The sequence below is a fragment of the Acuticoccus sp. I52.16.1 genome (assembly GCF_022865125.1).
Taxonomy (GTDB): Bacteria; Pseudomonadota; Alphaproteobacteria; order Rhizobiales; family Amorphaceae; genus Acuticoccus.
Genome location: NZ_CP094828.1, coordinates 1,142,523 through 1,197,119, shown reverse-complemented (window position 1 = coordinate 1,197,119; position 54,597 = coordinate 1,142,523). Strand labels below are relative to the sequence as shown.

Sequence of the window (54,597 nt, the reverse complement as noted above, 5' to 3'; positions counted from 1 at the left end):
TGTGGAACTGCCGATCGTCAACAACCGCCTCAGCGCCTTTCCGATGGAACCGCGCGCCGCCATCGCCGACACCGACCCCGCGACCGGCGGGCTGCGGCTGGAGGTGACGGGGCAGGGCGTCCACGGCATCCGCAGCGCGCTGGCCGGATCGGTCCTCCACATCGACGAGGCCGAGCTTGCCGTCTTCGCCGAGGATGTGGGCGGCGGCTTCGGCCTCAAGAACTTCCCCTATCCCGAGCATGCGCTGCTCCTGTGGGCGGCGCGGCGGCTGCGGCGGCCCGTCCGGTGGGTCTCCACCAACGCCGACGATCTCATGGGCGCGGTCCACGCCCGCGCCCAGTTCGCCCACGGCCGCCTGGCGCTCGATGCGGAGGGGCGTTTCCTCGGGCTCGACGTGGCGATCGTCGGCGATCTCGGCGCCTACGCGTCCACCGTGGGGCCGGGCTCGTCGACCCTGGCGCCGGCCACGGCGATGGGCGGCGTGTACGACATTCCCGCGATCCGGATGCAGAGCCGCGGCGCCTTCACCAACACCGCGCCGGTCGACGCCTACCGCGGCGCCGGCAAGCCGGAGGCGAACTTCATCGTCGAGCGGCTGATCGACCTCGCCGCGCGGCAATGCGGCTTCGACCCGGTCGCGCTGCGGCGGCTCAACGTCGTGCGCACCTTCCCCTACCGCAAGGCGCTGGGCGCGGTGATGGACTGCGGCGCCTTCGAGGTCTCGATCGACCGGGCGGCCGAGGCGGTGGACGCGGCCGGTTTCGCGGCGCGGCGGGAGGCGGCGCGGACGCGCGGCCGGCTCGCGGGCCTCGGCGTGGCGTGCTTCGTGGAGAGCGCGCGCGGGGCGCCGGTCGAAGAGGCGGGGCTGCGCTTCCCGGAGGGCGGTCCGATCGAGATCGTCACCGGCACCGAATCCAACGGGCAGGGGCACGAGACCGCGTTCGCGCAGGTCGCGGCGGCGCGGCTGGGCCTGCCGCTCGACGCCTTCCGTTTCGTGCAGGCCGACACGCGTCGGACGCGCATGGGCAACGGCCACGGCGGCGCGCGGTCGATGCACATGGGCGCCGGCACGCTGGCGCTGGCGATCGAGGCGATGCTGGAGACGGCCGCCCCGGTCGCCGCGCAGCTTCTCCAGGCGGACCCGGCCGCGATAGAGTTCGCCGACGGGCACTTCGTGGTCCGGGGCGACACGGGGCGCAGGGTGGCGCTCGCCGAGGTGGCGCGGGCGGCCCGCGCGGATGGGGAGAGCGCCGGGCTGGAAACGCTGGTGCGCCGGGAGGATGCGCCGATCACCTTCCCCAGCGGCTGCCACTTCGCCGAGGTGGAGGTGGACCCGCAGACGGGCGTGGTCGAACTGGTGCGCTACGTCGCGGTCGACGATTACGGGCACATGGTGAACCCGGCGCTGACCCTCGGCCAGGTGCACGGCGGTCTGGCGCAGGGCATCGGCCAGGCGCTCGGCGAGGACATCGTCTACGACGCCGGCGGCCAGCTCCTGACCGGCTCGCTGATGGACTATTGGCTGCCGCGCGCGGACGACCTGCCGGCCTTCGAGGTGGCGTTCAACCCCGTGCCGACCGAGCGCAACCTGCTGGGCGTGAAGGGGGCGGGACAGGCCGGGTGCATCTCCGCCCCGCCCACGGTCATCAACGCCATCGTCGACGCGCTGGCCCCGCTCGGGGTGCGCGACATCGCCATGCCGGCGACGGCGGAGCGGGTGTGGCGGGCGATCCGCGAGGCGCAGGCGGCCTGAGCGGGCCGCCCGGTGGATCAGATGTCGGCGATGTCGGCGCGGCTGGCGAGGCGGCTGGCGGCACGCTCGAAGTGGGTGCGCGTCGCGGTGCGGGCCCGCTCGGCGTCGCCCTGGTCCAGCGCCTGGAAGACGGCGCGGTGCTCCTCCAGAACCTCGCGCCCCCACTCGGCGGCCATCGCGTTCTTGATCGCCACCGAGCGCAGGTTCTCGGTCACGTTGCGCTCGATCATACCGACGAACTCGACATAATAGTCGTTGCCGGACGCCTCGGTGATGGCGCGGTAGAAGGCGGTCTCGGCGTCGAAGCGCTGGGTGGCGTTGGCGAGGCCTTCGTCGGTCGCCTCCGCCATCTCGGTGAGGTGGGCGGCGATGCGGGCGAGGTCGCGCGAGGTGCGTGCCCCGGCCGCCAAGGCCGAGGCCTCCGCCTGGACCCCGGTGCGCAGCTCCAGGAGCTGGACGAGCTGGCGGCGCTTCTCGAAGCAGGCGCCGGAGATGCGGAAGGCCGAGCGCGCGTTGGGCTCGGTGACGAAGGCGCCGACGCCCCGCTTGGGCGAGATCACACCGTCATATTTGAGGAGCGACACCGCCTCGCGCACCACGGTGCGGGCGACGCCGAACTGCTCGGAGAGGGCATGTTCGGTCGGCAGCCGGTCGCCAGGCTTGAGCTGCCCGCTGGAGATCGCCTCGGAGATGGAGCGCGCAATCTCGTCGGGCAGCCGGCGCGGCCGGTCGATCCGTTCGAATAGCCCTGACGTCATGAGGTCTCCTTCGTCGCTGAGGCGCAGGCGGCACCGTCTGCCGGGCGGCATCGGTGCAATGGCACTCTTGAACCTGTGTATCGGACTGGACAACACATATCGCTAAAGCAGTTGTCAGACAAATGACTTTGTGATGTGTTGTCGCAGAGCCGGCGCAGAACCGGCCGGCACTGCGGAGGATATGGGATGGGCGTTGTGGGCGGCGATCGGAGAATCGCGTTCGTCGGGCTGGGCGGCATGGGCCGCGGCCTCGTCAAGAACATGGCCCTCAAGGGGCTCTCCGTAACCGCGACCGACCTGCGCCGGGAAGCGGTCGACGAGGCGGTCGGCTTCGGTGCCGTCGCCGGGAGCGACCCCGTCGCCATGGCGGCCGAGGCGGACATCTTCGGCATCTGCATCACCACCGCCGAGGCCGTGCAGGACATGGCCATCAAGCGCGGCGTGCTGGACGCGATGAAGGCGGGCGCCGTCTTCCTCGACCACACCACCGTCTCCCCCTCCCACGTCGACACGATGCGCGAGGCGTGCGAGCGGCTCGGCATCCGCTACTGCGAGGCGCCGATGACGCGCACGCCCAAGCACGCCGACGCGGGGATCGTGAACGTCCTCTTCGGCGGCGACGCGGACCTTCTGGAAGAGCTGCGGCCGGTGTTCGAGACCTATGCCGAGAACATCTTCCACGTCGGCCCCGCCGGGCACGCGATCCGGCTGAAGCTCATTCACAACTACATCGCCTTCGCCAACGTCGCCTCGTTCTGCGAGGGCTTCGCGCTCGCGGCGCGCGAGGGGCTCGACATGACCAAGGTCATCGGCATCATCTCCGCCGCGGGCGGCAAGTCGGGGATGATGGACCTCTACGGCGAGCTGACGCTGAAGCGCGATTTCACCCCGCACATGTCCCTTGCGAACGCCCAGAAGGACGTTCGCTACTACGCCGAGTGGATGTCGGAGGCGGGGCTGCCGGCCTTCATGTCCCGCTCGGTGGAGCAGACCTATGCGCTCGCCTCGATCATGGGGCACGCGGACGAGGGCTGCACGGCCGTCATCAAGGCCTACGAAGAGCTGACGGGCATCGAAGCGCGGCTGCCCGAATCGGCCGACGACTGATCCACGCGCAAACCAATAAAATCGGAGGAAACGATGCGGACCACTCTTCTCGCGGCGTCGCTCGCCGCGCTTCTGGCGACCCCGGCGCTGACCACCGGCGCGCTCGCCCAGGACGTCACCCTGCGCCTGGCGCACTTCGCGGCCGAGACCCACCCCGGCCACATCGCCGCCCAGCAGTTCGCCGACAACGTGAAGGAGCGGACGGACGGTGCGGTCGAGGTCGAGCTCTACCCGGCCAACGAGCTGGGCTCGCCGCCCGAGCAGCTGGAGCAGACCGTGCTCGGCGCGATCGACATGAACCTTCCCACCCAGGGCGCGCTCGACAAGTACGAGAAGGCGTTCGGCACGGTGATGACGCCGTTCGCCTTCAAGGACTACGAGCAGGCCCACGCGGTGCTGGACGGGCCGTTCATGGAGTGGGTGGCGCCCAAGCTGGAGGAGCAGGGCCTCGTCATGCTCTCCAACTGGGAGTACGGCTTCCGCAACATCACCAACTCCAAGCACCCGATCGAGACGCCGGACGACGTGGCGGGCTTGAAGCTGCGCACCCCGCCGGAGCTGCAGATCGTGGCCGCGGTCGAGGGGCTGGGCGCCTCGGCGACGCAGATCGCTTTCCCGGAGCTTCCGAACGCGCTGAACCAGGGCGTCGTCGACGGCCAGGAAAACCCGGTCGGCGTGATCTACCACTTCAACCTGGACGACTTTCAGGACAACCTGGCGCTGACGCGGCACGTCTACAACTCGATGGTCCACGTCATCAACAAGGACTCCTTCGAGCGGCTGACGCCGGAGCAACAGGAGATCGTGCGCGAGGAGAGCGGGAAGGCCGGCGCGCTGATGCGTGAGCTGGTCGCCGCGCAGGAAGAGGACGAGCTTGCCAAGCTGGAAGAGCGCGGCATGACGATCACCCGCCCCGACCTCGCCCCGTTCCGCGAGAAGGTCGCCGGCTCGGACGCGATGAAGCGCGTCACCGAGTATACCGGCGAAGAGAACATGGCGAAGTTCCAGAGCTTCCTCGGCAACTGATCCCGGCGGCCGCGCGGCGCCCGAACGGGTGCCCGCGCGGCCCGGTGCCGCGGGGTGAGGGCCCGGCCCGGTCCCCGCGCTCTTCCTGTGACCGAACACGGCCGCGCCGCGGCGGGCCTCAACTGGACGCGTCGATGCTTCCCTTCATCATCCTGGGTGCGCTGGTCCTTCTGATCGCCATCGGCGTGCCGGTGGCGGTGGCCCTGGGGCTGACCGCGGCGGGCTTCTACATGCTCTCCGGCGACTGGCACATCCTGGCGATGCTGCCGCAGCGCATGTACTCCGGCACCACCGCCTTCACCCTGCTGGCGATCCCCTTCTTCATCCTCGCCGGCAACCTCATGAACACCGGCGGCATCACCGAGCGGATCTTCCGCTTCGCCAACGCCTGCGTCGGGCACATCCGCGGCGGGCTGGGGCAGGTGAACGTCGTCGCCAGCCTCATCTTCTCCGGCATGTCGGGCGCGGCGGTGGCGGACGCGGCGGGCCTCGGCCAGGTCGAGCTCAAGGCCATGGAGGACAAGGGCTACGACCCGGCCTTCTCCGCGGCGATCACCGCCGCCTCGTCGACCATCGGCCCGGTCTTCCCGCCGTCGATCCCCTTCGTCCTCTATTCCTCGATCACCGGGGTCTCGGTCGCCAAGCTCTTTCTCGCCGGCGTCGTGCCGGGGATCCTCATGGCCGGCGCGTTGATGCTGGCGGTGTGGTTCGTCTCCTGGCGCACCAACATGGCCCGCTCGGAGCGGGCGCCGTGGCGCGAGCTGCTCGCCAGCTTCGTCGACTCGGTCCTCTCGCTGTTGACGCCGGTCATCATCATCGGCGGCATCTTCACCGGCGTCTTCACGCCGACGGAGGCGGGGGTCGCGGCGTGCGCCTATGCGCTGGTCCTGTCGATGTTCGTCTACCGCGAATTGAAGCTCAAAGAGCTGCCGGGCATCCTGTGGGTGACGCTGGTGCACACCATCCGGGTGATGTTCGTCATCGCCGCGGCGGGCTTCTTCGGCTGGCTGCTGGTCCACCAGCGGGTCCCCAACGCGCTGATCGACGGGCTGCTCGGCGTGTCCGAGAACCCGGCGGTGATCCTCACCATCGTCGTCCTGATCCTCTTGATCCTGGGCATGTTCCTCGAAGGGATCGCCGTCATCGTCTTGACCGTGCCGCTCTTCCTGCCGGTGATGCTGAAGATCGGCGTCGACCCGGTGCAGTTCGGCGTCATCATGATCATGTGTTCCATGGTGGGGCTTCTGACCCCGCCGGTCGGCATGGTGCTCTTCGCGGTCTCGTCGATCTCCGGCCTCTCGGTCGGGCGGTTGACGCAGGCGCTGTGGCCCTATCTCGTCGGCCTCGTGGGAGTGCTGATCCTCGTCACGGCGTGGCCGGCGGTCTCCACCTGGCTTCCCAACATGATGATGGGGGCGTCATGAGCGCGCTGGTTCGGATCGACCGGGTGGTCGGCGTCGTGCTGCGGGCGATCCCAGTCGCATGCCTGGTGGCCCTGTTCTTCATCCTGTTCGGCAACGTCGTCTCGCGCACCTTCCAGATCTGGACGACGGCGTGGTTCGACGAGATCGTCGAGTCGCTCTTCGCGGTGATGGTCTTCGTCGGCGCCGCGGCGCTGTGGCGCGAGAACGAGCACTTCCGGGTGGACTGGCTGGAGGGCATCCTCGGCCCCCGCTCGGGCTCGCTGCTGCGGCTCGTCAGCATCGGCCTGTCGATGGTGTTCCTGTTCGTGATGGCGTGGAAGGGGTACGACCTCGCCTCGCGCTCGCGTGCCGTGACGCCGATCCTCGGCGTGCCGACCGCCTACATCTATGCGGTGATCCCGATCTCCGCGGCGCTCATGCTGGTCTACAGCGTGCGCGATCTCATCGTGGCCGTTCGCGCCATCGTCCTGTCACCCACCAACACCTGAAGAGGCCGCATGCTGATCGATCATCGCGTCTACTCCTGCCGTCCGGGCACCATCAAGCTGCACCTGAAGCTCTACGAGGATTATGGCTACAAGGCGCAGTCCCGCCATCTCGGCGCGCCGTTGCTCTATGCCGCGACGGAGACGGGCGACCCCAACTCCTACATCCACGTCTGGGTCTACGAGAACGCCGGCGACCGCGAGGCCAAGCGCAAGGCGCTGGCGGCCGATCCGGAGTGGGCGGAATACCTGAAGAAGAGCCGCGAGGCGGGCTATCTGGTCAGGCAGCAGAACTCGCTGGTGACCCCGGTCGGCTTCGCACCGGAGCCGAAGAAGGTGCCGGCCGGCTGACGGCGACTCGGGGCGGCCGTCGCACGGGCGCCCCGATCACCGGAGTATCGGCGGTCAGGCTTTATTTCGCCTGGGATTAGCATTTGTGATGGCGTTGTCGCCTGGGCGGCGTAATAGTCCGCGTTCCGCGTGGCACGGTTCGTGCCTCGTGCGAACAGGGACGTGTTGCACCGATGACGGATGCCAGCTCACCCGGACCGATCGCAGCTGAATCAAATTCCACGGAGAGGTCTATGACCCTGTCTCCGTTTGGACACGACGATCTGGACGCCGCCGCCGCGCTGAGCCGGGCGGAGGGGTGGCCGCACACGCGGAACGACTGGAGCTTGCTCGCTTCGGTGGCCGAGGGCGTCGCGATCAGGGACGGCCGGGCGTTGAAGGGCACGGCGCTGTGGGTGCCCTACGGGCCGCGCGTCGCCAGCGTGTGCATGGTGATGGTCGACCCCTCGGTGCGACGCAGGGGGCTCGGCCGGCGGCTGATGGACCGCGTCCTCGCCGATACGGCCGGGCGGTCGCTGCGCCTGGTCGCGACGCCGTCGGGTCAACCGCTCTACCAGGCGCTGGGGTTCGAAGAGAGCGGCCGCGTTCACAAGCTGGAGGGCGCGCCGAGCCTCGCCGCGCTGGGGCCGCGCAACGGCGTGGTGCTCGCCCGCGAGAGCGACATGCCCGCCATCCTGGCACTCGACGCGGCGGCTTATGGGGCGGACCGCGGCCGGCTTTTGGCCGCGCTGATGGACGCCGGCGACGCGATGATCCTGCGCGATCCGTTCGTGACCGGCTACGCCGTTCGCCGCCCGTTCGGGCCGGGGGTGGTGATCGGCCCGGTGGTGGCGCCCAGCCTGGCGGCGGCCAAGCGGCTGATCGCGGCGCAGGCGGCGAAGGTCCGCGACGCCCCCGTCCGGGTCGACACGCCCGACGCCGCGCTGCGCGACTGGCTGAAGGGCTGCGGCCTGACCCACACCACGAGCGAGGCGCTCATGGTGCGTCACGACCCGGCCGCGCCGGAGGCCTACCGCTCCTACGGTCGCGGCGCGGTGACCTTCGCGCTGGCGGCCCAAGCATTCGGCTGAGGCATTCGGCTGAGGCATTCGGCTGAGGCGTTCGGCTGAACCGGCCCCGCGGCACCCGCCGGCTCAGCGGCTGGCGAGATCGTCCCCGTCGACGTCGGCGCTGCCCTTGACCTCGAAACCGTCGACGTCGAGCGTGGCTTCCAGCGTGTCGTTGATGCTCACGCGCGTCGCCGGGTCGACCACCGCGACCGGTGCCGAGACCGCCATGCCGACCGCCGTGCCTGCCGCCGCGGCGACGCCGGTGGACAGCTGGATCACCCGGTCGCCGAAGCTGGCGCGCGAGTCGGTCAGCGTCTGACCCGCCATGAGGCGGTTGCCGATCAGTTGCACCACCTCGGGGCTCTGCGCGAACTTGCCGTGGTGGAGGCTGTCGCCGGTCTCCACCTGGGTGAGGTCGATCACGGTCAGCTCGCTGCCCGCGATCTGCGAGCGGTAGGGCTCGGCGGTGGGGTCGATGGCACCGAGCCGCTTGGAGCTTTGCCACAGCCGCTTGGAGACGGCGAGCGCGCGATCGTCGCCCGAAACGAACAGGATCATGTCCGGGTGCGTCGTCCCGATGTCGCGCATCTGCTCGCGGAAAACGTCGACGTCGATGTCGGGCGCGGCGAGCATGACGGTGGTGATCTTCGGGCTGATCCGACCGTCGCGGATCGCCATCTGGCGCAGCGCTTCCATGGTGAGCCAGTTCCCCATCGAGTGGGCGAGGATGTTCACCTCACCGACCGACGGGTCGCGCGCCAGGCTGCGCAGGACCGTCTCCAGCTCGGTGCGCGAGTAGTTGGCGCTCTCGCGGTCGTAGCCGTAGGAGAGCAGCTTGGCGCGCGAGGGCCAGGTGAACAGCACCGGGTAGACGTCCGCGTCGCTGTCGTGGACGATCTGGGCGAGGCGGAAGACCGCGTCGTCGAAGCGGTTGTTGTAGCCGTGGACGAAGACCATGACGCGCCGATCCGGCACCCTGGTGACGCCCCGGTTGAGCGCGGCGAGCGCACCGGCCGCGTCGAGCCGGTCGGCCGAGACGAGGACGAAATCGGTCTGCGGGTCGCCGACGGCGTTCTTGGGCCGCTGCACTTCGCCCACGGTGCGGGCGCTGGACGGCGGGATCGAGATCGTGACGTCGACGAAGGAGAGGTTGAGCCCGCGCTCGCCGGAATAGAGGTCGGCGGAGTCCGCCGCCGCCTCGCGCGTGGTGGCGACGAGCATTTCCACCTGGCTGCCGACGCCGCGTGCCTCGGGGACCGGGGTCAGCACGCCCGCGACCGGGCCGCCGCACGCCGCCAAGGCGAGGCTGGCGAGGAGCGCCGCGGCGAGGGGGAGGCGGGGGCCGCCGACAGGGCGGCGGGGCCGGCGCGAACCGCGTCCGATTGCGACGAAGCGCATCCAGTACTCTCCAACCTTGCGCACGCGTGCCGAGCACCTGGCGGAGCCGGGCGGCCACCTTAGGCACCATGGTGTATCGGCTGCGTAAAGGCCTGGTTGCGCCGCCGAGCCCGGCGCACCGCCATGCGCGCGCCGAGCGTGGCAAATCCGCCAGCCTCCCCGGCGCCCGATCAGAGGAAGTGCAAGGCGACCGGGTGACCGTCGATCTCGGCGACGGGGATGTCGCTGTCGAACACGGCCGAGAGGACCGGGGCGGTCATCACCGCGGACGTGACCCCGTAGGCGGCGATGCGGCCGTCGCGCATGGCGACGATACGGTCGGCGTGGGCGGCGGCGTGGTTGAGGTCGTGCAGCACGATGAGCACCGTGCGGCCCCGCTCGTCGGCGACGCGGCGGATCGTGCGCATGAGCTGCCGCGCATAGGTGATGTCGAGGTTGTTCAGCGGCTCGTCGAGGAGGATGTAGTCGGTCCCCTGGCAGAAGGTCATCGCGGCACGGGCACGCTGGCGCTGACCGCCGGAGAGCGTGTCGACGAAGCGGCCCGCCAGCCGCTCCAGGTCGAAGAGGGCGAGCGCCTCGGCGATGGCGGCGCGGTCCTGCGGCCCGGGCCGCCCGCGGTGGTGCGGGAAGCGCCCGAAGCCGACCAGTTCCGCCACGCGCAGGCGGCTCGACACGTGCGTCTCCTGCGGCATCACCGCCAGGCGCCGGGCGAGCGCGCGCGTCGGCGTCTTGTCCACGGGCAGCCCGTCGACGGTGATCGTCCCGCTCTGCAGCGGCAGGAGGCGCGCGATCAGCGACAGCAGCGTCGACTTTCCCGCGCCGTTGGGGCCGATCAGCGCCGTCACGCCGCCGGCGGGGATCGTCAACTCGATGTCCGACAGCACGGGGCGGTTGGAGCGGACGGCGGAGACACCGGACACGACGATCATCTGAGCCTCGACGACAGGAGGAGAAGCAGGAACAGGAGCCCCCCGGCAAACTCGATCACGATGCCCAGCGTCAGCGTATTGCCGAACACGTGGGCGAGGATCGTCTGCCCGCCGACGAGGAGCACCACCGCGGTCAGCGCCGCGGCCGGCAGCAGCACGGCGTGGCGTGTGGTGCCGACGATGCGCTCCGCCAGCGCCACGACGAGGAGACCCAGCAGGGCGACCGGGCCGACCAGCGCCGTCGATACCGCGACGAGGATGCCGACGAGGAGGACGAGCCCCAACGCCGCCCGCCGCCACGCGACGCCGAGCCCCACCGCATCCGCCTCGCCGAGCGCCATGACGTCGAGCAGGTGCCGGGAGCGCCAGGCGAGGGTGGCGCCGATCACCGTGACGACGACGCACGGCACGATCAGCGTTTCGTCGATGGTGTTGAAGTCGGCGAAGGTGGCGCTTTGCACGACGGCGAAGGCGTTGGGGTCGATCAGCCGGGCGACGAGGTCGGTGAGGCTGCGGAAGAGGATGCCGAGGACCACACCGGCGAGGAGCAGGAGCACCATGTCGCTGCGCCGGGCCAGGATGGGCACGAACAGGACCGCCGCGAGCAGCGCCAGCGCGGTCGCCTGCCCCAGGAAGAGGAGCCCGGAGGGGAGGGCGGCGAACCCGACCGCGCCCAGCGTGAACACCAGCACCGACTGGATGAGGAGATAGAGCGCGTCCATCCCCATCAGCGACGGGGTGAGGATGCGGTTGCCGGTGACGGTCTGGAAGATGACGGTCGACACCGCGATCGCCACCCCCACCTGCAACAGCGCGGCGAGCCGCATCGTGCGCAGCTCCAGCGCGAAGGCGAGATTGCCCTTGAGCCCGACCGTCAGCGACAGGGCGATGGCGACGACCGCCGCGAGACCCAGCGCGGCGAGGGCGATGCGCTCGCGCCTCGCCGTCCGGGGCTCCTGGTCGGCATGCGGCGCGAGGGAGTGCGCCATTCGGCGGTTTCGCGCCGGGGCCGCGCGGCCGGGGGGGCGGGGCAGCGTGTCAGGCATGGCGGGGCCGCGCGAGGAGGACGGCGATGAACGCCGCGGTGCCGACGACGCCGAGCACGGTGCCGACGGGGACCTCGTAAGGGAAGCGCAGCAGCCGGGCGACGATATCGCAGGACAGCACCAGCCCCGCCCCGCCCGCCGCGATGATCGGCAGCACCGCCCGCACGTCCTCCCCGTAGCGCCGCACCGCCAGCGCTGGCACCACCAGCCCCACGAACGGGATGAGGCCGACGGTCGCGACCGACACCCCCGCGATCGTCGCGACGATGGCGAGCCCCGCCTGCTGCATCACCGTGTAGTTGAGGCCGAGGCCGACGGCGGTATCGCGTCCGAGCGCGAGGATCGTCAGCCGGTCGGCCACCCACCAGGCGACGGCGACGAGCGCCGAGATCACCCACAGCAGCTCGTAGCGCCCCTGCATCACGGCGGAGAACTCGCCGTTGGTCCAGATGCTGAGGTATTGCAGGAGGTCGGCCTCCCAGGCGACCGCGGTGGTGAGGGCGCCGACGACCCCGCCGTAGACGATGGCGAACAGCGGCACCAGGTAGGGCTCGGTCGGCGGCAGGCGGCGCGCCAGCACCAGGAACAGCGCGGTGCCGACGAACGCCGCTCCGCTCGCCGCCAGCGTCTTCAGCGCGATCGAGGCACCCGGGGCCAGGATCGTCATCGCCAGGATTCCCAGGCCGGCGCTCTCGCCCGAGCCGGAAATCATCGGGTCGACGAAGCGGTTGCGCGCCAGCGTCTGCATGATCAGGCCGGCGATCGCGAGGCCGGCCCCCGTCAGCAGCGCGGCCGCCGTGCGCGGCAGCCGGCTGACGAGGACCAGCTCGACCCCGTCCGCCCCGGAGAGGCGGCCGACGCCGACGAGGACGCTGACGAGTGCCAGCACCACGAGAAGGACGGCCGCGGCGACGAGGTCGCCGCGGATCGGGCGGGGCGTGGTCACTGCGCGGTCGCGAACCCTTCGGCGATCGCCTCGAGGACGCGCGCGGTCGCGGACGCCCCGCCGGCGCCGATGTAAAGGTCGGCGGCGGGGAGGTGGATCACCTGGCCCTTGGTCCACGCGGTGGTGCCGGCGACGAGGGCGTTGTCGAGCGTCTGCGTGGCGTTCTGCTCGCCCGAGCCGATGGCGGCGGCGCGGTCGATCACGATCAGCCAGTCCGGGTCGGCCTCGGCGATGAACTCGAACGACACCGCATCGCCGTGGATGCCGGCGTCGAGGTCGTCGACCGCGGCGGGGATGGCGAGTTCGTTGTGGATCCAGCCGAAGCGCGAGCCGGGGCCGTAGACGGAGATCTTCGGCCCGTTGGTCATCACGACGAGGGCGGTGCCGCGACCATCGGCGGCATCCCTGGCGGCGGCGATGTCGGCATCGAGGGTGGCCAGCAGCGGCGCGGCGGCATCCTCCCGGCCGAACAGCGCGCCATAGGCCTCGATGCGCGCGCGAGCCTCGGCGAGGAGGTGGGTGCCGTCGATCGTCATGTCGATCGTCGGGGCGACGCGGGCGGTCTCGCCGGCCTGGCGCGAGGAGCGGCCGCCGACGATGACGAGGTCCGGCGCCAGCGCGTTGAGCGCCTCGAGGTCCGGCTCGAAGAGGGTGCCGACCACCACCGCCCCGCCGGCGACGTCGCCGAGCTGCGGCAGGTAGAGTTTGTCGGGCACGCCGGCGATGGGGACGCCGAGGGCGTGGATCGTATCGATGGCGGCGATGTCGTAGACGGCGACGGTGTCGGGTCGGGTGTCGATCTCGGCCGGTCCGGTGGCGGTGTCGATCGTGACGGCGCGGGCGGGGGCGCAGGCGAGAAGCGCGGCGGCGCAGGCGAATGCGAGCATCGTCGAGGCGCGCGGGAAGAGGGTCATCGGTGATCTCTGTTGTGGCCGCGGCGCGGCACGGGTTGGGACGGCCTCGCGGGTGGCCTCGCCGGTATGGGAGGGGCGCGGGCGGGCGTCGATGGGACTCACGGTCTCAGGTGCGGGCGCGGCGGGCGACATCGCTGGGCGTGACGCCGAACTGGCGCTTGAAGGCGGTGGCGAAGTTGGCCGCGCTCTTGTAGCCGGCCCGTTCGGCGGCCTGCGTGATGGTGACGCCGCCGCCCTCCAGCGCCAGCCGCGCCTCGACGAGCCGGCGCTCGCGCACGACGCCGTAGATCGAGGTGCCGTGGACCGCGTGGAAGAGGCGTTGCAGGGTGGAGACGCTGGCGCCGACGGAGCGGGCCACGTCCTCCAGCCGCACCCCGTCGGGCGCCTGACCGGCGAGGAGACGGCAGGCGTCCTCCACGCGGCGGCGGTCCCGGTCGGGCACCGACGGCCGGGGCGTGACGTCGGCGAGGCGGGCGAAGGCCTCCAGGAGGAGGCTGGTGGCGCGGCTCTCCATGTAGAGGCGGCCGACCAGCCCGTCGACCGAGGGCGGGTTGAGGAGCTGGTGGGCGAGCTGCACGGCGTGGGCGGACGGGGTCCACGACGCTTCGGCGAGGTGGTGGTCGAGGCAGTCCGGCAGGAGGTTGCCCGAGCCGGGGCACCCCGCCAGCCACTCGGGACTGACGGTGATGTTGACCTTGCACAGGTGCATGCCGCGCCGGGCGTGGCGCACGAAGCGCACCGGCTCGGCACGGTAGATGAGCTGGCCGTGCGGGGTGTCGTCCGGGCCGGAGCGAAGCGCGAACGGGCGGTCGTCGAGCAGGAAGTCGACCGCGCCTTTGAGCACGATCGAGCAGGTCAGGCCGGGGCGCTGGGTGATCTCGGAGGTGAGGTCGTGGAGCTCCACCGCGTCGCTGGTGTGGACGACGAGGCCCGGCCGCAGCTCGGCGAGGCTGTAGCGGCCCATGAGGGCGCTGCCGGCGCGCGCGGCGTCGGGCCCGATACGGAACTCCGACCCGACGACCACGGACGCATCGGCGATGTGGCGGCTGGAGACGAGGTCGGTGTCGACGACGGTGGGGGCGCTGGATGCAGCCAAGCAACACTCCTGTAACAGTTCTAAGGTCTGGCCTCAGTCGAGAACTGTTTTACTTTGAACGCGGCACAGGTCCTGTGACGGACTTGGCGATATCTCAGTGTCGCTCCATTTTGACCGCGGCGCAAATGCCGTTGCCTTCGCAGGAAACAATGCGCCCTGGCGATACTCGATAGATTTTGTCAATGTCGACTGTTGCGATGCTGGTCGTTGGGTAAACAATAGCAAAATCTATGTTTCGTATAAGAGGTGTATTCATAAATTTTCGCGCCATTGGTGATGATTCGTGATGATAGTCTGTTGTCGCTGGATTTCAACTTGACCGAATTCGGGCCCATTGCCTAAGTCTGGGCCGTGATGACGAGTGGGATCGGGAGACGACGGGATGACTGCCAGCGCAGCACTGCACACGCGCCGCGCGCCGGTGGTCTGACCCATGCCGCGCGCGTCGAGACCTCGTGGCCTGCGGGGCGTCGCACCGGCCGCCGTACTGGCCGCCGCGCTGGCTGCGGCGTCGGGCGCCGGTCTCGCACAGCCGGCCGCGGCTGACGGAGCGGTGGCGGCCGAACGCGGCGCCGCGGTGACGATCCCGCGCGCGGAGATGCACGACATCGTCTCCGACGCCAGCGGCGAGAACTACCGGATCTTCATCTGGCGGCCGCGCACCCCGCCGCCGCCCGAAGGCTACCCGGTCGTCACCGTCCTCGACGGGAACGCGGTGTTCGGTCTGGTGAGCGACATCGTCGGCTTCGCCGAGCTGCGGCCACGGCCGGACGGGATCGCACCCGCCGTGGTCGTCGCCATCGGCTATCCCGTCGATACGCCGCTCGATTTCGTCCGCCGCAGCTTCGACCTCACCCCGCCCGCCGACACCATGACCCTGCCCGAGCGGCCCAACGGCAAGCCCTGGCCGAAGGTCGGCGGGGCCGACGCCTTCCTCGCCTTCCTCGAGACCCAGGTGAAGCCTCTGGTCGCCGCGCGCGTCCCGGTGGACCCGCGGCGAGAGGTGCTGATGGGGCACTCCTTCGGCGGCCTCTTCGCGCTCCATGTCCTCTTCACGCGGCCGGACGCGTTCGACGCCTACCTCGCCGGCAGCCCTTCGATCTGGTTCAACGACGGCGCCTTGGCGGGAGAGGCCGACGCGCTGGTCGCCTCCGGCCGCACGGTCGCGGCGCGGCTCTACGTGGCCGTCGGCGGCGACGAGCAGCGCATGACGCCGCCCCCGGACGACACGGTCGACCCCGCCGCCCGCAAGCGCTGGAGGCGCGCCAACCGCATGGTCGACAACGCGCGCGAGATGGCCGCGCGGCTCGATGGCGCCGTGCCGGGCCTCGACGTCGCCTTCCAGGTGTTCGACGGCGAGGACCACGGTTCGGTCGTGCCGGCCTTCGTCAGCCGGGCGCTGCGCTACGCACTGTCGCCCGCCACCGCCGCGCCGGCGGACGAATAACCGCGCACCTCGAGGCCGGCGCGGTCGCAGAAACGGGAGGACCCCCATGCCGCACCTGACGTCCCGCGTCGTGACGCCGAAGGCCTCGCGCTATCTCGCGCAGCTGTGCAAGCACTTCGCCCACAAGGTGGAGGCGACGTGGGACGAGGCGGGCGGCGACGTGGACTTCGGCTTCGGCCGCCTGCGCCTCGCCGCCGCCGACGATGCGCTGACGATGGACGCCCGCGCCGACACCGCCGAAGGCCTCGCCCGGGTGGAGTGGGTCGTCACCGATCACCTCGCCCGATTCGCCTGGCGCGAGAAGCCGGTCATCCAGTGGACCCCCGGCGCCGAGCCCGCCGGCACGGACTGACGACCCCTCCATCCGCCGGCCCCCTCGCCGCGGCTGCGGCGTCGTCGTGATTCGCGTTGCGCCGCCGGCGGCGGCCGTCCAGCGGGGCCATCATTTCGCGATCCTGACCTCTCATCAAGCATTCGTGCAACGTTGTGTATGCGGCATGCCAGATGAAGCCGGGGGATCGGCTCGGAATACCCATGCGTCGCGCGTAGGTTATTTGCATGCAAATCGCGCTGAATTGAACTGTAACGGATCTCATCCTGCCAACTCGGACTGGCATTGGATAAAAGTACGTTGTAATAATGGCGTGGGCGGCACTGGATCTGGACGAACGCATGGGCCACTTGGGGATCGCTGAGGCATCGCAGCAACTCTCGGCGGTCGGATGGCTTGCCCAGGTTCCCCCGGCCTTCCGTGACCGTGTGCTCGAGGTCTGCCATCTCATCCAGGTCGACCGCCGCCAGCCGGTCTACTCCGTCGGCGACCCGATCGGCGGCCCCTACGGCGTGGCCGACGGCGCCGTCAGCGTCGAGATCTCGCCGTACGATGACGCGCCGCACATCGGCTACGTCGGCACGCGCGGCTTCTGGTTCGGCGAGGTCTCGCTCATCGCGCAGCAGCCGAGGATCGTCGGCGTCGTCGCCACGCGGCCGACCACGCTCCTGCATCTGCCCGCACACGCATTCGAGGAGATCGCCGCCGAGGACCCGCTCGCCTGGCGCTACCTCGCGCTGATGACGACCCGGATGGTCGCCAACGCCATCGGCGTAGTCGACGACATGATGATCCCGTCCTCTCGGGCGCGGGTGGCGGCGATCCTGTTGACCCTCAGCGGCTGCCGCGCCGCCGATCCGGACGACGAAGCCCCCGCGCTGGACCTGACGCACGAGGAAGTCGGGCGGCTCGCCAACCTCTCGCGCTCGCGGCTGGCGACGATCCTGCGGGACCTGCGCACCGCCGAGCTGATCGACTGCTCCTACCGGACCATCCGCCTGACCGACCCTGCCGGTCTGCGGGCCCTCCTGCGCGAGAGCCACGCCGAGGAGTAGGGGTCCGAGCCTCAGGCGGCGGCGGTCTCGTGGCTCATGATGACGTGGGAGAGGTCGTCGGCGGTCCAGCCGTCGAGCGGCGTGTCGCGCACCAGGCGGCCGGCCTTGAGCACCAGGGCGCGCTCGGCGACCTCCACCACGTCGGCCATGTTGTGGCTGATGAGGATCACCGTGATCCCCTGCGCCGCGATCTCCTTGATGAGCGACAGGACCAGCCGCGTCTCGCGCACGCCGAGGGCGGCCGTCGGCTCGTCCATGATGACGATGCGCGCCTGCCACCGCAGCGCCCGCGCGATGGCGACCGCCTGGCGCTGGCCGCCGGAGAGGTCGGCGACGCGCCGGCCCATGTCCGGCACCGCGAGGCGCAGGCGGGCGAGATGCGCGGCGGCCTCACGCGCCATGCGCCGCTTGTCGAGGACGTAGAGCCCCGGCAGCACGCGCCGCCGTAGCTCCGAGCCGAGGAAGACGTTCTGCGCGATCGTCATCGTCGGCGCCAGGGCGAGGTCCTGGTAGATCGTCGCGACGCCCTGGGCGAGCGCGTCCGCGGGCGAGGCGAACGTCACCGGCGCGCCGCCGAGGCGGATGGTGCCGGCCGACGGCGGCTGCGCTCCGGAGACGATGCGGATCAAGGTCGACTTGCCGGCGCCGTTGTCGCCGCAGATCGCCAGGGTCTCGCCCGCCCCGACCGCGAAGGAGACGCCCGAGAGCGCCTCCACCGCGCCGTAGCGCTTGCCGACGCCCTCGAGCGCCAGGAGGGGCGCGGCGGACGTCACTCGGAGACGTACTCGGCGACGTTGGACTGGTCCACCAGCACGGGGTCGACCAGGTAGTAGGGGCCGGGGGTGATGTCGGTCGCGCTCTCGCCGTCCAGGATGCGCTTGACGCTGTCGACGGCGATCTCGCCCATCTCCTCGAACGGCACCGTCACGGTCGCCATCAGGAGGCTCGACGCATCGGCGATGCGGTCGTACGCCTCCGGCCCGCCGTCGGCCGAGACGAGCACCACGTCGCCCTTGGCCATGCCCTGCTGGGCGAGGATGTCGTCGATGATGAAGGCCTGCCCGTCGAACGAGGCCCAGATGCCGTCGATCTCGCCTTGGTTCTGGAGGATCAGTGCTTCCATGCCGGCGCGCACGTCGTCCCGCCAGCTCTTGGTCCGGGCCATCGCGTGGGTCCCGGCGACCTCCACCGCGGTATTCTCGGCGAGCACGGCGTCGAGGATGCGGCCGCGGATGCGGGTGGCGACGTTGCCCTCGAACCGCTCCTCCAGGATCTTACCCTCGTAGCCCAGCTCGCCCAGCATGTAGAGCGCCATCATCGCGCCCACCTGGTACTCGTTGGCCTGCACGTCGAACAGGGTCTGCTGGCTGCCGCCGGACGCGACGGTGATGACCGGGATGCCGGCCGCCTTCGCCTCGGCGAGTTGCGCGTCGGTCTCGACCGGCTTGCCCATGGCGATGATGATCGCGTCCACGTCCGCCTGGATGAGGTTCTCGATCTGTGCGGCGTGCTCGGGCATGGCGCCGGCGGAGTTCAGCAGCGTCACGTCCCAGCCGAGCTCCTCGGCCGCGGCCTTGGCGGCGTTGGCGACGCGGGCGTGCGTGTCGGACGACATCTGGAAGGCGACGATGCCGAGGTCGACGGCCGCCGCCGGCGTGGCGGCGAGCGCGAAGGCCGCGGCGGCGAGGAGGGGACGTAAGCGCATGTGAGACTCCCTAGGTCAGACGGTGAAGGCCGCTTTTGTGAGTGTCGAGGCGGAAAGTGCGACCGAGGCGAGGATGATGACGCCCAGCACGATCTCTTGCACATAGTAGGCCGCGCCGACGAGCACGAGGCCGTTGGCCAGCACCCCGATGACGAGCGCGCCGACGACCGTGCCGGGCACGTTGGCGCGCCCCGGCTCGAACATCGTCATGCCGAGGAGCACCGCGGCGATGCCCTTCATCAGGAACTCGCCGGCGCTGCCGGGGCCGGCGGAGGAGAGCGAGGCGGTCAGCAACGCCGCGCCGAGGCCGGCGCACAGGCCGCACAGCGTCAGCCCCCAGACCTTCATGGCGCGGATCGGAATGCCGGCGAGGCGGGCGGCTTCGTCGGCCTGCCCGGTCGCCGTCAGCCACACGCCGAATCGGGTCTGACGCACCAGGAAGAGTGCGACGGCGGCCACCACGACCATCCACACCACCAAGACCGGCACGCCGCCGATCTGGCCGCGCCCCAGCCACAGGAAGCTCTTGTCCCACCGGCCGACCCAGGCGACGCCCTCGGTGAGCGCGAAGGCACAGCCGGACGCGATGGAGGCGGTGGCGAGCGTGGCGATCAGCGAGGGGATCTTGGCCCGCGTCACGAAAAGCCCGTTGGCGAGGCCGAAGACGCCGCCGATCGCGAGCGCCGCGGCGACGCCGAGCGGCCACGGATAGCCGTGGTGGACGATGCCGCCGCACACGACGCCCGCCAGCGAGGCGACGGCCGCGAACGACAGGTCGAGCTCGGCCGCGGTCAGCGCGAAGGTGAAGCCGATCGAGAAGACGACCAGGAAGCTCACCTGCCGCAGGATGGTGAACTGGTTGGCGAGGTTGAGGAAATTGTCCGCCGTCAGCGCGAACACCAGGAAGACCGCGATACCGCCCAGCGCGGTTCCGTAGGTGGCGAGGACGTCGCCCCAGCGCGGCCCGGACGTGGGGGCCGGAGGCGGCGCTGCGGGCGAGGGCACTGGGGTGCCGCCGCCGGCCACGCTGGCGTCGGCATTCGGGACGGTGGGCTCGGTCATGACGGGGGTGTGCTCGAAACGCGGAGAGGGGGCGGGCGCATGGTGTCGACGGCGATCATGGGCCGAGCGGGTGGGCGAGTGCAAACGCCTTCAGCGCCTTGCGCGCGGCGCGCCGTTCGGCGAACGCGTCGGCGTGTTCCGGACGCGGCAGGAAGGTCCGCTCCGGCCCGTTCATGGCTGCGACCGCCTCGGCCAGCGAGGCGTAGACACCCAGGCCGACGGCCGCCGCGGCCGCCGAGCCGACGAGCCCCGTCTCCACCTCCCGCGGGCGCACGACCGGCAGGCCCAGCACGTCGGCCTTGAGCTGGCACCAGGCGTCGCTGCGGGCTCCGCCGCCGCAGATGTGCACCGCCTCGGCCGTGGTGCCGGCCGCTTCGGCGGTGCGCACGATGTCGTCCACGGCGCCGGCCACGCCTTCCAGCACCGCGAACATCACCTCCGCCGGCCCGTGCGCGCGGGTCAGGCCGGAGAGCTGGCCGCCGACGTCCGTGCGCCACACCGGCGCCCGCTCGCCGGCGAGGTAGGGCAGGAAGACCGGCAGGTGCCGTGTCGGCGGGATCCGGCCGGCCCGCTCGACCGCGTCCGACAACGCGCCGGACAGGCGCAGCAGCTCGAACGCCCAGCGGGCCGCGTCGCCGCCGGCCTGCGTCGGTCCGCCGAGTTGGAAGGCGGTCTCGGTCCAGGGAAGCGGCACGAGGCCGTTCACCCGCGCACCGCCCGCCGTGATCAGGCCGACCGCCTCGGACGTGCCGGCGACGTCGTAGGCGAGGCCCGGCGCCACCGCCCCGGCGCCCACCGCGCCGGCCCACGTGTCCATCGCGCCGCCGAACACGGGGAGCCCGCGCAGCCCGTCGAACGGCGCCTCGGTGGCGGTGACGGTGCCGACCGCCTGCCATGGCATGCGCCGCGGCAGCGCCAGGCGGGACAGGCTGTCGCTCAGCCAGGCCGGGGCACCGGCGGCGGGGGCGAGATCGTCGAACCGCGCGGCCGTGACGCCGTCGGCGGCGGTGACGCCGGTGAGGCGCAGGTTGAGCGCATCCTTGGGCTCGAGCACGGCGCCCAGCGCATCGAACGTCGCCGGCTCGTGGTGGTGCAGCCAGGCGACGCGGGCCAACGTGTGAAACGGGTTGACCGCCGTGGCGGGATTCTCGATCGGCAGCCAGCGGGCGCAGGCGGCGGCCTCCGCGGCGGCGCGCGTGTCGCGCCAGATGATCGCCGGCCGCAGGCTGCGCCCGGCCCGGTCGAGGAAGACCTGCGAGCGTGTCATCGCGGTGATCGCGATCGCGCGCGGGGTCACGCCGGCGAGCACCTGGGACATGGTCTGGCACAGCGCCTGCCACCACACGTCCGGGTCCGCCTCGGCCCATCCGGGGGCCGGCTCGTCGATCGCCAACGCGCGGCGGGCGATGGCGTGGGTGCGCCCGTCGAAGCCGATGGCCGCGGCGCGGATCGACCCGGCGCCGAGGTCGGCCGCCAGGATCACCTCGGGCGGACCGAGGCTCATCGAACGCATCCCCCGCCGGTGCAGGCGGAACGACGGGGCGCCGGACCGAGCGCGCCGCGTCGATCGGGGAGGGGCCGGGCCGCGTTCATGCCGGGACCGCCGGGAGGCGGATGCACGCGGCCCGTCCGGCCGCCGCGCCCGCCACGCCCTCGCGCGCGACGGGGCGCAGCGGCGGGTCGATGCCGCGGCAATCGTAGATCGCGCGCGGGCAGCGCGGGTGGAAGCGGCACCCGGCGGGGATGTCGAGCGGGTTGGGCCACTGCGTGCCGAGGCCGAGGTCCGGCAGCCCTGCGCCGGTGCCGACCGTGAGGACCGACCGGGCGAGCGCGTCGGCATAGGGATGCTGCGGGTCACGCAGCACGGCCTCGGCGGGGCCTTCCTCGACGATGCGGCCGAGATAGAGGATCGCGACCCGCTCGCACAGGTGCTCCACTACGGCCAGATCGTGGCTGATGAGGAGCAGCGCCACGCCGGTCTCCCGCCGCAGGTCCGCCAGCAGGTTGAGAATCTGCGCCTGCACCGAGACGTCGAGCGCGGAGGTCGGCTCGTCGCACACCAGGACGTCCGGGCGGATGGCGAGGGCGCGGGCGATCGCGACGCGCTGGCGCTGGCCGCCGGAGAGCTCGCGCGGGCGCGCCGCTGCCACCCGGCTCGGCAGGCCTACCTGGTCGAGCAGCTCGGCCACCCGCGCGGAGCGCGCGCGCCGGTCGCCGATCCGGTGGACGGCGAGCGGAAGGCCGACGATCTCGGCCACCGAGTGGGCGGGATTGAGCGAGCCGAACGGGTCCTGGAACACCGGCTGCACGCGCCGCGCGATGGCCCGCCGGCCGAGCGTGCCGAGCGGCGCCCCGTCGAACGAGATGTCGCCCGCGGTGGGTTTCTCCAGCCCCAGCAGCAGCCGCGCCAAGGTGGACTTGCCCGAGCCGCTCTCGCCGACGAGGCCGATCGCGGCGCCCTTGGTGATCGCGAGGTCCACCCCGTCGAGCGCGGTGAGGCGCCGGGGGGCGGAGATCAGCCCGGTCGCGACGTCGTAGTGCTTCACCACACCGCGCGCCTCCAGGACCGGCGGCGCGGCCCGCGGCGCGGCGGGAGCGGGGCCCGCAGCCGGGCTCACGCGATCCACCCCAGCGGCTCGGGGTTGACGCACCGCACCTCGCGGCCGGGTCCGTCGATCTTCAGCGGTGGCATCGCCGCGCCGCAGCGGGGGAGCGCGCGGGGGCAGCGGTCGCTGAAGGCGCAGGACTGGGGCGGGTGGATCAGCGAGGGGACCATTCCGGGGATCGTGGCGAGCGGGCTGCCGGGTTCGTGCCGGCCCGGTTGCGGCAGGCTGCCGAGGAGCCCGGCGGTGTAAGGGTGGCGCGGCGAGGACAGGATGGAGGCCGTGCTGCCGGTCTCCACCACCTGCCCCGCATACATCACCGCGATCCGGTCCGCGACATGGGAGACGACGCCGAGGTCGTGCGTGATGAGGATGAGGCCGGTCCCGAAGGAGGTGCGAACGTCCTGCAGCAGCTGCAGGATCTGCATCTGGATCGTGACGTCGAGCGCGGTGGTCGGCTCGTCGGCGATGATCAGCGCCGGGTCGCACATGAGCGCCATCGCGATCATGACGCGCTGGCGCAGCCCGCCCGAGAGCTGGTGCGGGTACTGCCCCAGCCGCGCCGCCGCGTTGGAGATGCCCACCCGCTCCAGCAGCGCCACCGCCCGCTCGCGCGCCGCCGCCCGCGTGCCGCCCTTGTGGCGCCGATAGACGGCGGTGAGCTGCGAGCCGATCGGAAAGACCGGGTTCAGCGCCGTCATCGGCTCCTGAAAGATCATGCCGATCCGCGCCCCGCGCAGCGATTTCACGCCGTGCCGCCCGAGGACGTCCGTCTTCTCGAACTCGTATCGCGTCATGGCGACCTTCGCGCCCGGCGGCGTCAGCCCCAGCAGCGACAGCGCCGTCATCGACTTGCCGCAGCCCGATTCGCCGACGATCCCCAGCGTCTCGCCGCGCTTCACCTCCAGCGAGACGCCACGCACCGCCGACAGCGGGCCCGACCCGGTCGGCAGTTCGACCGTGAGGCCCTCGACCGACAGGAGTTTCATCGCCGCCCCCCGCGCAACCCGTCGCGCAGACCGTCACCCATGAGGTTGATCGCCATCGTCAACGCGAAGAGGCACAGGCCCGGCAAGGTGATGAGCCAGGGATCGAAGAACATGAAGTTCTTCCCTTCCGACAGCATGAGGCCCCACGACGGCAACGGCGCCTGGACCCCCAGTCCGAGGAAGGAGAGCGCCGCCTCCAAAAGGATCGCGTTGGCCAGCTCCACCGTGGCGACGACGATCACCGCGGGGAGGATGTTGGGCAGGATCTCGCGCGCCAGGATGTGGGCCAGCGAGCATCCCATCGCCTCGGCCGCGCGGACATAGTCGGCCGAGCGGGCCTGCTGCGTCGCGGTACGTGTGACGACTGCGAACTGGTCCCAGATGAGGAGCCCGATGACGAGGGTGACCGTGGTCAGCGATCCGCCGGCCACCGCGACCACCGCCAGCGCGATGAGGACGATCGGCATCGACAGGCGCGTCGTGATGACGAAGCCGATGAGCGCGTCGACCCGCCCGCCGAAGTAGCCGGCGACGAGGCCGAGGGTGATGCCGATCGTCGCCGAGATCGCCACCGCGACGAGGCCGATGACCAGCGAGATGCGCGCCCCGTAGAGGAGACGGGTGAGGTAGTCGCGCCCCAGCTGGTCGGTGCCGAGGGGATGGCCGGCGACGGTGTCCGCGTCCCAGAACGGCGGCTTGAGGCGATTGGCGATGTCCGGCTCGGCCGGGCCGTAGGGCGTGAGCCAGGGGGCGAAGAGGGCGGCCAGGACGACGAGCAGGACGACGCCGCCGCCGATCAGCAGGCTCTTCTGCGCCAGCAGGGCGCGCAGGCGCCGGGCGCGCGGGGAGGGGGCGGCGGCCGCGGTCTCGCTCATGCCACGCTCCGGATGCGCGGATCCATCCACGCGTTGACGAGGTCCGCCAGCAAGGTCAGGACGATGTAGGCCAGGGAGACCATGAGCACGATCGCCTGGATCACCGGCATGTCCGAGCGCGAGAAGGACTGCCACGCCAGATAGCCCACGCCATGGATCGCGAACACGCTCTCGATGATGATCGACCCGCCGAGCATGAAGCCGAACTGCACCGCCGTCAGCGAGATCACCGGCAGCAGCGCGTTGGTGAGCCCCCACCGGAACAGGATCGCCGGCGATGCGAGCCCCATCGCGCGCGCGGTGCGGATGTAGTCCGCCGCCAGCACGTCCAGCATGCCGGCGCGGGTCAGTCGCATCAGGGCCGGCATCGCGAAAGTGCCGAGGGCGATCGTCGGCAGGACGAAGTGGGCGAGAGTGTCGGATCCGGAGATCGGCAACCAGCGCAGCTGCACGCCGAAGACGAGGATCAGGATGAGCCCGGCCCAGAAATTCGGGATCGCCTGCCCGGCGACGGCGAGCATCAGGCAGAAGCGGTCGACGATGGTGTTGGGGAAACAGGCCGCCAGGACGCCGAGAGGAATGGCGATCGCCAGCGCGAAGAGGATGGAGAAGAGGGCGAGCAGCGCCGTCGTCGGCACGCGCTCGGCGATCATCGCCGCCACCGGCTCGCCCGTGAGATAGGAGACGCCGAGGTCGAGGGTGACGATGTCGCCCAGATAGTCGAGATATTGCACGGGAAGCGGGCGATCGAAACCGAACTGCCGGCGGATCGCGGCGATGTCCGCGTCGGTCGCGCTGTCGGGCGCGACGGCGAGCGCCGGGTCCACCGCCACGTGTGACAAGGTGAACGTGATCACCGAGACGGTGAGGGCCACCGCAACCGCAACGATCAGACGACGCAAGAGAAATCGAAGCATACTTCAGCTTTCGAAGCGGCCCGCCCCGACGATGCCGGGACGGGCCTGATCTAGGGTACCGGAGGGGGGCCGTCGATCACCCTGCGGCGGACGGCCCGACCGATGGCGGTCGGTCATATGCCCTCTACGGCACGATCCGAGATTACCAGGACGCGAGGAAGAAGCGCGGCAGCTCGTCCACGTTCGGCTTGAAGTCGAGGTTCTCGTCGAACGCGTAGCCCATCGTGACGGTGTGCATCGGCACCATGTAGGCGCGCTCGGTGATCATCTCGATCGCCTTGGCGTAGTTCGCCTTGCGCACGTCCTCGTCGACCGTGTTGGCCGCCTCGGCCACCAGCGCCATCACCTCCTCGTCGCGGAACCCGTCGTTGGACGAGCCGTCGAAGAAGTTGCCGAGCGAGGCCTGCGCGTCGGCGATGGAGAACGAGCCCCAGTCGCCGTACCAGACCTCGGTCTGCCCCTCGCGCCAGCCCGAGAACGACGCGCGTGCCTGCAGCATCTCGAGGTTGGCCTTGATGCCGACGGCGCCGAGATAGGCCTGCACCGCCTCGGCGCGGGCCCGGTCGCGGTAGGACGTCATCGACACCTCGAACCCGTCGCCGAAGCCGGCCTCGGCGAGCAGCTCCTTGGCCTTCTCGGGGTCGTAGTCGTAGGTGACGGCGGCCGACGTGTCGCAGCCGTACTGCATCGGGTAGCACGGCACGTCGATCACTTCGCCGTCGCCGCCGACGAGGTTCTCGACGATGGTCTTCTTGTCGATCGCGTGGTTGATCGCCTTGCGCACCTGAACGTTGGTCAGCGGGTTGCCCTCGCCGGTCCGGCCCGCGGCGTCGAGGCCGATGAAGGCGATGCGCATGGTCGAGCCGAGCACCGCGGAGCGGCCGGGGACCGAGTCGATCTGCGCCACCTGGTCGGCCGGCACGTTCCACGTCCACTCGATGCCGCCGCCGAGAAGCTCGGCGATACGGGTCGCGTCGTCGGGGATGGTGCGGATGACGAGCGTCTCGATCGACGGGGCCTTGGGGCTGTCGAAGTAGGTCTCGTTCATCGTCAGCGTGGTGGTGCCGCCGGAGACGCCCTCCAGCTTGTAGGGGCCGGTGCCCACGGGAGCCTTGGCGAACTCCGCCGCGCCGACCTTCTCGAAGTAGTCGGACGGGTAGATCGGCAGCGAGCCGGCGACGAACTCGAGCGCCGCCGGGAACGGCTCCTTGGAGACGATCCGCACCGTCATGTCGTCCACCGCCTCGACCGTGTCGATCCAGGACACGGACGACTGCGAGCGGGCGCCGTTGTCGGGATCGGCCCAGTAGGTGAGGGTGCCGACGACGTCCTCGGCGCTGAAGGGCGAGCCGTCGGTGAAGGTGACGCCTTCGCGCAGCTTGAACTCGTAGGTCTTGTCGTCGACGCGCTCCCACTCGGTGGCGAGCAGCGGCTCGTACTCGAAGTTGTCCGGGTTGCGCCAGATCAGCATGTCGAACAGGTGACGCGTCATCACCACGCCGTCGCGGGAGGTCGACGTGTAGCCGTCGAAGCCGGGCAGCTCCTCGCCCAGACCGATGGTCAGCGAGTTGTCGTCCGCGCCGGCCAACGCCGGGACCGAGGCGCCGAGCAGCGCGGCCAGGGCGATGGTTGCATGAACTTTCACGAGTGGTCCTCCGTCATGAAGTGGTGATGGTCTGGCTCGCCCGGCCGGCGGCACGTTTCGTCTGTCGCCGGGCCGGGAGGTCGGCGAGGTCGGCGGTCACCGGGCCCGGCGCGCGGGCGACGATGACCCGGCGCGCGCGATCCTGGTAGGCGCCGCGGAAGTGTACCGAGCTTTTGACCACCAGTATCTGCGCCTCGAACGGATCTTGTCCGAGGTGCTTGGGGAGCGCCGGCTCGGATGCCTGCATCCGCTTGGGTGCCACGATGACGCGCACGTTGCCACGGGTCAGGCAGGCGACCGGGCCGAGCGCGATGTGATTGCCGCCGTACATCGGCCCTTCGCCGACGAAGCGGCCGTCGCCGAGCGCGGCGACGATCCACGGCCCGGCGATGGGCGCGCCGGTCTGGGGGAGGGCGCGGCCGCCGAGGGCGACGTCGATCGTGGCGCCGAGGCCGGCGGCGTGGGCGGCCGCGCAGGCGTCGGCGTCGGCGATGTGGACGAGGAGGGCCGGGGCGTCGGCCGCCAGCAGCGCGGCGAGCATGCCGGTGGTGTCGCCGGGGCCGCCGCCGCCGGGATTGTCCTGTGTGTCGGCGATGACGACGGGGCCGCGGCCGGGCTCCATGGCGCACTGCATCGCCTCGGCGATGGCGGCGGGCGCATCGGGGAGCGGCCCGTCGAACTGCGGCTCCAGCCGGTCCCACAGGGCGCCGAGCCGGCGGGCGGCGGAGCGGGCGGTCGCGGCGTCCGGGTGCTGGGTGACGATGGCGGGGCCGGCGCCGGGAATGTCGGCGAGCGGAAAGCCGAAGAAGGTGGCCACGGCGAGGTCCGGGTCGGCCGCCATCATCGCCTCGGCCTCGTCCACCACCGCCTTGCCGGGACCGAAGAGGGTGCATTGCCAGGTCAACGCGATCTGGAACGGCGGGCGCGCGACGGCCTTCTGCGGCGCCGCGCCGTCGGCCAGGAATGCGATCAGCCGGCGCATGGCCCGCGCGCCGGTCTCCTTCATGTCGACGTGCGGGTAGGTGCGGTAGGCTTCCAGCAGGGTCGCCGCGTCGACCAGCTTGTCGGAGATGTTGCCGTGAAGGTCGAGCGCGACGGCGAGCGGCACGTCGGGGCCGAGCGCGGCGCGGATGGCACCGGCGAGGTGCGCCTCGGCGTGGTCGTGCGCCTCCGAGACCATGGCGCCGTGCATCTCGGCGAAGACGCCGTCGAGCGGTGCCTCGGCGTGGGCGGCCTTCAGCCCGGCGATCGCGTCGTCCATCAGGCGCGCGAACGCCTCCTCGGCGACGGTCGCGCCGGGGAGGGCGATGGTCCACAGGATCGGCACCAGCTCCACGCCGCCGTGCGTGCGCGCGGCGGCGACGGCGCCGGCGGTGGCGACGCCCGAGCCTTCGAGGGCGGGCAGCACCGCCTCGCCGCGCGACAGCGGCGGCCAGCCGCCCGGGGCGACGAAGTCCTCGTAGGTGGTGCGGCCGGGGAGGAACGTGTTGGTCTCGTGCTCCAGGCCGAGGATCGCGATCCGCATCAGACGGCGACCTCCGCCAGCACCGGCCGTGCGACCGGATGCGCGGCCTCGAAGGCGGCGGCGGCGGCCAGCACCTGCGCGTCCCGGAACGGCGCGGCGACGATCTGCAATCCGATCGGCAGCCCCGGCGCCTCGCGCGAGCCGGCACCGGTGAGGCCGCAGGTGATGCTCGCCGCCGGCTGCTGCGTCATGTTGAAGGCGAACGTGTACGGCGCCCAGACCTCGTCGTTCATCTCGTACCAGTGGCGATCGCCGGGGGCCTGCTGGATGCCTTGCCGGTGCGGCAGCACCGCCATCGTCGGCGTCAGCAGGAGGTCGTAGCGGGTGTGGAAATCCAGCATCACCCGCTTCAGCCGCTGCCGCTCCGCCAGCGCCTGGACATAGTCGGCCACGCCGTAGGCCGCCGCCATCTCCGCGACGCGGGCGACGACGGGGTCCAGCTTGGCGCGCTCCGCGGCGGGCAGCGCGAGGATCCCGGCGGCGCGGTTGCAGATGCGTAGGACGTCGTAGGCCTCGAACAGGCCGGAGAGGTCCGGCGTCGCCTCCTCCACGTGGGCGCCGAGGTCGGCGAAGACGCCGGCCGCGGCGTCGACCGCGCGGGCGACTTCGGGCTCCGGGTCGCGGATGCCGAGGCTGCGCGAGTAGGCGACCCGCAGGCCGCGGACGCCGTCGGCGGGGGCCGTCTGCGTGGCGGGCTGCAACGGCAGTGCGTCCGGATCGCGCGGATCGGGGCCGGCGATCGCGGCGAGCATGGCGGCCGCGTCGGCGACGGTCCAGCTCATGGGGCCGACGTGGCCGAGGTTGCCGGCTGCGCTCGGCGGATAGGTGGCGACGATGCCGTAGGTCGGCTTGATGCCGAAGCAGCCGCCGAAGCTCGCCGGCATGCGGATGGAACCCGCCGCGTCGTTGGCGAGCGCCAGCGGCCCGGCGCCGCCGGCGAGCTGCGCCGCCGCCCCCATCGAGGATCCGGCGCAACCGTAGTGCGGATTCCAGGCGTTGTTGGTCGGCCCGGTGAGCGGGCTCGTCGAGAATGGGCTGCCGCCGAACTCGGTCGTCGTCGTCTTGCCGAATATCACGGCACCCGCGGCGCGCAGCCGGGCCACGGACGGGGCGTCCTCGCTCCAGGGGCCGGCCGGGTCGACCGTGCGCGAACCCTTCAGCGTCGCCATGCCGGCGGTCAGGATCATGTCCTTGACGCTGACCGGGACACCGTCCAGCGGGCCGCGGGCCGTGCCCGAACGCCAGCGGTCCAATGCGGCGCCGGCGGCGGCCCGTGCACCCTCGGGATCGAACCGGCAGAACGGATTGAGGCGCGGCTGCAGGGCGTGAGCGCGCGTCTCCACCGCCTCGAGCACGTCCAGCGGGGTAAAGTCGCCGGCGGCGTATCCGGCGGTCATCCGGGCCGCGGAGAGGGCGGCGAGGTCGGTCATGTCGGTGCTCCCGCGGGTGCGGCGGAGGGGGAACGCCCGGCCATGCCGGACCCGGCGCGTGCGGTCGCACGGCACGGCACGGATGCGGCCGGGCACGGATCCACACGCTCCAGGTTGTCCAGGAGGGACGTCAGCGCAATGGAATGCAAGATCGTTGCCGTCCGGCCGGGACGGGCCGCGTCGCGCGGCCGCGACGGTGCCGCGGCCCGTGCGCCGCGTGGCGGGGCCGGCGGCCGGCTCATTGCAGCGACAGCCCACCGTCGACCCGCAGCACCTGGCCGGTGATGTGCGCCGCGCCCGGCGTGAGGAAGAAGGCGATCGCGGCGGCGATGTCCTCCGGCTCGGCGATGCGGCCGGACGGGGTGGCCTCGGCAGCGGCGATCCAGGCCGCCTCGCCGAGTGCGGCATGCCCGCCGCGCTTGCGGGTGAAGCCGGGCGCCACGCAATTGACGGTGACCCCGGTCGGCGCGAGTTCGAACGCCAGCGCCTTCATCAGCGCTTCGAGCGCGGCCTTGCCCGCCGCGGTCGCCGGGAACACCGTCCCGTTGATGCCGAAATCGTTGGCGACGAAGGAGCTGACGGCGACGATGCGGCCGACGGGCGAGGCGACGAGATCGTCGCGCGCGGCGTTGGCGAGCGCCAGCACCGGCAGCGCGTTGACGTTCACTGCGCGCAGCACGTCCGCCGCGCCCACCTCGGCGACGCGCGCCTTCTCGGCCTTGCCGGCGTTGGAGACGATCTGGTCCACCCGGCCGAACGCTGCGCGGGTGGCCTCGATCAGCGCCTCGGCCACGCCCGGCGTGGTGAGGTCGCCCAGCATCTCGGCGACTTCGGCGCCGGCGGCGCGCGCGGCGGTCACGGTGGCCGCGAGGCCGGCCGCGTTGCCGCGTGTGGTCAGCATCAGGCCGGTGCCGGGCGCGGCGAGGGCGAGGGCCGTCGCGGCGCCGATGCCACTGGCGGCGCCGGTGATGACGACCGCCCGCTCGACGCTCACGGGTGCCGTCTCGTCGGGCACAGGCGCCGCTTCGTTGGGGATGTGCTCATCGCGCCGTGATTACTCGGCCGCCACCGCGGGGCTGAGGTCGAACCCATAGGCCCGGTCGAGGCCCAGCGCCTTGATGGAGTCGAGCCCCTTGGCGAGCGCCTCGGGAGCGAGGGGGCGCAGCGGCTTGCGCAGGGGTCCGGAGGGCAGCCCCAGCGCGCGCATCAGCGTCTTCACCGCGACCGGGTTGATGGCCGAGTAGGCGAAGTGGAGGATCGGCAGATAGGTCAGCCATGCCTCGCGGCAGGCGAAGGCGTCCTCGCCCGAGGTCCAGGGCGTGGAGATGGTCACCATCTCGCGCGGGATGAGGTTGCCGGTCATGTTGGCGGTACCGTGGCCGCCCAGCGCCATCGTCGGAATGACGAGGCCGAGGTTGGGCGAGCAGCAGCACATGATCGACATGTCGGGCTTGGCCGCGCAAACCTGCGCCACCTGGCCCACACGGGTCGTGCTCTCCTTGAGGACGACCATGTTGGGATGGTCGGCGATGGCGAGGATGTCGCTCCAGTGCAGATCGGTCTTCACCCGCGGCGGGTTGTTGTAGAAGCCCATCGCGAGGTCGGCGCTGTCCAGCACCTCGCGGGCGTACTCGCGGATGTCGCCGTTGTCGGCGCAGATGTAGGCGGGGGCGGCGAAGATCGCCCCGTCGGCCCCTTCGGCCGCGGCATATTGCACGTTGGCGACCGTCTGCTCGGTGTTGGCGCCGGTGGTGCCGTAATACATCTGCATGCCGCCCGGCCGCATCTTCACGGTGCGGGAGACGATGTCGCGCCGCTCCTGGGGCGACAGCATGGACACCTCGCCGGTCGAGCCCATGATGAGGACGGCGGACGTCCCGTTCTCATGATGCCAGTCGAGCAGGGTGCGGAAGCCCTCGTAGTCGATGGAGCCATCGAGGTTCATGGGCGTGACGAGGGCGACGAACGACCCGGTCGGCTTGCGGTGCGCCATAGGTGGAGCCCTTGTGAAGCGGGATAGTCCGAAAGTTTAGGAAGCGGCGTTCCATGCCGTCAAATTCATAAAACCGGGAAGTGAATAACCGCAAGGAATATAAGGGGATCGGCTCCGCCCCGCCTTCAGCCGCGTTCGCAGTGGATGGCGGGGCTCTTCTCGGCCATCTCCAGCACCGCGTCGACGGCGACCTGGGCGGCGTGCGAATGCGGCACGCCGATGGGGCGGATGAGGCGGAAGGTGAAGCGCGCCGTGGGGATGAAAGGGCGCGTCACCAGTTGGTCGGGTCCGAAGAGCTGCGGCGTCAGGGGGTCGACGATGGCAACGCCGGCACGGCGTACGACGAGGGCGCAGGCCGCGAAACTCGGCTGGCATTCCACCGCGATGGTCCGGGCGACGTCGGCATCGGCGAAGACCGCGTCGAGGAGGGAGGCCATCACCGTGTGCTGGCCGAGGGCGACCATGGGAATGCCGGAGAGGTCGGCCGGGCGGATCACGGGGAGGGCGGCGAGCGGGTGGTCAGGCGGCATGACGACGACGCAGTCCATGCCGTAGCTCGCCACCACCTCGATGTCGTTGCGCCGCTCCGGCAGGTGCGCGAAGCCGAGGTCGAACGCGGCGGCGGCCGTGAGGTCCGCGACCCGCTGCGAGGTGTGCACGTCGAGGATGACGCGCATGCCGGGGTGATCGGCCTTGATGCTGCAGATCACGTCGGGCGCGAAGGCGGTGGCGACGGCCGGCATGGCACCGATCCGCACGTGCCCGCGCTTCAGTCCCCGGATCTCCCGCGCGGCCTCCTCCAACCGGGCGAGACCGAGGAGGGCGCGCTCCAGTTCGCCATGGTAGGCGACGCCTTCGGGCGTGGGGACGACACCGTTGGCGGTGCGTTCGAAGAGGGAGAAGCCGAGGTCCGCCTCGAGAGCGGCGACGAGCTTGGTGACGGCGGGCTGGGACAGGCTCATCGCCTCGGCGGCGCGGGTGATCGACCCTTTCTCGACCGTCATGCGGAACGCTTCGAGCTGACGCAGGTGCAATGGCACGCCTTTCATGAGGCCTCGTCCGGGACCCTGCCATGAGGCCCGGCCGACGGGGCCGGGGTCAAGGCCGGATCAGGGGCCGGGATCATGGGGGAGGGATCAGGGGGGGCGGGGCGGACGGGTGGGGCGGCGAGGCCGTCTCGCTGCGCTGATTCCAATGTCGTCAAATTGGCCGAAGTTGGACTACTTTGCATGCAAGATACTTGTCGCATTCGTACACCGTGCGGGGGCGGCAGGGCAATTGATCGCCGCGTTTCGATCGGCTACGCCGGGTGTGCGCACGGGGGCCGCGATGGCGTCGCGGACCACCCCTCGGCGCGGTCGTCGTCGAGGTTTGCCGGCGGCCTAGCGTCCTGCACGCCCGGACCGGCGGCCGGGCGGCGTCGATGCGGCCCGGCCTCGTCTAGGACACGACGATGTCAGACCTTTCGACCCGACCCGCCACCTTCGCCCGGCCGAACGGCGCCCGCGCCGCGCTTGCGTTCTCGCCGGCCGAATACGCCCGGCGAATGGCGTCCCTGCGCGCCATCATGGCCGAAGCGGACGTCCCCGCGGTGCTGCTCACCTCGATGCACAACATCGCCTATTATTCCGGTTTCCTCTATTGCGGCTTCGGCCGCAATTTCGGCCTCGTCGTGACGGCGGACGCGGCGACGACCGTCACCGCCAACATCGACGGGGGCCAGCCCCGCCGACGCTCCCATTGCGACAACGTGATCTATACCGATTGGCGGCGTGGCAACTTCTGGCGTGCGGTGGCCGATCTCGTCGGCCCCGCGCCACGGTTGGGGATCGAGGGCGACCACCTCACCCTCGCCGCGCGCGATGCGCTGTCGACCGCGCTCGGCGCCCCCGCGCTGGTCGACGTCGCGCCGGCGACGATGGCCTCGCGGTTCGTCAAGTCGGCCGAGGAGATCGCGCTCATCCGCGACGGAGCCCGGATCGCCGACATCGGCGGCGCGGCGATGCGGGACGCGATCGGTGTCGGCACGCGCGAGATCGACGTGGCGATGGCCGGTCGCGATGCGATGGAGCTGGCGATCGCGGCGGCGCATCCCGGCAGCGAACTGCGCGACACGTGGTGCTGGTTCCAGTCGGGCCTCAACACCGACGGGGCGCACAACCCGGTGACGACGCGCGCGCTGGCTGCGGGGGATCTCCTCAGCCTCAACGCCTTTCCGATGATCTGCGGCTACTACACCGCGCTCGAGCGCACCCTCTTCCTGGGCGAGCCGGACGCCGCCACGCTGCGGCTCTGGCGGGCGAACGTCGCGGTGCACGAACTGGGGCTGTCGCTGATCCGGCCAGGGATCTCGTGCGCGGCGATCTGCGAGGTGTTGAACGGGTTCCTCGCCCAGGAGGGGCTGCTGGACTACCGCTCGTTCGGCTACGGCCACTCCTTCGGTGTGCTGAGCCACTACTACGGCCGCGAGGCGGGGCTGGAGCTGCGCGAGGACATCGAGACCGTGCTGGCGCCCGGCATGGTCGTCTCCATGGAGCCGATGCTGTGGGTCCCCGAGGGGACGCCGGGCGCCGGCGGCTACCGCGAGCACGACATCCTGGTCGTCACCGAGAATGGAGCCGAGAACATCACCGGCTTCCCCTACGGACCCGAGGCGAACATCATCGCGGCGTGAGGGCGCCCGGCGGCGCCGCGGTCGCTTGGCGGGCATCGCGGCGCGTGGTAGATCGGCCGATCATCATCCGAATGCGCTCGATCCTCGTCGGTCGCGCGGCGCCTGCCGGTGTGGCGGGCGTCACCAGCCGCCGGCGGCGTCGGCCTTCCAGCCGCGGCGACCCCGATGTTTCTGCCCACCGTTGCCCTCATCTGGACCGTGGCCGCCGTCACGCCCGGCCCCAATTTCCTCGTCGCGGTGCGCTGCGCCGTCGGCGGCTCGCGCCGCGTGGCCTTCGCCGCGGTCGGCGGCACGCTGGTCGGCACGGCGATGTGGGGCGTCGCGGGCTGGCTCGGCATCACCGCGCTCTTCAGTGCGGCGCCGCTCGCCTACGCGGTGCTGAAGGTGGTCGGCGGCATCTACATCGCGTTCCTGGGGGCCAAGCTCCTGTGGAAGGCGCGGCGCCGTGGCAAGGCGGGAGCCGAGGTCGCCGACGTGGTGCACGGGCCGGCCTGGGCCTTCCGCCTCGGCCTCGCGACCAATCTCGCCAATCCGAAGACGGCAGCGTTCGTCGCGTCTCTCTTCGCCGCCGCGATGCCGCCGGATCCGGCCTGGTGGCAGGGCCTCGCGGCCGTCGCGCTGATGCTGACGATCTCGTCCATCTGGTACACCATCGTCGTCTTCTCGCTGACGCACCGCGCCGTGGCGAACGCCTACCGCGCGGCCCGGCGCGGGGTGGACGCGGCGACCGGTGCGCTCTTCGTCGCCTTCGGCGCGGCGATGGCGACGAGCGTGCGCTGAGGCCGGGTCAGAGCTGCTGCTCGGCCCCGGCAAGAATGGTGCCGACGTTGGCGTAGACCACCTTCTTGCCCCGCTTGGCGCGCCGGTCCTCGCCGGCGAGGTAGATCGACATGCCGCGATCGCGCACGAAGGGCAGATCTCGCACGTCGAGCCCGTTCCAGGGCGCGAACGGGTTGCGCCGCGCGACGCCGTAGAGCGAGGTCCGCACGGTGGGCCGCAAGCTCTCGACGCGGCGGTGGAAGCCGTAGGTGTCGGCCACGACGAGCGTGTTGCCGGGGACGGGGAAACGCTGCAAGCCGCCGTAGCCCAGCCGGCCGAGCCCGTCCTCGGTGAGGCGGAACGAGCCGGCGGCGTGGTGCGGATCGGCGCTCTGCGTAGCGGTGCGCGCTTCGGCGTCCTCCCAGGCGAGGCGCTCGGGCGTCAGCCGGTGCGAGCCGGGGACGTACGCGAACGGGCCGTCGTCGTCGCCCACGTCGTGCAGGAAGAGCCAGAACTTGGCGGTGGGGTGGAAGGTGTCGGCGTGGAGGTGGGCCTGGGGGTCGGACTCGCCCGACGCCGGGTCGACGGCGATCGTCTGCAACATGGTGACGACGTTGCCGGTGCGGCCGGCGGCGTAGCCGATGAGGGTATGCACGTCCGGCCGGTGGACGAAGCGGGCAAGCTCGCCCAGGGCCGAGCGGTCGCGCGGCAGCGGCAGCACGCGGTTGATGGTCTGGCCCTGGCGCATCTCCCAGGCGGGGAGGGGCCGGGTGGCGAGTTCCTCGCGCACGCGCGCCAGCAGCTCCGGCGGCAGGGCATTCTCGCGGATGACGAAGCCGTCGCGGTCGAACCGGGCGCGCTCGTCGGGGTCGAGGCGGGGGGCGAGGGCGGCGCGGCGTCGCTCGGCCATCCTGGCGGCCAGCGCCACGCGGCGGCGGTGCAGCCCCCTCTGGTTGAGCCGCTCGGAGCCGATGACGGGGTTCCGGCGGAAGGACTTCTCGGCGGTCAGCACGGCCGGTGCGGCCAGAATGAGCTGAGCGATATTCGAACGCGACATGGTGGGGCTCTGGCTCGGTGAACTGGCCCGCTATCTACGGCAACCTGTCGGTGGCGTGCAATTGATCAGGCACAAATCTACCATTAAGGTCCCATATGCGGTGGGTCATGGCCGACGGAACCCGCCTCGCGAGGCTTGACGGGCGGCGCGTCTGTCTTTATGTGACGCCGACCGTACGGCAGGCCTTCGAGCGCGGGCATTATCGTGTTCGATCCGCTGCTCAGGTACCCCGTCTCGAGTTCGAGCGGGCTGATCGCTCGCTCCGCTCTAGTTTTCCGCGTCGCGCCTGTCCTCCTCAGAGGGGGGCTGTAGCGGCGCGTTTGCCCGTTGGCGACGTCACCCCGAGTGGCGCGCCGTTTCCGAGATCCGGCGGTTTCGCCGGGGTGTTCGTCCGGCTGGAGCCGGTGAGAAGTGTGCGGCATTCGCCGCGTGAGAGGTTTGATGCCGACGATCAACCAGTTGATCCGCAAGCCGCGTGTCGCGCCGGTCAAGCGCAACAAGGTTCCGGCCATGGAGGCCAACCCGCAGAAGCGGGGCGTGTGCACGCGCGTCTACACGACGACTCCGAAGAAGCCGAACTCGGCGCTGCGTAAGGTGGCCAAGGTCCGCCTGACCAACGGGTACGAGGTCATCGGCTACATCCCCGGCGAGGGGCACAACCTTCAGGAGCACTCCGTGGTGATGATCCGCGGCGGGCGCGTGAAGGACCTTCCGGGCGTGCGCTACCACATCCTGCGCGGCGTGCTCGACACGCAGGGCGTGAAGAACCGCAAGCAGCGCCGCTCGAAGTACGGCGCCAAGCGGCCGAAGTAATTCGGAGATCATCCGCTGTCCGGGCGCGGAGACGGTGTGATTGCGCCGCTGCTCCCGCGTCGGCCCCGAAGGGGCGAGACGGATCGACGGATGAAGGGGGCTCATCCCCCGCGCGCACCGCGCAGGTGCGTGACGAGAGACTGCGGTCCGGCACGGATTTTCGCGTGTCGGGGCGCCGGCTGGCACCCAGGCCGGCGGCTCACACGAGCGACGCCGAAGGGTCGGAAAGATTTGCACGGTTGCGGCGACCACGTCGTCGCAGTGAAACAAAGGTTAGCGAATGTCGCGTCGTCACAGCGCTGAAAAGCGCGAAGTCCTGCCGGATCCGAAGTTCGGTGACGTGGTGCTGTCGAAGTTCATGAACGCCATCATGTACGACGGCAAGAAGTCCGCCGCCGAGCGGATCGTCTATGGTGCGCTGGACCAGTGCCAGTCCAAGGCGCGCACCGATCCGCTGCAGATGTTCCACGACGCGCTGTCGAACGTGTCGCCGCAGGTGGAGGTTCGCTCCCGCCGCGTCGGTGGTGCGACCTATCAGGTCCCGGTCGAGGTCCGCCCCGAGCGCCGTCAGGCGCTGGCGATTCGCTGGCTGATCACCGCCGCGCGCAAGCGCAACGAGAAGACGATGATCGATCGTCTCTCCGGCGAGCTGATGGACGCGGCCAACAACCGCGGCACCGCGGTGAAGAAGCGCGAAGACACGCACAAGATGGCCGACGCCAACCGCGCCTTCTCGCACTACCGCTGGTAGACGCGACGCCTGTGGTCTTTCGCGGCCGGGCGGGTTAGAGGAGCCGCGGCGATCGCATCTCGGGCGGTGCCGGAACCCGGCATCGCCACCGCGCCATGATGGCCCGCCGCGTCGCTACGAGGGAGACGACGATGACCCTGCTGCGGATGTTGCTATTGGTCGCCCTGGGCGCCGTGCTGCCGGCGACGACGGCTGCGGCGGACGACAACAGCTACGGCGCCGTCGGCGTCGACCCGCACAACGCCTCAGTCGTCTTCATCACCGAGAAGGCGAGCCGGAATCAGGCGATGGATGCCGTGCAGGCGCTCTGCCAGGAGCACAATATGACCTGCGAAGTCACCAAGCCGTTTCACGACGGCTGCGCCTCGCTCGCACGCTCGACCGACGGATCCACCTACGGCCTCGGCTTCGAGGCGACGCCGGCCAGTTCGCAGACCACCGCCCTCGACGAATGCACGAAAGAGGGCGGCACGGGCTGCAATATCCACGATACCTATTGCTCTCCCGCCAATCTCGGCGAATAGAACGGTCCGCATCGACGACGCGCGTTTCCGTGAGATCCGTCACCACCCGGCGGACTTCGACCCACATGCCGAACTGACAGAGTCCTGAGACGATCATGCCCCGTACGCACAAAATCGAAGACTACCGCAACTTCGGCATCATGGCCCACATCGATGCCGGCAAGACCACGACCACCGAGCGCGTCCTGTTCTACACCGGCCGATCCCACAAGATCGGCGAGGTGCATGACGGTGCGGCGACGATGGACTGGATGGAGCAGGAGCAGGAGCGCGGCATTACGATCACGTCCGCCGCGACGACCTGCTTCTGGCAGGACAAGCGCCTGAACATCATCGACACTCCGGGCCACGTGGACTTCACCATCGAGGTGGAGCGCAGCCTGCGCGTGCTCGACGGTGCGATCGCCCTGCTCGACGCCAACGCCGGCGTGGAGCCACAGACAGAGACCGTGTGGCGCCAGGCGGACAAGTACCGCGTCCCGCGCATGATCTTCGTCAACAAGATGGACAAGACCGGCGCCGACTTCTACCGCTGCGTCGAGATGATCAAGGAGCGCCTCGGCGCCAACCCGATCGTCATGCAGCTGCCGATCGGTGCCGAGAACGAGTTCGAGGGCGTGGTCGACCTCATCCGCATGGAAGCGATCATCTGGGACGGTGAGTCGCTCGGCGCGAAGTTCGACTATCACCCGATTCCGGCCGACCTCGCGGACCGTGCCGCCGAGTATCGCGAGGCGCTGGTCGAGGCTGCCGTCGAACTCGACGAGACCGCGATGGAGGCCTACCTCGAGGGCAACGAGCCCGACCAGGACACGCTGAAGGCGCTGATCCGCAAGGGCACGATCGACAACGCGTTCACGCCGATCTTCACCGGCTCCGCCTTCAAGAACAAGGGCGTGCAGCCGCTGCTGGACGCCGTCGTCGACTACCTGCCGTCCCCGGTGGACGTCGATTCGATCCGCGGCATCGACGTCAAGACCGAGGAAGAGATCGTCCGCCGCTCGTCCGACACGGCGCCGCTCGCGATGCTGGCCTTCAAGGTGATGAACGACCCGTTCGTCGGGACGCTGACCTTCTGCCGTATCTACTCGGGCAAGCTCGAGCAGGGCGACGGCGTGCAGAACACCGTGAAGGAGAAGAAGGAGCGCGTCGGCCGTATGCTGCAGATGCACTCCAATTCCCGTGAGGAAATCAAAGAGGCGTACGCGGGCGACATCGTCGCGCTCGCCGGCCTCAAGGAGACCACCACGGGCGACACGCTGTGCGACCCGAACTCGCCGGTCATCCTGGAGCGCATGGAGTTCCCGGATCCGGTGATCGACATCGCCATCGAGCCGAAGACGAAGTCCGACCAGGAGAAGATGGGCCTCGCGCTCAACCGTCTCGCCGCCGAGGATCCGTCCTTCCGCGTCAAGACGGACCACGAGTCGGGTCAGACGATCATCTCCGGCATGGGTGAGCTTCACCTCGACATTCTGGTCGACCGCATGAAGCGCGAGTTCAAGGTCGAGGCGAACATCGGTCAGCCGCAGGTCGCCTACCGCGAGACCATCTCGCAGAAGGCCGAGATCGACTACACGCATAAGAAGCAGACCGGCGGTACCGGCCAGTTCGCCCGCGTGAAGATCGTCATCGAGCCGAACGAGCCGGGTGCGGGCTACGAGTTCGTGTCCGAGATCGTCGGCGGTTCGGTGCCGAAAGAATATGTCCCGGGCGTCGAGAAGGGCATCAACTCGGTGATGACCTCGGGGCCGATCGCCGGCTTCCCGATGGTCGACATCAAGGCCCGCCTGATCGACGGTGCGTTCCACGACGTCGACTCCTCGGTCCTGGCGTTCGAGATCGCCTCGCGCGCGGCCTTCCGTGAGGGCTGCCAGAAGGCCAAGCCGAAGCTGCTCGAGCCGATCATGAAGGTCGAGGTCGTCGGTCCGGACGAGTTCGCCGGCACGGTGATGGGCGACATCAATTCCCGCCGTGGCCAGATCCAGGGCACCGAGACCCGCGGCATCGCGACGGTGGTCAACGCCTTCGTGCCGCTGGCGAACATGTTCGGCTACGTGTCGAACCTGCGCTCGATGACGCAGGGCCGCGCGCAGTACACCATGCAGTTCTCGCACTACGAGCAGGTGCCGCAGAACGTCGCCGACGAGGTCCAGGCCAAGTACGCCTGAGGCTGAACGAACCGGCCTCGCCGATCGGTGGGGCCGTCGCCGGGGTCTGGAGGGTCCTCTGGGCGCTCCGGCACCGGGATGACCTCGCGGGAGGCGACGCATCGCCCGCCGCGTGGCCGTCCTCGGCGCGTCCGACTTGATCGCGGTGCCTGCCGCCACGATCTAACAGGGCGTCGAGATGCGCTCCATCGACGCGACGATGGGGCGAGACGACCAGCTGCGACGGGCTCGCCAGAGCAGCATTTTGCAGGAACGCGAGATTTCGGCCGATTTAGACCCAACAAAGTCGAATTCGCGTGTTCCTGCGCGCGAAGTTCGGTGATAGACAGCGGCCTCACCCATGGTGGCCCCCGTCGTCACCGTGAGTAATGACATAGCGTCAGCCCAAAGCTTAAGAGGAATGTGGAGAATCGCCAATGGCGAAGGAGAAGTTCGAGCGTTCTAAGCCGCACCTGAACATCGGCACCATCGGTCACGTCGACCATGGCAAGACGTCGCTAACCGCGGCGATCACGAAGGTGTTGGCAGAAACGGGCGGCGCAACGTTCAAGGCTTACGATCAGATCGACGCGGCGCCCGAAGAGAAGGCCCGCGGCATCACGATCTCGACCGCGCACGTCGAGTACCAGACCGAGAACCGCCACTACGCGCACGTCGACTGCCCCGGGCACGCCGACTACGTGAAGAACATGATCACCGGTGCCGCCCAGATGGACGGTGCGATCCTGGTCGTGTCGGCGGCCGACGGCCCGATGCCGCAGACCCGTGAGCACATCCTGCTCGCGCGTCAGGTCGGCGTGCCGGCCATCGTGGTCTTCCTGAACAAGGTCGACCAGGTCGACGACGAGGAGCTCCTGGAGCTCGTCGAGCTCGAGGTTCGCGAGCTGCTGTCGTCCTACGAGTTCCCCGGCGACGATATCCCCATCGTCAAGGGTTCGGCGCTCGCCGCCCTCGAGGACTCGGACGCCAAGATCGGTCACGACGCGATCCTGGAGCTGATGCGCGAAGTCGACGCCTACATCCCGGAGCCGGATCGTCCGGTCGACGGTGCCTTCCTGATGCCGATCGAGGACGTGTTCTCGATCTCGGGTCGCGGCACCGTGGTGACGGGTCGTGTCGAGCGTGGCATCGTGAAGGTGGGCGAGACCGTCGAGATCGTCGGTATTCGCGACACCACCAGCACCACGGTGACCGGTGTCGAGATGTTCCGCAAGCTGCTCGATCAGGGCCAGGCGGGCGACAACATCGGCGCGCTGCTGCGTGGTGTCGGCCGTGAGGACGTCGAGCGCGGCCAGGTGCTGTGCAAGCCGGGCTCGGTCAAGCCGCACAAGAAGTTCAAGGCGTCGGCCTACATCCTGACCAAGGAAGAGGGCGGCCGTCACACCCCGTTCTTCACGAACTACCGTCCGCAGTTCTACTTCCGGACGACGGACGTGACGGGCGTGGTGACCCTCAACGAGGGCACCGAGATGGTGATGCCGGGCGACAACGTCGAGATTAACGTCGAGCTGATCGTGCCGATCGCGATGGAGGAGCAGCTTCGCTTCGCTATCCGCGAAGGTGGCCGCACCGTCGGCGCCGGCGTCGTGGCGACGATCGTCGAGTAAATCTGGTCCTACCGGACCGATTTGGGAAAGCGCGGCCTTCGGGCCGCGCTTTTTTTTTGTGTTGGCGCAACCGCTTGGCGGCTCGTGGCGCAAGTGACGTCCGGGTCGCGCCGGCGAGCACGGTCGCTGCGTAGCCCATGCGCGAAAAGGCGATAACAGATATGGCGCGGGCGCAGACGCACGCCGGGAGTTTTGCCTTGCGACCACGCGGGCTTTGAGGCGCAATGATGGCCGGTACAACTTAAAGGTATGGTCGCACCGTGGCGAAGGGGGAGGAATCGACGCCGCAAGCCGGCCCCGCGACCCCGCTGCGCCAAGGGCGGGCCACCAAGGGGCGCGCCGCCTGCCAGGACTGTAAGGCCGGGCGCTCACGCAAGGCGCAGCCGCCGCCGGCGGGGGGCGGGGGAAAGGGGTGCCGGCGGCGTCCCTGCGGGCCCTGCGGGTCCGGGACGCCGGCCGCGGCCTGTTTGCCGCAGGATGGGCCGGCGTGCGCGAGCGCGGCGCGGCACCTCGCGATCCAGCCGGCCGAGATCTGGGACACGGAGCTTTCCGACCAGCGTCTTCTGGAGCTTCTCCTCCTCGACACTCTCCCGCCGGGGGAGGGGGAGCCCCTGGTCTGCCGGCTGCTGGCCGAGTACGGCGACATCCAGGGCCTGCTGAGCGCGGCACCGGACCGGCTGCGCCAGCATGGCGCGCTGCGGCCCGAGGTCGTCCACCAGCTGAAGCTGGCGCAGGCGATCGGTCTGCGGCTCGGACGCATCCGCATGCAGCAGTGCCTCACCCTTGGACGATTCGACGCGGTTGTGGAGTATCTGCGCATGCGCCTGGCACGCTCACCCATCGAGCATCTCTGGGCGTTGTTCCTCAATGCCAGGTGCGGCCTGATCGCCGAGGAGGAGCACGCCCGCGGCACCATCAATCACACCCCGGCCTATCCCCGCGAGATCGTCAAGCGCGCGCTGGAGCACGGGGCGGCCGGGGTCGTTCTGGTGCACAACCACCCCTCCGGCGACGCCAAGCCATCGGCCCGCGACATCAACTTGACCTCCAAGGTGCGGGCGGCACTGGCCACGGTGGACATCCGCCTGCACGACCACATCATCATCACCGAGGGCGATGCGACGAGCCTCGCCGCGCTGGGTCACCTCGGCTGAGCGAGCGCGCCCGCCGTCAGCCCGGCCGAGGGCCGGCGGGGGCCGGGACTCGGGACTTGAGACTGCGCGCCTGGGCGCCCTATATTGGCATCGAAGGTGTTGTACGGACCATCCGGCGGGCGCCGCCGGTGGGTCGTTTCGGGGCGCCTCGGCCCGCGTCAGGCGCGCGGCCGTTATGATTCCTTCATTTTTCCCCGAAAGGGGCTAGCGTTCCGGCTCGTCTTCGATTAGGTAAGCCGTCGCTCCGGACGACGGAGCGCTAGCCAAACGAGTTTGACGAACGGCGTGTCGGTCAGCCTTGAGGAGGGCCGGACAGGCCGCTTTGTCCGTTGCGGTCCTGAAGGCCGCGGATCGTTTGTCCAGTTGCCGTTGAGTTCGTGCGGTTCTTGAGACCGCGTTGTCCGTTCAGGCGGGTGCAAGTTAGAGACCGATGAACCAAAATATTCGCATACGCCTGAAGGCGTTCGATCACCGCGTGCTCGATACGAGCACGCGAGAGATCGTACAGACGGCGCGACGTACGGGCGCGCAGGTCCGCGGCCCGGTGCCGCTGCCCACGCGCATCGAGCGCTACACCGTGAACCGTTCGCCGCACATCGATAAGAAGAGCCGCGAGCAGTTCGAGATCCGCACCCATAAGCGGCTTCTCGATATCGTCGACCCGACCCCGCAGACCGTGGACGCGCTGATGAAGCTCGACCTCGCGGCCGGCGTGGACGTCGAGATCAAGCTTTAAGAGTTCCGTCATGACCCAAGTCCAGCAGCGTTCCTCCATTGTCGCTCGGAAACTCGGCATGACGCGCGTCTATAACGACGCGGGCGAGCACGTGCCTGTCACGGTGCTTTCGCTCGACGGCTGCCAGGTCGTCGCCCATCGCACGAAGGACCGGGACGGTTACACCGCCCTCCAGCTCGGGTCGGGCAAGGCTAAGGCCAAGAATACGACGCGAGCCATGCGCGGACATTTCGCCAAGGCCAACGTCGAGCCGAAAAAGACGCTCGTCGAGTGCCGTGTTGCCGAAGACGCCTTCATCGACGTCGGCGCCGAGCTGACCGCCGACCACTTCGTCCCCGGCCAGTACGTGGACGTCACCGGCACCTCCATCGGCAAGGGCTTCGCCGGTGCCATGAAACGCCACAACTTCGGTGGTCTGCGCGCCTCGCACGGCGTGTCGATCTCCCACCGTTCGCATGGCTCGACTGGCCAGTGCCAGGACCCCGGCAAGGTGTTCAAGGGCAAGAAGATGGCCGGCCACATGGGCGGCGTTCGCGTCACGACGCAGAACCTCACCATCGTCCGGGCCGACGTCGAGCGGGGCCTCCTTCTGGTCGCCGGTGCCGTGCCGGGTGCCAAGAATTCCTGGATCATCGTCCGCGACGCCGTGAAGCGCGAGCTGCACGCCGACGCGCCGACCCCCGGTGCGTTCCGCATCCCCGAGGGTGACGGCGCTCCTGTCGCCGACGAGACCCTCAACGCCGCGCCCGTCGACGAGACGGCGCCGGTCGCCAACGACGCTCCGGTCGAGGGTGACGACACGACGAAGGGTGACGCGTGATGGACATCGAAGTCAAAACGCTCGCCGGTGCCTCCGCCGGGACCGTCAGCCTCTCCGACGAGACCTTCGGCCTCGAGCCCCGCGCGGACATTCTGCACCGCGTCGTGCGCTGGCAGCTGGCGCAGCGCCAGCAGGGCACCCACAAGACGATGACGCGGGGCGAGATCAACTCGACCGGCAAGAAGATGTATCGTCAGAAGGGCACCGGCCGCGCCCGTCACTCCGACAAGAAGGCGCCGCAGTTCCGCGGCGGCTCCAAGGCACACGGCCCGAAGCCGCGCAGCCACGCGATCGAGCTGCAGAAGAAGGTCCGCCTGCTGGGCCTGAAGCATGCGCTGTCCGCGAAGGCGAAGGCCAACGGGCTGATCGTCATCGAGGACGCCAAGATCGAGGCCATCAAGACCAAGGCGCTGCGCGAGCAGTTCGCCGGTCTGGGCGTGGGCAACGCGCTGATCATCGACAACGTGGTCGACGCGGGCTTCGCCAAGGCGGCGCGCAACATCCCGATGGTGGACGTGCTGCCGGTCGCCGGCCTCAACGTGTACGACATCATGCGTCGCGACACGCTGGTCCTGACCCGCGCCGCGCTCGACGGGATCGAGGCGCGCTTCGCCGGCAAGACCGCCGCCGTGGCCGAGACTCCGGCTGAGGGGGCGAACTGATGGCCATCGCACTGAAGAACTACGACGTCATCGTCTCCCCGGTGATCACCGAGAAGTCGACCGAGGCGTCGGAGCACAACCAGGTCGTCTTCCGCGTGGCCAAGACCGCGTCGAAGCCGGAGATCAAGGAGGCCGTCGAGGCGCTCTTCTCCGTGAAGGTGACCGCAGTCAACACGCTGGTCCGCAAGGGCAAGCTGAAGCGCTTCCGCGGCATCAAGGGCCGTCAGTCGGACGTCAAGCACGCCGTCGTGACGCTCGCCGAGGGTCAGCACATCGACGTGACGACGGGGCTCTGAACCAATGGCACTGAAGACATTCAATCCGACGTCGCCGGGCCAGCGTCAGCTCGTCATCGTCAAGCGGGACGGGCTCTACAAGGGCAAGCCGGTCAAGACCCTGACCGAGGGCCTGACGAAGTCCGGTGGCCGCAACAACAACGGCCGCAAGACCGCCCGTCACCGTGGTGGCGGACACAAGCGCACCTACCGCATGGTCGACTTCAAGCGCCGCTCGAAGTGGAACATGCCGGCGACCGTCGAGCGGCTCGAGTACGATCCGAACCGCACCGCGTTCATCGCGCTGATCAAGTACATGGACGGCGACCTCTCCTACATCCTGGCGCCGCAGCGCCTGGCGGAGGGGGACCAGGTGATCGCGGGCGACAAGGTCGACGTGAAGCCCGGCAACGCGATGCCGCTGTCGGCCATGCCCGTCGGCACCATCATCCACAATGTGGAGATGAAGCCGATGAAGGGTGGGCAGATCGCGCGCTCGGCCGGCACCTACGCGCAGCTCGTCGGCCGTGACGGCCCGTGGGCGATCCTTCGCCTGCAGTCGGGTGAACAGCGCCTCGTCTCGGGGGCGTGCATCGCCTCGGTGGGCGCGGTGTCGAACCCGGACCACGGCAACATCAACCTGTCGAAGGCGGGCCGCTCGCGCTGGCTCGGCATCCGGCCGCAGACCCGCGGTGTCGCGATGAACCCGTTCGACCATCCGCACGGCGGTGGTGAAGGTCGCACCTCTGGTGGCCGTCACCCGGTGACCCCTTGGGGCCAGCCGACGAAGGGCAAGCGCACCCGTTCCAACAAGTCGACGGACAAGTACATCGTCCGCTCGCGCCACGCACGGAAGAAGTAAATGACTCGCTCGGTTTGGAAAGGTCCGTTCGTCGACGGATACCTTCTGAAGAAGGCGGAGAAGGTCCGCGAGGGCGGTCGTAACGAGGTCATTAAGATCTGGTCGCGGCGCTCGACCATTCTCCCTCACTTCGTGGGGCTGACGTTCGGCGTTTATAATGGTCAGAAGCACGTGCCGGTGACCGTGTCGGAAGACATGGTCGGTCACAAGTTCGGCGAGTTCTCGCCGACCCGGACCTACTACGGCCACGGCGCGGACAAGAAGGCGAGGCGCAAATAATGGGTAAGGCCAAGGCTCCCCGCGCGCTCGCCGACAACGAGGCCCGTGCGGTCAACAAGATGATCCGCATCTCGCCGCAGAAGCTGAACCTGGTCGCGGCGCTGATCCGCGGCAAGAAGGTGTCCACGGCGCTCGCCGAACTCGAGTTTTCGCGCAAGCGCATCTCGGGCGAGGTGAAGAAGACCCTCGAGTCCGCCATCGCGAACGCCGAGAACAACCACGACCTTGACGTCGACTCGCTCGTCGTCAAGGAGGCCTTCGTCGGCAAGGCGCTCGTCATGAAGCGCTTCTCGCCGCGTGGCCGCGGTCGTGTGGGTTCGATCCAGAAGCCGTTTTCGCACCTCACGATCGTGGTGCGTGAAGTCGAGGAGGCCGCCTGATGGGTCACAAAGTTTCCCCCGTCGGGCTGCGGCTCGGCATCAATCGCACCTGGGACTCGCGGTGGTACGCCGAGGGCGGCGAGTACGGTAAGCTGCTGCACGAGGATCTCGCGATCCGTGCGATGCTGATGAAGCACCTCAAGCAGGCCGCCGTCTCGAAGATCGTCATCGAGCGCCCGCACAAGAAGTGCCGCGTCACGATCCATTCGGCTCGTCCGGGGGTTGTGATCGGCAAGAAGGGTGCCGATATCGACAAGCTGCGCAAGCGCGTGGCGGCGATGACGGACTCCGAGGTCCACATCAACATCGTCGAGGTCCGCAAGCCGGAGATCGACGCGACGCTGGTGGCCGCCTCGATCGCGCAGCAGCTGGAGCGCCGCATCGCGTTCCGCCGCGCCATGAAGCGCGCCGTTCAGACGGCGATGCGCATGGGCGCCGGTGGCATCCGCATCAACTGCGGCGGTCGTCTGGGCGGCGCGGAGATCGCGCGCACCGAGTGGTACCGCGAGGGCCGTGTGCCGCTGCACACCCTGCGCGCCGACATCGACTACGGCACGGCCGAGGCGAAGACGGCGTACGGGATCTGCGGCGTCAAGGTTTGGATCTTCAAGGGCGAGATCCTGGAGCATGACCCGATGGCGTCGGAGCGTCGCGCCACCGAGGCCTCGAACCAGGGCTCGTCGGGCCGCCGTTCCGGCGGTCGCGACCGCGACTAAGAGGGCCGATCAATGTTGCAGCCGAAGCGGACCAAGTTCCGCAAACAGCACAAGGGCCGCATCCACGGCGAGGCGAAGGGCGGGTACGACCTGAACTTCGGCTCCTTCGGCCTGAAGGCGCTCGAGCCGGAGCGGGTCACCGCGCGGCAGATCGAGGCCGCCCGTCGTGCCATGACGCGTCACATGAAGCGTCAGGGCCGCGTCTGGATCCGTCTGTTCCCGGACGTACCGGTGTCGAAGAAGCCGACCGAAGTGCGTATGGGTAAGGGCAAGGGCTCGGTCGAGTATTGGGCCGCCCGCGTCCACCCGGGTCGGATCATGTTCGAGGTCGACGGGGTGTCCGAGGAGATCGCCCGTGAGGCGTTCCGTCTCGCCGGCGCCAAGCTGCCGATCAAGACGAAGTTCGTCACGCGGGTTCCGGAGTAGACCATGGCCGACAACAAGATGATGAAGGCCGAGGACGTCCGCGCCAAGACGGCGGACGAACTGGTCGATACGCTGCGGGACCTCAAGAAGGAGCAGTTCAACCTGCGCTTCCAGCGGGCCACCGGGCAGCTCGAGAATACGGCCCGCTCGCGGGTCATTCGCCGCGACATCGCGCGGATCAAGACTGTTTTGGGCCAGCGCCGCCGCGAGGCTGCGGCCGCTACGGCCGAGTGAGGGATTAGATGCCGAAGCGTCAACTCGAAGGCATCGTCGCCTCGGCGAAGGGCAACAAGACGATCGTTGTCTCCGTCGAGCGTCGATTTGCCCATCCGCTGCTGAAGAAGACCGTGCGCCGGTCGAAGAAGTACCACGCGCACGACGAGTCGAACCGCTACAACGCCGGCGACCGGGTCCGCATCGAAGAGTGCCGCCCGATCTCCAAGACCAAGTCGTGGACGGTGATCGGTGCGCTGACGCCGGCGGGCGAGCTCATCGCGGCCGACGCGGCGGCGCAGGCGGCGGCGGCCGACGCGGTGGCGCACGGCGCCTCTGCCGAGGAAGCCGAGCGCGCGGCGCAGGACGCGGCGAGCCACGCGGGCGACCAGCCGGCCTGACGCCGGCGGCCGCGCTGCCTCGCAGTGCTGGAACGCGACCGCGTGGGCGGTCACCGGGGTCGCCTGTCCGTGGCGGCCCATTTCGTTGAGGGGGCGACCCCTTCTCGTCGAAAGGTCAGTCCTTTCATATCGTCGGGGCGTTTCGCCCCTGGTCTGGGGCCAAGGCCCCGTGGAGAAGCTGAACCATGATTCAGATGCAAACTAACCTCGCCGTCGCCGACAATAGCGGTGCTCGCCGGGTCATGTGCATCAAGGTGCTCGGCGGCTCGAAGCGCAAGTACGCCTCCGTGGGCGACATCATCGTGGTGTCGATCAAGGAAGCGTCGCCGCGCGGCCGTGTGAAGAAGGGCGATGTGGCGAAAGCCGTCGTCGTCCGCACCGCGAAGGACATCAAGCGCGCGGACGGTTCCGTGATCCGGTTCGACGGCAACGCCGCCGTGCTGGTGAACAACAACAAGGAGCCGATCGGCACTCGCATCTTCGGCCCCGTGCCGCGCGAGCTGCGGCAGTCCGGGCACATGAAGGTGATCTCGCTCGCACCGGAGGTGTTGTAATGGCCGCGAAGATCAAGAAGGGCGACCGCGTCGTCGTTCTCGCCGGCCGCGACAAGGGCAAGTCCGGCGAAGTCCTGTCCGTCGACCCGAAGAAGGGCCGCGCGACGGTAGCGGGCGTCAACACGCAGATGCGCCACACCAAGCAGAGCGCCCAGTCCGAGGGGGGCATCGTGCCGAAGGCGGGTCCGATCGACCTGTCCAACATCGCGCTCGAGGATCCCAAGGACGGCAAGCCGACCCGCGTCGGTTTCCGCTTCGAGGACGGCAAGAAGGTTCGGTTCGCGAAGCGTTCCGGGGAGCTGATCGATGACTGATACGATGAACGCATCGGAAGCCGAGACGGGTCTGCCCGAGGGCTACGAGCCGCGCTTCCTCAAGCTGTACCGCGAGACGGTCGTCCCGGGCATGCGCGAGAAGTTCAACTACGCCAACCAGATGATGGTCCCGCGCGTCGACAAGGTCGTCCTGAACATGGGCGTCGGCGAGGCGACGGCGGATTCGCGCAAGGTGCAGTCGGCGCTGAAGGATCTGGCGCTGATCGCCGGCCAGCAGCCGGTCGTCACCCGCGCCAAGAACTCGATCGCGGGCTTCAAGGTTCGCGAGAACATGCCGCTCGGCTGCAAGGTCACCCTGCGCCGGCAGAAAATGTACGAGTTCCTGGATCGCTTCGTCACCATCGCGCTTCCGCGCGTGAAGGATTTCCGGGGCCTGAACCCGAAGTCGTTCGACGGCCGCGGCAACTTCGCTTGCGGGATGAAGGAGCATCTGGTGTTCCCCGAGATCATCTACGACAAGGTGGATCAGGTCTGGGGCATGGACATCATCGTGGCGACGACGGCCAAGACGGACGAGGAAGCGCGCGAGTTGCTGCGTCTCTTCAACTTCCCGTTCCGTGACCAGGCGCAGAAGGCTTAAAGAGATGGCCAAAAAGGGCAAGATCGAGAACAACCAGAAGCGCGCGAAGCTGGTCGGGCAGTATGCCGCCAAGCGCGAGGCGCTTCGGGAGATCATCAAGAACCAGGAGCTCCCGATGGAGGAGCGCTTCGCAGCAACGCTGAAGCTCGCCGAGCTGCCGCGCAACTCCGCCGCGAACCGGGTGAAGAACCGCTGCGAGGTCACGGGTCGTCCGAAGGCCTACTATCGCAAGCTGCGGATGAGCCGTATCGCCCTGCGCGAGCTGGGGTCTGACGGTAAGATCCCCGGTCTTGTGAAGTCGAGCTGGTAAGGGGAGGCAGACACATGAACCTGACCGATCCTCTCGGCGACATGCTGACCCGGATCCGCAATGCGCAGATCCGCAAGCGGACCAAGGTGTCCACGCCCGGCTCGAAGCTTCGCACGAACGTGCTCGAGGTGCTGAAGTCGGAGGGCTACATCCGTGGCTACTCCGTCAACACCCTGGAGAACGGCCGCTCGGAGATCGACATCGAGCTGAAGTACTACGACGGCCTGCCGGTGATTAAGGAGATCAAGCGTGTCTCCAAGCCGGGCCGCCGGGTCTACTCGTCGGTGACGACGCTGCCGCGTGTGCGCGACGGCCTCGGCATTTCCATTCTGTCGACGTCCAAGGGCGTCATGTCCGAGCACGCCGCGCGCGACGCCAATGTCGGCGGCGAAGTGCTCTGCCAGGTCTTCTAAGGGGGCATCATGAGCCGAATTGGTAAGCTCGCGATCGCCATTCCCCAGGGGGTTTCGGCGACGATCGACGGACAGACGGTCTCCGTGAAGGGGCCGAAGGGTACGCTGGAATTCACCGTGCCGGACCGCGTCGCGGTCAAGACGCTCGAGGATGGGTCGATCAAGGTCGACCCGGTGGACGAGGAGCAGAAGTCCCGCGCCATGTGGGGCCTCTCGCGCACGATGATCCAGAACCTCGTGACCGGCGTCACCAACGGGTTCCAGAAGGACCTGCAGATCAACGGCGTCGGCTACCGTGCCGCCGTCCAGGGCAAGACGCTGGAGCTGTCGCTCGGCTTCTCGCACCCGGTGAAGTACGCGATCCCCGAGGGGATCGATATCAAGTGCCCGAAGCCGACCGAGATTACGGTGTCGGGCATCGACAAGCAGCGCGTCGGCCAGGTGGCCGCGGAGATCCGCAAATGGCGTCCGCCGGAGCCCTATAAGGGCAAGGGCGTGAAGTACGCGGACGAGACCATCGTCCGCAAGGAAGGGAAGAAGAAGTGAGCCGGGAACGCATTCGCTCCGAGCGGCGCGTCGCCAGAGTTCGCCGCGCCCTCAAGAAGGCGGCGGGCGGTCGTCCGCGCCTGTCCGTGCATCGCTCGTCGAAGCACATCTACTGCCAGATCATCGACGATGCGGCCGGCAACACCGTTGCTTCGGCCTCCTCGCTCGAGAAGGCACTGCGCGACGAACTCAAGACCGGTGCCGATACCGCCGCTGCGGCGCGTGTCGGTGCGCTGATCGCCGAGCGTGCCAAGGCCGCCGGCGTCGACAAGGTCGTGTTCGACCGTGGTGGCCGGCTCTACCACGGGCGCCTGAAGGCGCTCGCCGATGCGGCCCGCGAGGGCGGTCTCGAATTCTAAGGCGGACCGGCGCGGCGTTTGCCCGCGCCGCGCATTGATCAGGCCCGTCCGGGCGCCCTTGCGACGGGTGCGCGGCCGGGCTTCCCCCGTTGCGGAATGAGCCGCCGGGGCGACGCTTCCTTCCCCCACCGCGTCCGGAGGGGAGGGGCGCATCGAATTGGCAATCTGAAGCCGGAACGCGGGTTCGCCCGAACGGCCGGCCCAGGAGCATGAGATGGCTGACGATAACAGAAGAGGCGGTCGCCGGCGCGACCGTGACGACGAAGACAACGAGTTCGTCGACAAGCTGGTTCACATCAACCGTGTGGCCAAGGTCGTGAAGGGTGGTCGGCGCTTCGGCTTCGCCGCGCTCGTCGTCGTGGGCGACACGAAGGGTCGTGTCGGCTTCGGCCACGGCAAGGCGCGTGAGGTGCCGGAGGCGATCCGCAAGGCGACCGAGAGCGCCAAGCGCACGCTGATCCGCGTGCCGCTGCGCGAGGGCCGCACGCTGCACCACGACGTGTCCGGTCGCTGGGGCGCCGGCAAGGTGTTCCTGCGTGCGGCTCCGGCCGGTACCGGCATCATCGCCGGCGGCCCGATGCGCGCCGTGTTCGAGACCCTGGGCGTGCACGACATCGTCGCCAAGTCGCTGGGCTCGTCGAACCCGTACAACATGATCCGTGCGACCTTCGAGGCGCTGAAGGATCAGGATTCCCCGCGTGCCGTGGCCGCCCGTCGTGGGCTCAAGGTGTCCGCGCTGCAGGCCCGCCGCCGCGACGCCGAGCACGACGCTGCCGTCGAAACCCCGGCCGAGGGCGAAGAGGTCGTGGAGATGACCCATGCCTGACGTTCGCGTGACGAAGGGGGCGGAAGCCGCGGAGGCGGCCGGCCGTCCGACCGTGACGGTGGAGCAGATCGGCTCGCCGATCCGCCGTCCGGCCGAGCAGCGCCAGACCCTCAAGGGTCTCGGCCTGAACAAGATGCACCGTCGCCGCACGCTGGAGGACACTCCCGCGGTGCGCGGCATGATCGCCAAGGTGGCTCACCTTGTGCGGGTCGTGGAGGCTTGACATGAAGCTCAACGAACTGCGCGACAATCCGGGCGCCACGAAGGCCCGCAAGCGCGTCGGCCGTGGTATCGGCTCCGGCACCGGCAAGACCGGCGGCCGCGGCGTGAAGGGGCAGAAGTCCCGCTCGGGCGTGGCCATCAAGGGCTTCGAGGGCGGGCAGATGCCGCTCCACATGCGCCTGCCGAAGCGTGGCTTCAACAACATCTTCCGCGCTGACTACAACATCATCGCGGTCGGCAAGCTGCAGGCCGCCGTGGACGCCGGCCGCGTGGACCCCTCGCAGCCGGTGACGGCCGAGTCCCTCGCGGCGACCGGCATTCTGCGCCGCGCCAAGGACGGCGTGCGCATTCTGGGCGACGGCGAACTGACCACGGCGTTGACCCTCAAGGTCGCCGGCGTGTCGAAGTCCGCTCGCGAGGCGGTCGAGAAGGCCGGCGGCACCATCGAGGTGCTGGCCCCGAAGAAGACCGAGACGACCGAGGCCTGATCGTCGGGCCGATGTCGTGACGACGCGAAAGCGCCCCGTCAGCGGGGCGCTTTTTGCGTTGGGGCTCCACAGAGTGTGCGGGCCGTGCCGCGACGCCGGGCGAAAGCGGGCACCGTGGGCCCACGCCGCGCGATGCCGGGCCGCGCCGTCCACCGGCCGCGTTCCCCCTGGGCCGCTCTGTTCCCGTCGGGGCCGCGGCCGTACGGCCCGGCGCGGGGGCGATCGTCGACCCGCACCGGTGGTCGCGCGACAACGGCGGCGTTTGTGCGCCTATTGTGGGATTGCCCTCCCGCCGAACCGCTATTAAGTGGAGCGGATCGTTTGCGCACGGCATGACCGTGACAGCGTATGAATAACCCGTTAGTGGCAGATGCGGGGCCGCGGCAGTCCGCGCTGTCCTCCATCGTATTGAGTGCTTCAGGCCGAGGATCGGACCGTCCATGGCGTCAGCCGCCGAACAGCTTGCTTCCAACCTAAACTTCAAGGCGTTTGCAAAGGCGGACGAACTGAAGAAACGCATCTGGTTCACGCTGGGTGCACTCGTGGTCTACCGTCTGGGCACCTACATCCCGCTCCCCGGTATCGACCCGATCGCCCTCAGCCAGGCGTTCGAGCAGGCGCAGCAGGGGATCATCGGCCTCTTCAACGTGTTCGCCGGCGGCGCAGTGTCGCGCATGGCGATCTTCGCCCTCGGCATCATGCCGTACATCTCGGCGTCGATCATCATCCAGCTCCTGACGACCGTGGTGCCCAAGCTGGAGGCGCTGAAGAAGGAAGGCGAGCAGGGCCGCAAGCACATCAACCAGTACACCCGCTACGGCACGG

The 54,597-nt window shown here is 69.7% G+C and carries 61 protein-coding genes and 1 pseudogene (2 of these 62 running past the window's edge); 40 read left to right on the top strand and 22 right to left on the bottom strand.

Annotated elements, in window-relative coordinates; genetic code table 11:
- Window positions 1-1,753 carry the 3' portion of a xanthine dehydrogenase family protein molybdopterin-binding subunit gene (locus MRB58_RS05425; RefSeq protein WP_244780710.1) on the top strand. It extends 557 nt beyond the left edge of the window, so the window shows 1,753 of its 2,310 coding nt (coding positions 558-2,310); its start codon lies off the left edge, out of view; its stop codon occupies window positions 1,751-1,753.
- Between the two features lie 17 nt (window positions 1,754-1,770).
- Here the strand turns inward: MRB58_RS05425 and MRB58_RS05420 are convergent, their stop codons facing one another.
- Window positions 1,771-2,511 (bottom strand): FadR/GntR family transcriptional regulator, encoded by a 741-nt coding sequence (locus MRB58_RS05420; protein WP_244780709.1) that lies wholly within the window; start codon window positions 2,509-2,511, stop codon window positions 1,771-1,773.
- Between the two features lie 186 nt (window positions 2,512-2,697).
- Between MRB58_RS05420 and MRB58_RS05415 the strand changes: the two genes are divergently transcribed.
- The 6 genes from MRB58_RS05415 (at window position 2,698) to MRB58_RS05390 (ending at window position 7,974) form a co-directional block, all read left to right on the top strand.
- Window positions 2,698-3,618: an NAD(P)-dependent oxidoreductase gene (locus MRB58_RS05415; RefSeq protein WP_244780708.1), complete on the top strand. Its 921-nt coding sequence runs from the start codon at window positions 2,698-2,700 to the stop codon at window positions 3,616-3,618.
- 33 nt (window positions 3,619-3,651) lie between these two features.
- Window positions 3,652-4,644, top strand: a complete 993-nt coding sequence (locus MRB58_RS05410) for a TRAP transporter substrate-binding protein (protein ID WP_244780707.1) — start codon at window positions 3,652-3,654, stop codon at window positions 4,642-4,644.
- Window positions 4,645-4,778: 134 nt separating this feature from the next.
- Window positions 4,779-6,068 (top strand): TRAP transporter large permease, encoded by a 1,290-nt coding sequence (locus tag MRB58_RS05405; RefSeq protein ID WP_244780706.1) that lies wholly within the window; start codon window positions 4,779-4,781, stop codon window positions 6,066-6,068.
- Window positions 6,065-6,556 (top strand): TRAP transporter small permease, encoded by a 492-nt coding sequence (locus tag MRB58_RS05400; protein ID WP_244780705.1) that lies wholly within the window; start codon window positions 6,065-6,067, stop codon window positions 6,554-6,556. Before MRB58_RS05405 ends, MRB58_RS05400 begins: the two co-directional genes overlap by 4 nt.
- A gap of 9 nt (window positions 6,557-6,565) precedes the next feature.
- Window positions 6,566-6,904, top strand: a complete 339-nt coding sequence (locus MRB58_RS05395; protein ID WP_244780704.1) for an NIPSNAP family protein — start codon at window positions 6,566-6,568, stop codon at window positions 6,902-6,904.
- Window positions 6,905-7,137: 233 nt separating this feature from the next.
- On the top strand, window positions 7,138-7,974 hold the full coding sequence (locus MRB58_RS05390) for a GNAT family N-acetyltransferase (protein WP_244780703.1): 837 nt from the start codon (window positions 7,138-7,140) through the stop codon (window positions 7,972-7,974).
- 63 nt (window positions 7,975-8,037) lie between these two features.
- Here MRB58_RS05390 and MRB58_RS05385 read toward each other — a convergent pair whose 3' ends face one another.
- The 6 genes from MRB58_RS05385 to MRB58_RS05360 form a co-directional block, all read right to left on the bottom strand.
- Window positions 8,038-9,351, bottom strand: a complete 1,314-nt coding sequence (locus MRB58_RS05385; RefSeq protein ID WP_244780702.1) for an alpha/beta hydrolase — start codon at window positions 9,349-9,351, stop codon at window positions 8,038-8,040.
- 170 nt (window positions 9,352-9,521) lie between these two features.
- Complete coding sequence (locus MRB58_RS05380; RefSeq protein WP_244780701.1) at window positions 9,522-10,280, bottom strand: ABC transporter ATP-binding protein; 759 nt, start codon at window positions 10,278-10,280, stop codon at window positions 9,522-9,524.
- Window positions 10,277-11,269, bottom strand: a complete 993-nt coding sequence (locus tag MRB58_RS05375) for an iron chelate uptake ABC transporter family permease subunit (protein ID WP_244780700.1) — start codon at window positions 11,267-11,269, stop codon at window positions 10,277-10,279. The genes MRB58_RS05380 and MRB58_RS05375 overlap by 4 nt, the downstream gene beginning before the upstream one ends.
- Before the next feature lie 49 nt (window positions 11,270-11,318).
- The gene (locus tag MRB58_RS05370) at window positions 11,319-12,272 is read right to left on the bottom strand and encodes an ABC transporter permease (RefSeq protein ID WP_244780699.1); all 954 of its coding nucleotides are present in this window, start codon (window positions 12,270-12,272) and stop codon (window positions 11,319-11,321) included.
- A complete protein-coding gene (locus tag MRB58_RS05365) occupies window positions 12,269-13,186 on the bottom strand; it encodes a siderophore ABC transporter substrate-binding protein (protein WP_244780698.1) in 918 nt (305 codons plus the stop codon). The genes MRB58_RS05370 and MRB58_RS05365 overlap by 4 nt, the downstream gene beginning before the upstream one ends.
- A 106-nt stretch (window positions 13,187-13,292) precedes the next feature.
- Window positions 13,293-14,282, bottom strand: coding sequence for an AraC family transcriptional regulator (locus MRB58_RS05360; RefSeq protein ID WP_244780697.1), 990 nt, complete (start codon window positions 14,280-14,282; stop codon window positions 13,293-13,295).
- Between the two features lie 553 nt (window positions 14,283-14,835).
- Between MRB58_RS05360 and MRB58_RS05355 the strand changes: the two genes are divergently transcribed.
- The 3 genes from MRB58_RS05355 (at window position 14,836) to MRB58_RS05345 (ending at window position 17,115) form a co-directional block, all read left to right on the top strand.
- Window positions 14,836-15,729, top strand: coding sequence for an alpha/beta hydrolase (locus MRB58_RS05355; protein WP_244780696.1), 894 nt, complete (start codon window positions 14,836-14,838; stop codon window positions 15,727-15,729).
- A gap of 46 nt (window positions 15,730-15,775) precedes the next feature.
- Complete coding sequence (locus MRB58_RS05350) at window positions 15,776-16,081, top strand: DUF2218 domain-containing protein (protein WP_244780695.1); 306 nt, start codon at window positions 15,776-15,778, stop codon at window positions 16,079-16,081.
- A gap of 320 nt (window positions 16,082-16,401) precedes the next feature.
- Window positions 16,402-17,115: a Crp/Fnr family transcriptional regulator gene (locus MRB58_RS05345; protein ID WP_244780694.1), complete on the top strand. Its 714-nt coding sequence runs from the start codon at window positions 16,402-16,404 to the stop codon at window positions 17,113-17,115.
- Window positions 17,116-17,126: 11 nt separating this feature from the next.
- On the opposite strand, the gene MRB58_RS05340 is transcribed toward MRB58_RS05345, so the two are convergent.
- The 14 genes from MRB58_RS05340 to MRB58_RS05275 form a co-directional block, all read right to left on the bottom strand.
- Complete coding sequence (locus MRB58_RS05340) at window positions 17,127-17,888, bottom strand: ATP-binding cassette domain-containing protein (protein ID WP_244780693.1); 762 nt, start codon at window positions 17,886-17,888, stop codon at window positions 17,127-17,129.
- Window positions 17,885-18,820, bottom strand: a complete 936-nt coding sequence (locus MRB58_RS05335; RefSeq protein ID WP_244780692.1) for a sugar ABC transporter substrate-binding protein — start codon at window positions 18,818-18,820, stop codon at window positions 17,885-17,887. The genes MRB58_RS05340 and MRB58_RS05335 overlap by 4 nt, the downstream gene beginning before the upstream one ends.
- 15 nt (window positions 18,821-18,835) lie before the next feature.
- On the bottom strand, window positions 18,836-19,882 hold the full coding sequence (locus MRB58_RS05330; protein ID WP_244780691.1) for an ABC transporter permease: 1,047 nt from the start codon (window positions 19,880-19,882) through the stop codon (window positions 18,836-18,838).
- 55 nt (window positions 19,883-19,937) lie between these two features.
- Window positions 19,938-21,386: an FGGY-family carbohydrate kinase gene (locus tag MRB58_RS05325; RefSeq protein WP_244780690.1), complete on the bottom strand. Its 1,449-nt coding sequence runs from the start codon at window positions 21,384-21,386 to the stop codon at window positions 19,938-19,940.
- Between the two features lie 85 nt (window positions 21,387-21,471).
- Entirely contained in the window at window positions 21,472-22,500 is a 1,029-nt protein-coding gene (locus tag MRB58_RS05320) for an oligopeptide/dipeptide ABC transporter ATP-binding protein (protein WP_244780689.1), read from the bottom strand.
- Window positions 22,497-23,474: an ABC transporter ATP-binding protein gene (locus MRB58_RS05315; RefSeq protein WP_244780688.1), complete on the bottom strand. Its 978-nt coding sequence runs from the start codon at window positions 23,472-23,474 to the stop codon at window positions 22,497-22,499. Before MRB58_RS05315 ends, MRB58_RS05320 begins: the two co-directional genes overlap by 4 nt.
- A complete protein-coding gene (locus MRB58_RS05310; protein ID WP_244780687.1) occupies window positions 23,471-24,349 on the bottom strand; it encodes an ABC transporter permease in 879 nt (292 codons plus the stop codon). The genes MRB58_RS05315 and MRB58_RS05310 overlap by 4 nt, the downstream gene beginning before the upstream one ends.
- Window positions 24,346-25,266, bottom strand: coding sequence for an ABC transporter permease (locus tag MRB58_RS05305; RefSeq protein WP_244780686.1), 921 nt, complete (start codon window positions 25,264-25,266; stop codon window positions 24,346-24,348). Before MRB58_RS05305 ends, MRB58_RS05310 begins: the two co-directional genes overlap by 4 nt.
- Window positions 25,267-25,408: 142 nt before the next feature.
- Window positions 25,409-26,911 carry an ABC transporter substrate-binding protein gene (locus tag MRB58_RS05300; RefSeq protein ID WP_244780685.1) on the bottom strand — a complete coding sequence of 501 codons (1,503 nt, stop codon included), beginning with the start codon at window positions 26,909-26,911 and terminating at the stop codon, window positions 25,409-25,411.
- Between the two features lie 13 nt (window positions 26,912-26,924).
- The gene (locus tag MRB58_RS05295; RefSeq protein WP_244780684.1) at window positions 26,925-28,436 is read right to left on the bottom strand and encodes a M81 family metallopeptidase; all 1,512 of its coding nucleotides are present in this window, start codon (window positions 28,434-28,436) and stop codon (window positions 26,925-26,927) included.
- A complete protein-coding gene (locus MRB58_RS05290; RefSeq protein ID WP_244780683.1) occupies window positions 28,436-29,866 on the bottom strand; it encodes an amidase family protein in 1,431 nt (476 codons plus the stop codon). Before MRB58_RS05290 ends, MRB58_RS05295 begins: the two co-directional genes overlap by 1 nt.
- Before the next feature lie 238 nt (window positions 29,867-30,104).
- Window positions 30,105-30,860, bottom strand: coding sequence for an SDR family NAD(P)-dependent oxidoreductase (locus MRB58_RS05285; RefSeq protein WP_244780682.1), 756 nt, complete (start codon window positions 30,858-30,860; stop codon window positions 30,105-30,107).
- A 60-nt stretch (window positions 30,861-30,920) separates the two neighbouring features.
- Window positions 30,921-31,859, bottom strand: coding sequence for a dihydrodipicolinate synthase family protein (locus MRB58_RS05280; protein ID WP_244780681.1), 939 nt, complete (start codon window positions 31,857-31,859; stop codon window positions 30,921-30,923).
- A 125-nt stretch (window positions 31,860-31,984) separates the two neighbouring features.
- Window positions 31,985-32,908, bottom strand: a complete 924-nt coding sequence (locus MRB58_RS05275; RefSeq protein ID WP_244780680.1) for a LysR family transcriptional regulator — start codon at window positions 32,906-32,908, stop codon at window positions 31,985-31,987.
- 404 nt (window positions 32,909-33,312) lie between these two features.
- On the opposite strand from MRB58_RS05275, the gene MRB58_RS05270 reads away from it, so the two are divergent.
- Together MRB58_RS05270 and MRB58_RS05265 are read left to right on the top strand one after the other, a co-directional pair.
- Entirely contained in the window at window positions 33,313-34,533 is a 1,221-nt protein-coding gene (locus MRB58_RS05270; protein ID WP_244780679.1) for a M24 family metallopeptidase, read from the top strand.
- Between the two features lie 165 nt (window positions 34,534-34,698).
- Complete coding sequence (locus tag MRB58_RS05265) at window positions 34,699-35,313, top strand: LysE family translocator (RefSeq protein WP_244780678.1); 615 nt, start codon at window positions 34,699-34,701, stop codon at window positions 35,311-35,313.
- A gap of 7 nt (window positions 35,314-35,320) precedes the next feature.
- Here MRB58_RS05265 and MRB58_RS05260 read toward each other — a convergent pair whose 3' ends face one another.
- Window positions 35,321-36,349, bottom strand: coding sequence for a phytanoyl-CoA dioxygenase family protein (locus tag MRB58_RS05260; protein WP_244780677.1), 1,029 nt, complete (start codon window positions 36,347-36,349; stop codon window positions 35,321-35,323).
- 441 nt (window positions 36,350-36,790) lie between these two features.
- Here MRB58_RS05260 and rpsL point away from each other — a divergent pair, with 441 nt between their 5' ends.
- From rpsL to secY, 28 genes and pseudogenes are all read left to right on the top strand, one after another.
- The gene (rpsL, locus tag MRB58_RS05255; RefSeq protein WP_075219909.1) at window positions 36,791-37,162 is read left to right on the top strand and encodes a 30S ribosomal protein S12; all 372 of its coding nucleotides are present in this window, start codon (window positions 36,791-36,793) and stop codon (window positions 37,160-37,162) included.
- Window positions 37,163-37,442: 280 nt separating this feature from the next.
- Window positions 37,443-37,913, top strand: coding sequence for a 30S ribosomal protein S7 (gene rpsG / locus MRB58_RS05250; protein WP_244780676.1), 471 nt, complete (start codon window positions 37,443-37,445; stop codon window positions 37,911-37,913).
- A 131-nt stretch (window positions 37,914-38,044) separates the two neighbouring features.
- Window positions 38,045-38,437 (top strand): DUF4189 domain-containing protein, encoded by a 393-nt coding sequence (locus MRB58_RS05245; protein WP_244780675.1) that lies wholly within the window; start codon window positions 38,045-38,047, stop codon window positions 38,435-38,437.
- Window positions 38,438-38,532: 95 nt separating this feature from the next.
- Window positions 38,533-40,608 (top strand): elongation factor G, encoded by a 2,076-nt coding sequence (gene fusA / locus MRB58_RS05240; RefSeq protein WP_244780674.1) that lies wholly within the window; start codon window positions 38,533-38,535, stop codon window positions 40,606-40,608.
- Between the two features lie 416 nt (window positions 40,609-41,024).
- A complete protein-coding gene (tuf, locus tag MRB58_RS05235) occupies window positions 41,025-42,215 on the top strand; it encodes an elongation factor Tu (protein WP_244780673.1) in 1,191 nt (396 codons plus the stop codon).
- 467 nt (window positions 42,216-42,682) lie between these two features.
- The gene (locus MRB58_RS05230; RefSeq protein ID WP_244780672.1) at window positions 42,683-43,369 is read left to right on the top strand and encodes a RadC family protein; all 687 of its coding nucleotides are present in this window, start codon (window positions 42,683-42,685) and stop codon (window positions 43,367-43,369) included.
- A gap of 430 nt (window positions 43,370-43,799) precedes the next feature.
- The gene (gene rpsJ, locus MRB58_RS05225) at window positions 43,800-44,105 is read left to right on the top strand and encodes a 30S ribosomal protein S10 (RefSeq protein WP_111343503.1); all 306 of its coding nucleotides are present in this window, start codon (window positions 43,800-43,802) and stop codon (window positions 44,103-44,105) included.
- Between the two features lie 10 nt (window positions 44,106-44,115).
- Window positions 44,116-44,925 (top strand): 50S ribosomal protein L3, encoded by an 810-nt coding sequence (gene rplC / locus MRB58_RS05220; RefSeq protein WP_244780671.1) that lies wholly within the window; start codon window positions 44,116-44,118, stop codon window positions 44,923-44,925.
- Window positions 44,925-45,587 (top strand): 50S ribosomal protein L4, encoded by a 663-nt coding sequence (rplD, locus tag MRB58_RS05215; RefSeq protein WP_244781901.1) that lies wholly within the window; start codon window positions 44,925-44,927, stop codon window positions 45,585-45,587. Before rplC ends, rplD begins: the two co-directional genes overlap by 1 nt.
- On the top strand, window positions 45,587-45,883 hold the full coding sequence (locus MRB58_RS05210) for a 50S ribosomal protein L23 (RefSeq protein ID WP_244780670.1): 297 nt from the start codon (window positions 45,587-45,589) through the stop codon (window positions 45,881-45,883). Before rplD ends, MRB58_RS05210 begins: the two co-directional genes overlap by 1 nt.
- Before the next feature lie 4 nt (window positions 45,884-45,887).
- The gene (rplB, locus tag MRB58_RS05205) at window positions 45,888-46,724 is read left to right on the top strand and encodes a 50S ribosomal protein L2 (protein WP_244780669.1); all 837 of its coding nucleotides are present in this window, start codon (window positions 45,888-45,890) and stop codon (window positions 46,722-46,724) included.
- Window positions 46,725-47,003, top strand: coding sequence for a 30S ribosomal protein S19 (rpsS, locus tag MRB58_RS05200; protein WP_244780668.1), 279 nt, complete (start codon window positions 46,725-46,727; stop codon window positions 47,001-47,003). It abuts the gene before it with no gap.
- On the top strand, window positions 47,003-47,383 hold the full coding sequence (rplV, locus tag MRB58_RS05195; RefSeq protein WP_244780667.1) for a 50S ribosomal protein L22: 381 nt from the start codon (window positions 47,003-47,005) through the stop codon (window positions 47,381-47,383). Before rpsS ends, rplV begins: the two co-directional genes overlap by 1 nt.
- Complete coding sequence (gene rpsC / locus MRB58_RS05190; protein ID WP_244780666.1) at window positions 47,383-48,099, top strand: 30S ribosomal protein S3; 717 nt, start codon at window positions 47,383-47,385, stop codon at window positions 48,097-48,099. Before rplV ends, rpsC begins: the two co-directional genes overlap by 1 nt.
- 12 nt (window positions 48,100-48,111) lie before the next feature.
- Window positions 48,112-48,525, top strand: coding sequence for a 50S ribosomal protein L16 (rplP, locus tag MRB58_RS05185; protein WP_244780665.1), 414 nt, complete (start codon window positions 48,112-48,114; stop codon window positions 48,523-48,525).
- A 21-nt stretch (window positions 48,526-48,546) separates the two neighbouring features.
- The gene (rpmC, locus tag MRB58_RS05180) at window positions 48,547-48,759 is read left to right on the top strand and encodes a 50S ribosomal protein L29 (RefSeq protein ID WP_244781900.1); all 213 of its coding nucleotides are present in this window, start codon (window positions 48,547-48,549) and stop codon (window positions 48,757-48,759) included.
- Between the two features lie 8 nt (window positions 48,760-48,767).
- A pseudogene (gene rpsQ / locus MRB58_RS05175) lies at window positions 48,768-48,995 on the top strand (30S ribosomal protein S17); the annotation flags it as partial.
- A gap of 329 nt (window positions 48,996-49,324) precedes the next feature.
- Window positions 49,325-49,693 (top strand): 50S ribosomal protein L14, encoded by a 369-nt coding sequence (rplN, locus tag MRB58_RS05170; RefSeq protein WP_075219895.1) that lies wholly within the window; start codon window positions 49,325-49,327, stop codon window positions 49,691-49,693.
- The gene (rplX, locus tag MRB58_RS05165) at window positions 49,693-50,007 is read left to right on the top strand and encodes a 50S ribosomal protein L24 (protein ID WP_244780664.1); all 315 of its coding nucleotides are present in this window, start codon (window positions 49,693-49,695) and stop codon (window positions 50,005-50,007) included. Before rplN ends, rplX begins: the two co-directional genes overlap by 1 nt.
- Window positions 50,000-50,608: a 50S ribosomal protein L5 gene (gene rplE / locus MRB58_RS05160; RefSeq protein WP_305853221.1), complete on the top strand. Its 609-nt coding sequence runs from the start codon at window positions 50,000-50,002 to the stop codon at window positions 50,606-50,608. Before rplX ends, rplE begins: the two co-directional genes overlap by 8 nt.
- Before the next feature lie 4 nt (window positions 50,609-50,612).
- Window positions 50,613-50,918 carry a 30S ribosomal protein S14 gene (gene rpsN / locus MRB58_RS05155; RefSeq protein WP_244780663.1) on the top strand — a complete coding sequence of 102 codons (306 nt, stop codon included), beginning with the start codon at window positions 50,613-50,615 and terminating at the stop codon, window positions 50,916-50,918.
- A gap of 14 nt (window positions 50,919-50,932) precedes the next feature.
- Window positions 50,933-51,331 (top strand): 30S ribosomal protein S8, encoded by a 399-nt coding sequence (gene rpsH / locus MRB58_RS05150; RefSeq protein WP_244780662.1) that lies wholly within the window; start codon window positions 50,933-50,935, stop codon window positions 51,329-51,331.
- Between the two features lie 9 nt (window positions 51,332-51,340).
- Entirely contained in the window at window positions 51,341-51,877 is a 537-nt protein-coding gene (gene rplF / locus MRB58_RS05145; RefSeq protein ID WP_244780661.1) for a 50S ribosomal protein L6, read from the top strand.
- A complete protein-coding gene (gene rplR / locus MRB58_RS05140; protein ID WP_244780660.1) occupies window positions 51,874-52,236 on the top strand; it encodes a 50S ribosomal protein L18 in 363 nt (120 codons plus the stop codon). The genes rplF and rplR overlap by 4 nt, the downstream gene beginning before the upstream one ends.
- 214 nt (window positions 52,237-52,450) lie before the next feature.
- Window positions 52,451-53,062 (top strand): 30S ribosomal protein S5, encoded by a 612-nt coding sequence (rpsE, locus tag MRB58_RS05135; RefSeq protein ID WP_244780659.1) that lies wholly within the window; start codon window positions 52,451-52,453, stop codon window positions 53,060-53,062.
- The gene (gene rpmD, locus MRB58_RS05130; protein WP_244780658.1) at window positions 53,055-53,285 is read left to right on the top strand and encodes a 50S ribosomal protein L30; all 231 of its coding nucleotides are present in this window, start codon (window positions 53,055-53,057) and stop codon (window positions 53,283-53,285) included. Before rpsE ends, rpmD begins: the two co-directional genes overlap by 8 nt.
- A gap of 1 nt (window position 53,286) precedes the next feature.
- Window positions 53,287-53,772, top strand: coding sequence for a 50S ribosomal protein L15 (gene rplO, locus MRB58_RS05125; protein ID WP_244780657.1), 486 nt, complete (start codon window positions 53,287-53,289; stop codon window positions 53,770-53,772).
- Window positions 53,773-54,212: 440 nt separating this feature from the next.
- Window positions 54,213-54,597 carry the start of a preprotein translocase subunit SecY gene (secY, locus tag MRB58_RS05120; RefSeq protein WP_244780656.1) on the top strand. The gene runs 947 nt beyond the window's last position, so the window shows 385 of its 1,332 coding nt (coding positions 1-385); it begins with the start codon at window positions 54,213-54,215; the stop codon falls past the right edge of the window.

Bases quoted from the DNA above. Each gene is read 5' to 3' on its own strand.
- MRB58_RS05420 (WP_244780709.1), bottom strand. From the start codon at position 2,511: ATGACGTCAGGGCTATTCGAACGGATCGACCGGCCGCGCCGGCTGCCC.
- MRB58_RS05415 (WP_244780708.1), top strand. From the start codon at position 2,698: ATGGGCGTTGTGGGCGGCGATCGGAGAATCGCGTTCGTCGGGCTGGGC.
- MRB58_RS05410 (WP_244780707.1), top strand. From the start codon at position 3,652: ATGCGGACCACTCTTCTCGCGGCGTCGCTCGCCGCGCTTCTGGCGACC.
- MRB58_RS05405 (WP_244780706.1), top strand. From the start codon at position 4,779: ATGCTTCCCTTCATCATCCTGGGTGCGCTGGTCCTTCTGATCGCCATC.
- MRB58_RS05400 (WP_244780705.1), top strand. From the start codon at position 6,065: ATGAGCGCGCTGGTTCGGATCGACCGGGTGGTCGGCGTCGTGCTGCGG.
- MRB58_RS05395 (WP_244780704.1), top strand. From the start codon at position 6,566: ATGCTGATCGATCATCGCGTCTACTCCTGCCGTCCGGGCACCATCAAG.
- MRB58_RS05390 (WP_244780703.1), top strand. From the start codon at position 7,138: ATGACCCTGTCTCCGTTTGGACACGACGATCTGGACGCCGCCGCCGCG.
- MRB58_RS05385 (WP_244780702.1), bottom strand. From the start codon at position 9,351: ATGCGCTTCGTCGCAATCGGACGCGGTTCGCGCCGGCCCCGCCGCCCT.
- MRB58_RS05380 (WP_244780701.1), bottom strand. From the start codon at position 10,280: ATGATCGTCGTGTCCGGTGTCTCCGCCGTCCGCTCCAACCGCCCCGTG.
- MRB58_RS05375 (WP_244780700.1), bottom strand. From the start codon at position 11,269: ATGGCGCACTCCCTCGCGCCGCATGCCGACCAGGAGCCCCGGACGGCG.
- MRB58_RS05365 (WP_244780698.1), bottom strand. From the start codon at position 13,186: ATGACCCTCTTCCCGCGCGCCTCGACGATGCTCGCATTCGCCTGCGCC.
- MRB58_RS05350 (WP_244780695.1), top strand. From the start codon at position 15,776: ATGCCGCACCTGACGTCCCGCGTCGTGACGCCGAAGGCCTCGCGCTAT.
- MRB58_RS05345 (WP_244780694.1), top strand. From the start codon at position 16,402: ATGGGCCACTTGGGGATCGCTGAGGCATCGCAGCAACTCTCGGCGGTC.
- MRB58_RS05335 (WP_244780692.1), bottom strand. From the start codon at position 18,820: ATGCGCTTACGTCCCCTCCTCGCCGCCGCGGCCTTCGCGCTCGCCGCC.
- MRB58_RS05330 (WP_244780691.1), bottom strand. From the start codon at position 19,882: ATGACCGAGCCCACCGTCCCGAATGCCGACGCCAGCGTGGCCGGCGGC.
- MRB58_RS05325 (WP_244780690.1), bottom strand. From the start codon at position 21,386: ATGAGCCTCGGTCCGCCCGAGGTGATCCTGGCGGCCGACCTCGGCGCC.
- MRB58_RS05315 (WP_244780688.1), bottom strand. From the start codon at position 23,474: ATGAAACTCCTGTCGGTCGAGGGCCTCACGGTCGAACTGCCGACCGGG.
- MRB58_RS05310 (WP_244780687.1), bottom strand. From the start codon at position 24,349: ATGAGCGAGACCGCGGCCGCCGCCCCCTCCCCGCGCGCCCGGCGCCTG.
- MRB58_RS05305 (WP_244780686.1), bottom strand. From the start codon at position 25,266: ATGCTTCGATTTCTCTTGCGTCGTCTGATCGTTGCGGTTGCGGTGGCC.
- MRB58_RS05295 (WP_244780684.1), bottom strand. From the start codon at position 28,436: ATGCGGATCGCGATCCTCGGCCTGGAGCACGAGACCAACACGTTCCTC.
- MRB58_RS05290 (WP_244780683.1), bottom strand. From the start codon at position 29,866: ATGACCGACCTCGCCGCCCTCTCCGCGGCCCGGATGACCGCCGGATAC.
- MRB58_RS05280 (WP_244780681.1), bottom strand. From the start codon at position 31,859: ATGGCGCACCGCAAGCCGACCGGGTCGTTCGTCGCCCTCGTCACGCCC.
- MRB58_RS05275 (WP_244780680.1), bottom strand. From the start codon at position 32,908: ATGAAAGGCGTGCCATTGCACCTGCGTCAGCTCGAAGCGTTCCGCATG.
- MRB58_RS05270 (WP_244780679.1), top strand. From the start codon at position 33,313: ATGTCAGACCTTTCGACCCGACCCGCCACCTTCGCCCGGCCGAACGGC.
- MRB58_RS05265 (WP_244780678.1), top strand. From the start codon at position 34,699: ATGTTTCTGCCCACCGTTGCCCTCATCTGGACCGTGGCCGCCGTCACG.
- MRB58_RS05260 (WP_244780677.1), bottom strand. From the start codon at position 36,349: ATGTCGCGTTCGAATATCGCTCAGCTCATTCTGGCCGCACCGGCCGTG.
- rpsL (WP_075219909.1), top strand. From the start codon at position 36,791: ATGCCGACGATCAACCAGTTGATCCGCAAGCCGCGTGTCGCGCCGGTC.
- rpsG (WP_244780676.1), top strand. From the start codon at position 37,443: ATGTCGCGTCGTCACAGCGCTGAAAAGCGCGAAGTCCTGCCGGATCCG.
- MRB58_RS05245 (WP_244780675.1), top strand. From the start codon at position 38,045: ATGACCCTGCTGCGGATGTTGCTATTGGTCGCCCTGGGCGCCGTGCTG.
- fusA (WP_244780674.1), top strand. From the start codon at position 38,533: ATGCCCCGTACGCACAAAATCGAAGACTACCGCAACTTCGGCATCATG.
- tuf (WP_244780673.1), top strand. From the start codon at position 41,025: ATGGCGAAGGAGAAGTTCGAGCGTTCTAAGCCGCACCTGAACATCGGC.
- rpsJ (WP_111343503.1), top strand. From the start codon at position 43,800: ATGAACCAAAATATTCGCATACGCCTGAAGGCGTTCGATCACCGCGTG.
- rplC (WP_244780671.1), top strand. From the start codon at position 44,116: ATGACCCAAGTCCAGCAGCGTTCCTCCATTGTCGCTCGGAAACTCGGC.
- rplD (WP_244781901.1), top strand. From the start codon at position 44,925: ATGGACATCGAAGTCAAAACGCTCGCCGGTGCCTCCGCCGGGACCGTC.
- MRB58_RS05210 (WP_244780670.1), top strand. From the start codon at position 45,587: ATGGCCATCGCACTGAAGAACTACGACGTCATCGTCTCCCCGGTGATC.
- rplB (WP_244780669.1), top strand. From the start codon at position 45,888: ATGGCACTGAAGACATTCAATCCGACGTCGCCGGGCCAGCGTCAGCTC.
- rpsS (WP_244780668.1), top strand. From the start codon at position 46,725: ATGACTCGCTCGGTTTGGAAAGGTCCGTTCGTCGACGGATACCTTCTG.
- rplV (WP_244780667.1), top strand. From the start codon at position 47,003: ATGGGTAAGGCCAAGGCTCCCCGCGCGCTCGCCGACAACGAGGCCCGT.
- rpsC (WP_244780666.1), top strand. From the start codon at position 47,383: ATGGGTCACAAAGTTTCCCCCGTCGGGCTGCGGCTCGGCATCAATCGC.
- rplP (WP_244780665.1), top strand. From the start codon at position 48,112: ATGTTGCAGCCGAAGCGGACCAAGTTCCGCAAACAGCACAAGGGCCGC.
- rpmC (WP_244781900.1), top strand. From the start codon at position 48,547: ATGAAGGCCGAGGACGTCCGCGCCAAGACGGCGGACGAACTGGTCGAT.
- rplN (WP_075219895.1), top strand. From the start codon at position 49,325: ATGATTCAGATGCAAACTAACCTCGCCGTCGCCGACAATAGCGGTGCT.
- rplX (WP_244780664.1), top strand. From the start codon at position 49,693: ATGGCCGCGAAGATCAAGAAGGGCGACCGCGTCGTCGTTCTCGCCGGC.
- rplE (WP_305853221.1), top strand. From the start codon at position 50,000: ATGACTGATACGATGAACGCATCGGAAGCCGAGACGGGTCTGCCCGAG.
- rpsN (WP_244780663.1), top strand. From the start codon at position 50,613: ATGGCCAAAAAGGGCAAGATCGAGAACAACCAGAAGCGCGCGAAGCTG.
- rpsH (WP_244780662.1), top strand. From the start codon at position 50,933: ATGAACCTGACCGATCCTCTCGGCGACATGCTGACCCGGATCCGCAAT.
- rplF (WP_244780661.1), top strand. From the start codon at position 51,341: ATGAGCCGAATTGGTAAGCTCGCGATCGCCATTCCCCAGGGGGTTTCG.
- rpsE (WP_244780659.1), top strand. From the start codon at position 52,451: ATGGCTGACGATAACAGAAGAGGCGGTCGCCGGCGCGACCGTGACGAC.
- rpmD (WP_244780658.1), top strand. From the start codon at position 53,055: ATGCCTGACGTTCGCGTGACGAAGGGGGCGGAAGCCGCGGAGGCGGCC.
- rplO (WP_244780657.1), top strand. From the start codon at position 53,287: ATGAAGCTCAACGAACTGCGCGACAATCCGGGCGCCACGAAGGCCCGC.